Source organism: Rhizobium sp. WSM1274 (assembly GCF_025200775.1).
Taxonomy (GTDB): domain Bacteria; phylum Pseudomonadota; class Alphaproteobacteria; order Rhizobiales; family Rhizobiaceae; genus Rhizobium; species Rhizobium leguminosarum_I.
This window is the reverse complement of the sequence record NZ_CP104138.1, coordinates 4821087-4875666: the sequence shown is the minus strand read 5'-3', so window position 1 is coordinate 4875666 and position 54580 is coordinate 4821087. Positions and strand designations below refer to the sequence as shown.

General features: G+C 61.9%; 59 protein-coding genes and 3 pseudogenes (2 of these 62 only partly in view). 38 read left to right on the top strand and 24 right to left on the bottom strand.

Annotation, left to right across the window (positions count from 1 at the left end; genetic code table 11):
- From N2600_RS24035 to rsmI, 5 genes are all read right to left on the bottom strand, one after another.
- Positions 1-474, bottom strand: partial view of a YifB family Mg chelatase-like AAA ATPase gene (locus N2600_RS24035; RefSeq protein ID WP_131627796.1) — the beginning only. It extends 1059 nt beyond the left edge of the window; 474 of the gene's 1533 nt are visible here — the first part of the coding sequence; its start codon is at positions 472-474; the stop codon falls past the left edge of the window.
- A gap of 176 nt (positions 475-650) precedes the next feature.
- Entirely contained in the window at positions 651-1598 is a 948-nt protein-coding gene (gene gshB / locus N2600_RS24030) for a glutathione synthase (RefSeq protein ID WP_260297596.1), read from the bottom strand.
- 85 nt (positions 1599-1683) lie between these two features.
- A complete protein-coding gene (locus N2600_RS24025; protein WP_260297595.1) occupies positions 1684-2187 on the bottom strand; it encodes a cupin domain-containing protein in 504 nt (167 codons plus the stop codon).
- A gap of 118 nt (positions 2188-2305) precedes the next feature.
- The gene (locus N2600_RS24020) at positions 2306-2674 is read right to left on the bottom strand and encodes a YraN family protein (RefSeq protein ID WP_222280060.1); all 369 of its coding nucleotides are present in this window, start codon (positions 2672-2674) and stop codon (positions 2306-2308) included.
- Positions 2664-3581, bottom strand: a complete 918-nt coding sequence (gene rsmI, locus N2600_RS24015) for a 16S rRNA (cytidine(1402)-2'-O)-methyltransferase (protein WP_260297594.1) — start codon at positions 3579-3581, stop codon at positions 2664-2666. The genes N2600_RS24020 and rsmI overlap by 11 nt, the downstream gene beginning before the upstream one ends.
- A gap of 259 nt (positions 3582-3840) precedes the next feature.
- Between rsmI and dnaN the strand changes: the two genes are divergently transcribed.
- The 8 genes from dnaN (at position 3841) to N2600_RS23975 (ending at position 9753) form a co-directional block, all read left to right on the top strand.
- Positions 3841-4959 carry a DNA polymerase III subunit beta gene (dnaN, locus tag N2600_RS24010; protein ID WP_260109895.1) on the top strand — a complete coding sequence of 373 codons (1119 nt, stop codon included), beginning with the start codon at positions 3841-3843 and terminating at the stop codon, positions 4957-4959.
- Between the two features lie 54 nt (positions 4960-5013).
- Entirely contained in the window at positions 5014-5925 is a 912-nt protein-coding gene (locus N2600_RS24005; protein WP_260109894.1) for a DUF72 domain-containing protein, read from the top strand.
- A 95-nt stretch (positions 5926-6020) separates the two neighbouring features.
- Positions 6021-6620 carry a phospholipid N-methyltransferase PmtA gene (pmtA, locus tag N2600_RS24000; protein ID WP_260297592.1) on the top strand — a complete coding sequence of 200 codons (600 nt, stop codon included), beginning with the start codon at positions 6021-6023 and terminating at the stop codon, positions 6618-6620.
- 1 nt (position 6621) lies between these two features.
- Positions 6622-7203 carry a histidine phosphatase family protein gene (locus tag N2600_RS23995; RefSeq protein WP_222280064.1) on the top strand — a complete coding sequence of 194 codons (582 nt, stop codon included), beginning with the start codon at positions 6622-6624 and terminating at the stop codon, positions 7201-7203.
- Positions 7204-7209: 6 nt separating this feature from the next.
- Positions 7210-7917 carry an orotidine-5'-phosphate decarboxylase gene (pyrF, locus tag N2600_RS23990; RefSeq protein WP_260297591.1) on the top strand — a complete coding sequence of 236 codons (708 nt, stop codon included), beginning with the start codon at positions 7210-7212 and terminating at the stop codon, positions 7915-7917.
- Positions 7918-7934: 17 nt separating this feature from the next.
- Positions 7935-8222: a DUF1330 domain-containing protein gene (locus tag N2600_RS23985; RefSeq protein ID WP_017966663.1), complete on the top strand. Its 288-nt coding sequence runs from the start codon at positions 7935-7937 to the stop codon at positions 8220-8222.
- A gap of 113 nt (positions 8223-8335) precedes the next feature.
- The gene (locus tag N2600_RS23980; protein WP_260297589.1) at positions 8336-9316 is read left to right on the top strand and encodes a complex I NDUFA9 subunit family protein; all 981 of its coding nucleotides are present in this window, start codon (positions 8336-8338) and stop codon (positions 9314-9316) included.
- A 284-nt stretch (positions 9317-9600) separates the two neighbouring features.
- Positions 9601-9753 (top strand): hypothetical protein, encoded by a 153-nt coding sequence (locus N2600_RS23975; protein WP_003544729.1) that lies wholly within the window; start codon positions 9601-9603, stop codon positions 9751-9753.
- Between the two features lie 220 nt (positions 9754-9973).
- On the opposite strand, the gene N2600_RS23970 is transcribed toward N2600_RS23975, so the two are convergent.
- A complete protein-coding gene (locus tag N2600_RS23970; RefSeq protein ID WP_260297587.1) occupies positions 9974-10771 on the bottom strand; it encodes an undecaprenyl-diphosphate phosphatase in 798 nt (265 codons plus the stop codon).
- Positions 10772-11003: 232 nt separating this feature from the next.
- Between N2600_RS23970 and N2600_RS23965 the strand changes: the two genes are divergently transcribed.
- The 9 genes from N2600_RS23965 (at position 11004) to N2600_RS23925 (ending at position 21266) form a co-directional block, all read left to right on the top strand.
- A complete protein-coding gene (locus N2600_RS23965) occupies positions 11004-11696 on the top strand; it encodes a glutathione S-transferase family protein (RefSeq protein WP_162115458.1) in 693 nt (230 codons plus the stop codon).
- A gap of 12 nt (positions 11697-11708) precedes the next feature.
- Positions 11709-12863, top strand: coding sequence for a tRNA epoxyqueuosine(34) reductase QueG (queG, locus tag N2600_RS23960; protein ID WP_260297585.1), 1155 nt, complete (start codon positions 11709-11711; stop codon positions 12861-12863).
- Positions 12863-13732: an SDR family oxidoreductase gene (locus N2600_RS23955; protein ID WP_260297584.1), complete on the top strand. Its 870-nt coding sequence runs from the start codon at positions 12863-12865 to the stop codon at positions 13730-13732. The genes queG and N2600_RS23955 overlap by 1 nt, the downstream gene beginning before the upstream one ends.
- A 406-nt stretch (positions 13733-14138) precedes the next feature.
- Positions 14139-14501, top strand: a complete 363-nt coding sequence (locus N2600_RS23950) for a septal ring lytic transglycosylase RlpA family protein (protein WP_017966657.1) — start codon at positions 14139-14141, stop codon at positions 14499-14501.
- 144 nt (positions 14502-14645) lie between these two features.
- Positions 14646-15935, top strand: a complete 1290-nt coding sequence (locus tag N2600_RS23945; protein WP_260297583.1) for an RsmB/NOP family class I SAM-dependent RNA methyltransferase — start codon at positions 14646-14648, stop codon at positions 15933-15935.
- Between the two features lie 283 nt (positions 15936-16218).
- Positions 16219-17496: an imelysin family protein gene (locus tag N2600_RS23940; protein WP_260297582.1), complete on the top strand. Its 1278-nt coding sequence runs from the start codon at positions 16219-16221 to the stop codon at positions 17494-17496.
- Positions 17497-17543: 47 nt separating this feature from the next.
- Positions 17544-19082, top strand: coding sequence for a di-heme oxidoreductase family protein (locus N2600_RS23935; RefSeq protein ID WP_260297580.1), 1539 nt, complete (start codon positions 17544-17546; stop codon positions 19080-19082).
- Entirely contained in the window at positions 19082-20182 is a 1101-nt protein-coding gene (locus tag N2600_RS23930) for an imelysin family protein (RefSeq protein ID WP_260297579.1), read from the top strand. Before N2600_RS23935 ends, N2600_RS23930 begins: the two co-directional genes overlap by 1 nt.
- Before the next feature lie 4 nt (positions 20183-20186).
- Complete coding sequence (locus N2600_RS23925; protein ID WP_260297577.1) at positions 20187-21266, top strand: DUF1513 domain-containing protein; 1080 nt, start codon at positions 20187-20189, stop codon at positions 21264-21266.
- Between the two features lie 17 nt (positions 21267-21283).
- Here the strand turns inward: N2600_RS23925 and N2600_RS23920 are convergent, their stop codons facing one another.
- A complete protein-coding gene (locus N2600_RS23920; protein WP_260297576.1) occupies positions 21284-22360 on the bottom strand; it encodes a DUF2252 domain-containing protein in 1077 nt (358 codons plus the stop codon).
- A gap of 266 nt (positions 22361-22626) precedes the next feature.
- Between N2600_RS23920 and N2600_RS23915 the strand changes: the two genes are divergently transcribed.
- The 3 genes from N2600_RS23915 (at position 22627) to guaA (ending at position 25389) form a co-directional block, all read left to right on the top strand.
- The gene (locus tag N2600_RS23915) at positions 22627-23076 is read left to right on the top strand and encodes a PaaI family thioesterase (RefSeq protein ID WP_170280245.1); all 450 of its coding nucleotides are present in this window, start codon (positions 22627-22629) and stop codon (positions 23074-23076) included.
- Positions 23073-23711: a 5'-methylthioadenosine/S-adenosylhomocysteine nucleosidase gene (locus tag N2600_RS23910; RefSeq protein WP_162115468.1), complete on the top strand. Its 639-nt coding sequence runs from the start codon at positions 23073-23075 to the stop codon at positions 23709-23711. The genes N2600_RS23915 and N2600_RS23910 overlap by 4 nt, the downstream gene beginning before the upstream one ends.
- Before the next feature lie 115 nt (positions 23712-23826).
- Complete coding sequence (gene guaA, locus N2600_RS23905; RefSeq protein ID WP_017966645.1) at positions 23827-25389, top strand: glutamine-hydrolyzing GMP synthase; 1563 nt, start codon at positions 23827-23829, stop codon at positions 25387-25389.
- Between the two features lie 335 nt (positions 25390-25724).
- Here guaA and N2600_RS23900 read toward each other — a convergent pair whose 3' ends face one another.
- On the bottom strand, positions 25725-26198 hold the full coding sequence (locus tag N2600_RS23900) for a GFA family protein (RefSeq protein ID WP_260297574.1): 474 nt from the start codon (positions 26196-26198) through the stop codon (positions 25725-25727).
- A gap of 39 nt (positions 26199-26237) precedes the next feature.
- Positions 26238-27572, bottom strand: coding sequence for a coniferyl aldehyde dehydrogenase (locus tag N2600_RS23895; protein ID WP_311319295.1), 1335 nt, complete (start codon positions 27570-27572; stop codon positions 26238-26240).
- Between the two features lie 185 nt (positions 27573-27757).
- Here N2600_RS23895 and N2600_RS23890 point away from each other — a divergent pair, with 185 nt between their 5' ends.
- Positions 27758-28369: a TetR/AcrR family transcriptional regulator gene (locus N2600_RS23890; protein ID WP_260109883.1), complete on the top strand. Its 612-nt coding sequence runs from the start codon at positions 27758-27760 to the stop codon at positions 28367-28369.
- A gap of 232 nt (positions 28370-28601) precedes the next feature.
- Here N2600_RS23890 and N2600_RS23885 read toward each other — a convergent pair whose 3' ends face one another.
- Positions 28602-28979, bottom strand: coding sequence for a nuclear transport factor 2 family protein (locus N2600_RS23885; protein ID WP_260109882.1), 378 nt, complete (start codon positions 28977-28979; stop codon positions 28602-28604).
- A 153-nt stretch (positions 28980-29132) separates the two neighbouring features.
- Here N2600_RS23885 and N2600_RS23880 point away from each other — a divergent pair, with 153 nt between their 5' ends.
- Positions 29133-30017: a helix-turn-helix domain-containing protein gene (locus N2600_RS23880; protein WP_260297572.1), complete on the top strand. Its 885-nt coding sequence runs from the start codon at positions 29133-29135 to the stop codon at positions 30015-30017.
- A 402-nt stretch (positions 30018-30419) separates the two neighbouring features.
- Here the strand turns inward: N2600_RS23880 and N2600_RS23875 are convergent, their stop codons facing one another.
- Both N2600_RS23875 and N2600_RS23870 read right to left on the bottom strand, forming a co-directional pair.
- Entirely contained in the window at positions 30420-31022 is a 603-nt protein-coding gene (locus N2600_RS23875; RefSeq protein ID WP_260109880.1) for an NADPH-dependent F420 reductase, read from the bottom strand.
- A gap of 116 nt (positions 31023-31138) precedes the next feature.
- A complete protein-coding gene (locus N2600_RS23870; RefSeq protein ID WP_260111089.1) occupies positions 31139-31873 on the bottom strand; it encodes an SDR family NAD(P)-dependent oxidoreductase in 735 nt (244 codons plus the stop codon).
- A 261-nt stretch (positions 31874-32134) separates the two neighbouring features.
- Between N2600_RS23870 and N2600_RS23865 the strand changes: the two genes are divergently transcribed.
- Positions 32135-33031, top strand: coding sequence for a LysR family transcriptional regulator (locus N2600_RS23865; RefSeq protein WP_260109879.1), 897 nt, complete (start codon positions 32135-32137; stop codon positions 33029-33031).
- Positions 33032-33110: 79 nt separating this feature from the next.
- Here the strand turns inward: N2600_RS23865 and N2600_RS23860 are convergent.
- A pseudogene (locus tag N2600_RS23860) lies at positions 33111-33230 on the bottom strand (dihydrofolate reductase family protein); the annotation flags it as partial.
- A 73-nt stretch (positions 33231-33303) separates the two neighbouring features.
- Here N2600_RS23860 and istA point away from each other — a divergent pair.
- Both istA and istB read left to right on the top strand, forming a co-directional pair.
- Positions 33304-34590 (top strand): IS21 family transposase, encoded by a 1287-nt coding sequence (gene istA, locus N2600_RS23855; RefSeq protein WP_260297571.1) that lies wholly within the window; start codon positions 33304-33306, stop codon positions 34588-34590.
- Positions 34590-35390 (top strand): IS21-like element ISSme2 family helper ATPase IstB, encoded by an 801-nt coding sequence (istB, locus tag N2600_RS23850; RefSeq protein ID WP_162119685.1) that lies wholly within the window; start codon positions 34590-34592, stop codon positions 35388-35390. Before istA ends, istB begins: the two co-directional genes overlap by 1 nt.
- A gap of 52 nt (positions 35391-35442) precedes the next feature.
- Here istB and N2600_RS23845 read toward each other — a convergent pair.
- Both N2600_RS23845 and N2600_RS23840 read right to left on the bottom strand, forming a co-directional pair.
- Positions 35443-35862, bottom strand: a pseudogene (locus N2600_RS23845) (dihydrofolate reductase family protein); the annotation flags it as partial.
- Positions 35863-36069: 207 nt separating this feature from the next.
- Positions 36070-36951, bottom strand: a complete 882-nt coding sequence (locus tag N2600_RS23840; protein WP_260109877.1) for an AraC family transcriptional regulator — start codon at positions 36949-36951, stop codon at positions 36070-36072.
- A gap of 288 nt (positions 36952-37239) precedes the next feature.
- Here N2600_RS23840 and N2600_RS23835 point away from each other — a divergent pair, with 288 nt between their 5' ends.
- Positions 37240-37731 carry a GNAT family N-acetyltransferase gene (locus N2600_RS23835; protein ID WP_222385565.1) on the top strand — a complete coding sequence of 164 codons (492 nt, stop codon included), beginning with the start codon at positions 37240-37242 and terminating at the stop codon, positions 37729-37731.
- 104 nt (positions 37732-37835) lie between these two features.
- Here the strand turns inward: N2600_RS23835 and N2600_RS23830 are convergent, their stop codons facing one another.
- From N2600_RS23830 to N2600_RS23820, 3 genes are all read right to left on the bottom strand, one after another.
- Positions 37836-38381 (bottom strand): YbhB/YbcL family Raf kinase inhibitor-like protein, encoded by a 546-nt coding sequence (locus N2600_RS23830; RefSeq protein ID WP_222385566.1) that lies wholly within the window; start codon positions 38379-38381, stop codon positions 37836-37838.
- A 39-nt stretch (positions 38382-38420) separates the two neighbouring features.
- The gene (locus N2600_RS23825) at positions 38421-39275 is read right to left on the bottom strand and encodes an AraC family transcriptional regulator (protein WP_260109876.1); all 855 of its coding nucleotides are present in this window, start codon (positions 39273-39275) and stop codon (positions 38421-38423) included.
- Positions 39276-39440: 165 nt separating this feature from the next.
- Positions 39441-40385 carry a LysR family transcriptional regulator gene (locus tag N2600_RS23820; protein WP_260109875.1) on the bottom strand — a complete coding sequence of 315 codons (945 nt, stop codon included), beginning with the start codon at positions 40383-40385 and terminating at the stop codon, positions 39441-39443.
- A 78-nt stretch (positions 40386-40463) separates the two neighbouring features.
- Between N2600_RS23820 and N2600_RS23815 the strand changes: the two genes are divergently transcribed.
- Entirely contained in the window at positions 40464-40988 is a 525-nt protein-coding gene (locus N2600_RS23815; RefSeq protein WP_260109874.1) for a hypothetical protein, read from the top strand.
- Between the two features lie 46 nt (positions 40989-41034).
- On the opposite strand, the gene N2600_RS23810 is transcribed toward N2600_RS23815, so the two are convergent.
- Positions 41035-41931 (bottom strand): LysR family transcriptional regulator, encoded by an 897-nt coding sequence (locus tag N2600_RS23810; RefSeq protein ID WP_260109873.1) that lies wholly within the window; start codon positions 41929-41931, stop codon positions 41035-41037.
- Positions 41932-42036: 105 nt separating this feature from the next.
- Here N2600_RS23810 and N2600_RS23805 point away from each other — a divergent pair, with 105 nt between their 5' ends.
- Genes N2600_RS23805 through N2600_RS23795 form a run of 3 tightly spaced genes read left to right on the top strand, consistent with a single transcriptional unit; the run spans position 42037 to position 44112 of the window.
- Positions 42037-42411, top strand: coding sequence for an Atu4866 domain-containing protein (locus tag N2600_RS23805; RefSeq protein ID WP_260109872.1), 375 nt, complete (start codon positions 42037-42039; stop codon positions 42409-42411).
- 58 nt (positions 42412-42469) lie between these two features.
- On the top strand, positions 42470-43321 hold the full coding sequence (locus N2600_RS23800) for an oxidoreductase (RefSeq protein WP_260109871.1): 852 nt from the start codon (positions 42470-42472) through the stop codon (positions 43319-43321).
- A 56-nt stretch (positions 43322-43377) separates the two neighbouring features.
- The gene (locus N2600_RS23795) at positions 43378-44112 is read left to right on the top strand and encodes an SDR family oxidoreductase (protein ID WP_260109870.1); all 735 of its coding nucleotides are present in this window, start codon (positions 43378-43380) and stop codon (positions 44110-44112) included.
- A gap of 105 nt (positions 44113-44217) precedes the next feature.
- Here the strand turns inward: N2600_RS23795 and N2600_RS23790 are convergent, their stop codons facing one another.
- Entirely contained in the window at positions 44218-44781 is a 564-nt protein-coding gene (locus N2600_RS23790) for a methylated-DNA--[protein]-cysteine S-methyltransferase (RefSeq protein ID WP_260109869.1), read from the bottom strand.
- Between the two features lie 283 nt (positions 44782-45064).
- Here N2600_RS23790 and N2600_RS23785 point away from each other — a divergent pair.
- From N2600_RS23785 to ybaK, 4 genes and pseudogenes are all read left to right on the top strand, one after another.
- Positions 45065-45663: pseudogene (locus N2600_RS23785) on the top strand (2'-5' RNA ligase family protein).
- A 102-nt stretch (positions 45664-45765) separates the two neighbouring features.
- Complete coding sequence (locus N2600_RS23780) at positions 45766-46827, top strand: succinylglutamate desuccinylase/aspartoacylase domain-containing protein (protein WP_260297569.1); 1062 nt, start codon at positions 45766-45768, stop codon at positions 46825-46827.
- A 120-nt stretch (positions 46828-46947) separates the two neighbouring features.
- Positions 46948-47298: an ArsC family reductase gene (locus tag N2600_RS23775; RefSeq protein WP_222385577.1), complete on the top strand. Its 351-nt coding sequence runs from the start codon at positions 46948-46950 to the stop codon at positions 47296-47298.
- A 32-nt stretch (positions 47299-47330) separates the two neighbouring features.
- Positions 47331-47804: a Cys-tRNA(Pro) deacylase gene (gene ybaK / locus N2600_RS23770; RefSeq protein WP_222385578.1), complete on the top strand. Its 474-nt coding sequence runs from the start codon at positions 47331-47333 to the stop codon at positions 47802-47804.
- A 56-nt stretch (positions 47805-47860) separates the two neighbouring features.
- On the opposite strand, the gene N2600_RS23765 is transcribed toward ybaK, so the two are convergent.
- Positions 47861-48304 (bottom strand): MarR family winged helix-turn-helix transcriptional regulator, encoded by a 444-nt coding sequence (locus tag N2600_RS23765; RefSeq protein WP_260109866.1) that lies wholly within the window; start codon positions 48302-48304, stop codon positions 47861-47863.
- Positions 48305-48386: 82 nt separating this feature from the next.
- Here N2600_RS23765 and N2600_RS23760 point away from each other — a divergent pair, with 82 nt between their 5' ends.
- Positions 48387-49070, top strand: a complete 684-nt coding sequence (locus N2600_RS23760) for a glutathione S-transferase family protein (RefSeq protein WP_260109865.1) — start codon at positions 48387-48389, stop codon at positions 49068-49070.
- 126 nt (positions 49071-49196) lie between these two features.
- Positions 49197-50450, top strand: a complete 1254-nt coding sequence (locus N2600_RS23755; RefSeq protein WP_260297567.1) for an aminopeptidase — start codon at positions 49197-49199, stop codon at positions 50448-50450.
- Here N2600_RS23755 and N2600_RS23750 read toward each other — a convergent pair.
- The gene (locus N2600_RS23750; RefSeq protein ID WP_260297566.1) at positions 50398-51309 is read right to left on the bottom strand and encodes an EamA family transporter; all 912 of its coding nucleotides are present in this window, start codon (positions 51307-51309) and stop codon (positions 50398-50400) included. The two genes, N2600_RS23755 and N2600_RS23750, sit on opposite strands and share 53 nt — an antisense overlap.
- Before the next feature lie 81 nt (positions 51310-51390).
- On the opposite strand from N2600_RS23750, the gene N2600_RS23745 reads away from it, so the two are divergent.
- Entirely contained in the window at positions 51391-51891 is a 501-nt protein-coding gene (locus N2600_RS23745) for a MarR family winged helix-turn-helix transcriptional regulator (RefSeq protein ID WP_260297565.1), read from the top strand.
- Positions 51892-51894: 3 nt separating this feature from the next.
- Here the strand turns inward: N2600_RS23745 and N2600_RS23740 are convergent, their stop codons facing one another.
- Positions 51895-52488 (bottom strand): NAD(P)H-dependent oxidoreductase, encoded by a 594-nt coding sequence (locus N2600_RS23740; RefSeq protein WP_260297564.1) that lies wholly within the window; start codon positions 52486-52488, stop codon positions 51895-51897.
- Positions 52489-52490: 2 nt separating this feature from the next.
- Entirely contained in the window at positions 52491-54071 is a 1581-nt protein-coding gene (xseA, locus tag N2600_RS23735; protein ID WP_260297563.1) for an exodeoxyribonuclease VII large subunit, read from the bottom strand.
- A gap of 341 nt (positions 54072-54412) precedes the next feature.
- Here xseA and N2600_RS23730 point away from each other — a divergent pair, with 341 nt between their 5' ends.
- Positions 54413-54580 carry the 5' portion of a hypothetical protein gene (locus N2600_RS23730; protein WP_222248472.1) on the top strand. The gene runs 78 nt beyond the window's last position, so 168 of the gene's 246 nt are visible here — the first part of the coding sequence; the start codon lies at positions 54413-54415; its stop codon lies beyond the right edge, outside the window.

Sequence of the window (54580 nt, the reverse complement as noted above, 5' to 3'; positions counted from 1 at the left end):
GCGCGGGGCGAGGATATCGACCTCGGCGCCTGCCCAGGCGGCTTCGGCGCCGCTTTCGGCCGGGCAGATCAGCCCCTTGCCGAGCGCATTGGCGCCGATCGCCGCCGGCAGCGCGCCTGAGATGGCGGCGATCGTTCCGTCGAGATTGAGTTCGCCGACGACGACAAAATCCGACAGTGCATCGGCGGGAATGGCGCCGAGCGCCGCCATCAGGGCAAGCGCGATCGGCAGGTCGAAATGCGAACCTTCCTTCGGCAGGTCGGCCGGCGCCAGATTGACGGTCACGCGCTTTGCCGGCAGGGCCAGGCCGGAGGCGTGGAGGGCTGCCTGCACGCGCTCGCGGCTTTCGGCCACCGCTTTGTCGGGCAGACCGACGATCTGCATGCCGACCTTGCCGGGCGCGACCATGACCTGAACCTCGACCGGCACACCTTCGATGCCCTGAAATGCCACCGTACTGACACGCGCGACCATATGCCCATCCCCTTGCCGCAAACTCTTATACCGCCCCCGGCCGTTCAGGGCCAGCGGTTGCAATCTGGCATGGAATCTGGAATAAAACAAGAACAATCAAAGAACGTAGTCAGGCATCCGCTGTGACCTTGGTTTGTGCTTGGGGTGCGGGACCAGAACGGTCATGGGCGGCTGGCTCAGCCGCGCTTGCGCTCGATCGCATCCCAAAGCAGGCTGGCGATATCGGCGCCGCCGAATTTCTTGACCTCGCGGATGCCGGTGGGCGAGGTGACGTTGATTTCGGTCATGTAATCGCCGATCACATCGATGCCGACGAGTAGGAAGCCGCGCTCCCTCAGCGCCGGGCCGATGCGGGTGCAGATTTCCTGTTCGCGCGGCGTCAGTTCGGTCGCCTCGGCGCGGCCACCGACATGCATGTTGGAGCGGCTGTCATGCTCGGCCGGCACGCGGTTGATGGCGCCGGCGAATTCGCCGTCGACTAGGATGATGCGTTTGTCGCCCTTGCGCACGTCAGGCAAATATTGCTGGGCGATGAAGGGCTCGCGGAAAAGCTGGCCGAACATTTCGAGCAGCGAAGAGAGGTTGCGATCGTCGCGGGTCGAATGGAAGACGCCGGCGCCGCCATTGCCGTAAAGCGGCTTCAGGATGATATCGCCCATCTCGTCGCGGAAGCGGCGGATCTCGTCGGCATCCTTGGTGATCAGCGTCTTCGGCATCAGGTCGGCGAATTCGGTGACGAAGATCTTTTCCGGCGAATTGCGCACCCAGGCCGGATCGTTGACGACGAGCGTCTTCGGATGGATGCGCTCGAGCAGATGCGTCGAGGTGATATAGGCCATGTCGAAGGGCGGGTCCTGGCGCAACAGCACGACATCCATGGTCGCGAGATCGACGCGCTCCGGCGCGCCAAGTTCAAAATGATCGCCCTTGACGTCGCGCAGCACCATCGGCTCGACGCTGGCATAGAGCTTGCCGTCGCGAAAGCTCAGGCGTTCGGGGGTGTAATGGAAGAGCTTGTAGCCGCGTACCTGGGCTTCCAGGCTCATGGCGAAGGTGGAATCGCCTGCGATATTGATGCCTGCGACATGGTCCATCTGGACCGCTACATTGGTGATCTTGGCCATTTCCATCCCTCGCTGAATGCCGGACAGATGTAGGTCGGCCAGATACCAAACGCAACGGGCAATCAGGGGCTTCCGGTCGCAGTTTTCAGGCAGCGATGCCCTGGTTGCCGCTGTTGCGCAGCATGTTGCGGAGGCGGTAGGCGATCGCCAAGGGCTTCGGGAAGGGTTTGCGCAGGAACGCGACCTTGCGGACGTAATTGTCGACCCGCCAGCTTGCCCAGGTTCCACCGGCAAAGAAGGCGACGTCGCCGGCACGCAGGGTTCGTTCGGTGCCGTCCTCGGCGGTGATATGCACCTCGCCTTCGAGGATCATCACCGTCTCGTCCCAGCCGAAATACCAGCGGAATTCGCCCGCCGTGCAATCCCAGATCGCCGTTAGTGACGCCTCGTCATGGCCGCGCGAATGTTCGGCGGTGCGGGCCTGCGGATAGCCGCTGACGATCCAGTCCGGATTGATCGGCGTGGATTTCAGCGGCAACAGATCGCTCGCATGCGCGACGAAGGATTTTCCGGCCGGCTTCGTTACGGCATACGGCACCGAGCGCGCGGCCGTGGCGACCGCACTTGCAAGCATCAGCTTCCAGGCCATGAAACAACCCCCAATTGTTATCCCTACCGAGATTTGGGGTAGCAGAGAGTCGTAAGAACCTGGTTCACGCGGGGACTAAAAGTTTAACGATCCGGAAATCCGATAGGTCGGAAGGAGGTCAGAAGGCATCAATAAAGTGCCGCGGCAATCGGCCGGGCATGATCGCCACAATGTCATAACGCTGGGAAAGGCGGGCCTGATCCGCCTGGCGGGCGAGCCAGAGATCGCTTGCCGCCCTTATGCGCTTCTGTGCGGCGGTAGAGACGGCATCGACCGCCGCGGCCTCGCCACGGCGGGCCTTGACCTCGACGAAGACGGCGAGATCGCCCTTGCGGGCGATGATATCGATCTCGCCGAGCCGGGTGCGATGGCGCAGCGCCAGGATGCGATAGCCCTTCAGCATCAGGAAAGCGGCCGCGACATATTCCGACATGCGGCCCCGGCGCAGCGCCTTCCTTCTGATCGCGGTGAGATCATTATCGCCCATCGGCGTTCTTGATCTCCAGCAGGCGCTGGTAGAGCACCTTGCGCGGCAGGCCGGTGAGGCGGGCGGCCTCGGTCGCGGCGCTGGCCGTCGGCATCGACTTCGACAGGTCGGCCAGCATGGCTTCGACATCGGCCGCATCCGTTTCGACCGGCTCCGGCGGACCGATCACGAGGACGATCTCGCCTTTGACGTTTTCCACCTGCTGATAATGCGCCGCAAGGTCGGCAAGCGTGCCGCGGCGGAACTCCTCATAGGTCTTGGTCATCTCACGGCAGACGGAGGCGGGCCGGGCGGCGCCCAGCACATCGGCGGCGGCGAGAAGCGTTGCGCCGATGCGATGCGGCGATTCAAAGAAGATCAGCGTCGCGGGTACTGCGGCAAGTTCACCGAGGCGGTCGCGGCGGGCCTTGTCCTTGGCCGGCAGGAAACCGGCGAAAAGAAAGGCATCGTTCGGCAGGCCGGAGCCGACAAGGGCTGCGAGCGGGGCTGAGGCGCCGGGAATGGGGATGACGCGGTAACCTGCCGTTATCGCCTGTTGCGCCAGCCGATAGCCGGGATCAGAGACGAGCGGCGTGCCGGCATCGGAAACCAGCGCCACCGAGCGCCCGGCTTCGAGCGCCTGCAGCAGCCTGGGACCGGCCTCGTCGGCATTATGCTCGTGATAGGCGAAAGGGCGGTTCTGGATGCCGTAGCGGTCGAGCAGCACGCGGGTGACGCGCGTATCTTCGCAGGCAAGCACATCGGCGCCAGCCAGCGTTTCCAGCGCCCGCAGGGTGATGTCGCCGAGATTGCCGATGGGAGTGGCGACGAGATAGAGCGCCGGCTCCAGCGGCCGTGCCGGCACCGCCATATTGTGCAGGCGGAAGCTTCGCCGGCTGGCGGCGTCCGCTGTCGTTTCCTCATTCATGCCATTTGCTTTCGTCCCGCCGGCTCGTCGCCGGCACCGAACCCTTATGGGCGAGCCGCATCGCTTCGGCAAGGGTTCGGATTTCTGTGAGCATCGATCTGGAAAACCGCAAATGCAGGAGTGCCGACGTCCATGCCTCTTGCAAAGCAATGCTGAAGTCTGCCATTTTGCCCGTCCACTCCCCCGGCCTCAGGCCGGGACAGCATTCTTCGGGTGCTCGACGCGCCCGGACAGTCACGGTCGAAAGCGGTAGCATCCCATGCGTATTACTATTGAGCGGTCAAACCTGTTGAAATCGCTGAACCACGTCCACCGCGTGGTCGAACGTCGCAACACGATCCCGATCCTGTCCAACGTATTGCTCAAGGCGGACGGCCAGAAGCTCGACATGAAGGCGACCGACCTCGACCTCGAAATCACCGAGGCGACCCCGGCAAGCGTCGAGCAGCCCGGCGCCACCACCGTTCCCGCCCATCTCCTCTACGACATCGTGCGCAAACTTCCCGACGGCTCGGAAGTGCTGCTTGCCACCAGCACCGATGGCGGCGCGATGACCGTGCAATCCGGCCGCTCGAAATTCTCGCTGCAGTGCCTGCCGGAATCGGATTTCCCGGATTTGACCGCCGGCACCTTCACGCATTCCTTCAAGCTGAAGGCGACCGATCTGAAGATGCTGATCGACCGCACCCAGTTTGCGATCTCGACGGAAGAGACACGTTATTATCTGAACGGCATCTTCTTCCACACGATCGAGAGCAACGGCCAGCTGAAACTCAGGGCGGTAGCGACCGACGGCCACCGGCTGGCGCGCGCCGATGTCGATGCGCCCTCCGGCTCCGAGGGCATGCCCGGCATCATCATCCCGCGCAAGACGGTCGGCGAATTGCAGAAGCTGGTCGATAATCCCGAGGTGATGGTCACCGTCGAGGTTTCCGACGCCAAGATCCGAATGACGATCGGCTCGATCGTCATGACCTCGAAACTGATCGACGGCACCTTCCCGGATTATCAGCGGGTCATCCCGACGGGCAACGACAAGGAAATGCGGGTCGACTGCACGAGTTTCGCACAGGCCGTCGACCGCGTCTCGACCATCTCCTCCGAGCGTGGCCGCGCCGTCAAGCTGGCGCTTTCCGAGGGGCAGTTGATGTTGACCGTCAACAATCCCGATTCCGGTAGTGCGACCGAGGAAGTCGCCGTCGGCTACGACACGGATGCGATGGAAATCGGCTTCAACGCCAAGTACCTGCTCGACATCACCGCCCAGCTTTCCGGCGAGGAAGCGATCTTCCTGCTTGCCGATGCCGGCTCGCCGACGCTGATCCGCGACACGGCGGGCGACGATGCGCTCTACGTACTGATGCCGATGCGCGTCTGACGGGAACGAAGGCCGCCCATTGCCGTTTTTCCTCCTGTCAAAACGGAGGATCCCATGGTGAAAAAGACGGGAACGGTGCGCATCGGCATATCCGGCTGGACCTATGCGCCCTGGCGCGGCCAATTCTACCCGAAGGACCTGCCGCAGAAGCAGGAACTTTCCTACGCCGCCCGGCACTTCCGGTCGATCGAGATCAACGGCACCTTCTACGGATTACAGCGGCCCGAAAGCTTCGGCCGCTGGCGCGACGAGACACCGGAGGATTTCGTCTTCGCCGTCAAGGGACCGCGCTTCATCACCCATATGCTGCGGCTGCAGGATATCCAGACGGCGCTCGCCAATTTCCTCGCCTCCGGCGTTTTGCGGCTTGGCCCCAAGCTCGGGCCGATCCTCTGGCAATTCCCACCGAACATGGTCTTCGACCCATCCCTGTTCGAAAGTTTTTTGTCGCTGCTGCCGCACGACCGCGACGCAGCGATAGCGCTTGCCAAGCGGCACGACTGGCATATCAAGGCACCGGCCTGGCTTACATGCGACGGACATCAGCCGATCCGGCATGCGCTGGAGATTCGCCACGAAAGCTTCCGCGCACCCGCCTTCATCGAGATGCTCAGGCGCCACAAGGTCGCCCTCGTCTGCGCCGATACGGTGCAATGGCCGCTGCTGATGGATATCACCGCCGATTTCATCTACTGCCGCCTGCATGGTTCCGAAAAGCTCTATATCAGCGGCTATGAGGACGAAGCGCTCGACATGTGGGCACAACGCATCCGCGCCTGGGCCACGGGCGAAGAACCTGACGATGCGACGCGGGTGCTGGCGCCCGTACCAGCGCGCAACAAGGGCCGCGACGTCTATCTCTATTTCGACAATACCGACGTGAAGCTGCGCGCACCCGTCGACGCCGATCATTTGAGCGAAAGGCTTGCCGATCTCATGCCGGGTTCGGCGCCGAAAGCCGCATGAGCTGTTGATGTCGATGTCCTTGTTGCGAAAATCCTTGTCCCTTAAGCGACAAGCGGCATATTAAGGCATTCGATCAACATGCGGACGGGTGGAGAATGCGCTTACGGGTCAAGGTGAAGGAACGGCTGGGCAAGAGGTTCGACGACGAGATCCGCTTCTTCCGGGGCATGATGCAGGGGCCGAAGACGGTGGGCTCGATCGTGCCGACCTCCTCGATCACGGCGAAGCGCATGGCAAGCGTCGTCGACCTCCACTCGGGGCTGCCGGTGCTCGAACTGGGGCCCGGCACCGGCGCCATCACCAAGGCCATCCTCGGCCGCGGCGTCCGGCCGGAAAATCTCGTGGCGATCGAATATTCGACGGATTTCCACGAACATCTCAAGCGGACCTATCCCGGCGTGCACTTCATCAACGGCGACGCCTTCGATCTGCAGAAGACGCTCGGCGATTTCAGCGATCAGATGTTCGATTCCGTCGTCTCGGGCATTCCGCTTTTGAATTTCCCGATGGCGAAGCGCATCTCGCTGCTTGAAAGCCTGCTCGATCGCCTGCCGGCCGGCCGGCCGATGGTGCAGATTTCCTACGGCGCGATCTCGCCGATCGCGGCCAATCCCGACCGCTACCATATCCAGCATTTCGACTTCGTCATGCGCAACATTCCGCCGGCGCAGCTTTGGATCTACAGGCGCGGCTGAGATGTTCGGGATCTATATCACCCATCCGCAGGTCAGGATCGATGCGAACGTGCCCGTGCCGAAATGGGGGCTTTCCGATGTCGGCGCGGCGCGCGCCCGCAAAGCGGCCGAGAGCGGCTGGGCGAGGCAATTGCGGCGCATCGTCTCCAGCGACGAGACGAAGGCGATCGAGACGGCCGAAATCCTGGCGGAAGCCTCCGGCGTGACAGTCGAGATCGTCCACGGCATGCATGAGAACGACCGCTCGGCCACCGGCTTCCTGCCGCCGCCGCAGTTCGAAGAGGCCGCCAACTGGTTCTTCGCCCATCCGGAACAAAGCTTCAGGGGCTGGGAGCGCGCCGTCGATGCGCAACGCCGCATCGTCGAGGCCGTGAACGCCGTTCTTGCGACGCATGAAGCCAGGGCGCCGATCGCCTTCGTCGGCCATGGCGGCGTCGGCACGCTGCTCAAATGCCATCTGGCGGGCAGACCGATTTCCCGCGACCGCGACCAGCCGGGCGGCGGCGGCAATCTCTATGCTTTCGGCCTTGCGGATCGCCGCTTATCATGCGACTGGACACCCATCGAAGACTGGCAAGGGTGACTTCAGATGGACGCACGCGAGCGGTTGATCGTCGGCCTGGATGTTCCAACGATCGGCGAGGCGGAAAGACTGGTTTCCACGCTCGGCGACGACATTCTGTTCTACAAGATCGGCTATCAGCTGGTCTTTGCCGGCGGCCTGGAATTCGCCCGCGATCTTGCCGCCGGCGGCAAGAAGATCTTCCTCGACATGAAGCTGCTCGACATCGACAACACTGTCGCCTCCGGCGTCGAGAACATCGCCAAGATGGGCATGTCGATGCTGACGCTGCACGCCTATCCGAAAGCAATGAAGGCGGCGGTCGAGGCCGCGGCCGGCTCCGGGCTCTGTCTGCTCGGCGTCACCGTGCTGACCTCGATGGATGCCGATGACCTTGCCGAGGCCGGCTACAGCCAAGATCCGCACAGCCTGGTGCTGCGCCGCGCCAAACAGGCGCGCGCAGCCGGAATGGGCGGTATCGTCTGCTCGGCGGAGGAAGCGGCTGCCGTGCGCGAGATCGTCGGTCCCGACCTGGCGATCGTCACCCCCGGCATTCGCCCGACCGGAAGCGACAGAGGCGACCAGAAGCGGGTGATGACGCCTTTCGACGCGCTGAAGGCGGGAGCGACGCATCTCGTCGTCGGCCGGCCTGTCGTAAAGGCGCCGGATCCCCGAGATGCCGCCCGCGCGATCCTCAGCGAGATGGTGAGCGCACTCTGGCCGGCAAACCGCTAAATTAAAGGGAGAAGACCATGGCCAAAGGATACTGGATCGCCCGCGTCGACGTTCGCGATGCCGAGCGCTACAAGGATTACGTGGCGGCGGCCAAGCCGGCCTTCGAAAAATATGGGGCGAATTTCTTGGCGCGCGGCGGCGCCTTCACCGAACTCGAGGGCAAGGCGCGCGCCCGCAACGTGGTGATCGAATTCCCCTCGATGCAGCATGCGGTCGACTGCTACAATTCGCCGGAATACCAGATCGCCGCCAAAATCCGCCAGGAAGTCGCGGATGCGGAAATGGTCGTCGTCGAAGGCGTCTGAGCGGCTTCGCATGCGCAAAAAACTGACTGCGTGATGGGCCTTCCCGTCGCGCCGGGATTCGTCTAAGACGAGAGCCAATTCAGCATCCCGCAAAGCCTTTCGAGGAGCCTGCCATGACCCTTGCCAACCTGCCGCCGCTCGTTACCGTGTTCGGAGGGTCCGGCTTCGTGGGCAGGCACGTGGTTCGGGCGCTGGCCAAGCGCGGCTATCGCATCCGCGTCGCGGTGCGCCGTCCCGATCTCGCCGGCTTCCTGCAGCCGCTCGGCAATGTCGGCCAGATCTCCTTCGTCCAGGCGAACCTGCGCTACCGCAGCTCGATTGACCGCGCCGTCGACGGTGCGAGCCACGTCGTCAACTGCGTCGGCATTCTGCACGAAACCGGCCGCAACACTTTCGACGCCGTGCAGGAATTCGGCGGTCGTGCGGTTGCCGAAGCCGCGCGCGGCGCAGGTGCGACGCTGACGCATATTTCGGCGATCGGCGCCGACGCGAAATCCGATTCCGCCTATGGCCGCACCAAGGGTCGCGCCGAAACGGCCATCCTCTCGGTCAAGCCCGATGCAGTGATCTTCCGTCCGTCGATCGTCTTCGGACCGGAGGACAGTTTCTTCAACAAGTTTGCCGAGATGGCACGCATGTCGCCGATCCTGCCGCTCGTCGGCGGCGGCAAGACGAAATTCCAGCCTGTCTATGTCGGGGATGTCGCCGAGGCCGTCGCCCGCGCCGTCGACGGCAAGGTCGCCGGCGGCAAGGTCTACGAACTTGGCGGGCCTGAGGTGCTGAGCTTCCGCGAATGTCTCGAGACGATGCTGAAGGTAACGTGCCGCAAGAACCGGCTGATATCCCTGCCCTTCGGCATCGCTTCGATGATCGGCAGCATCGCCTCGCTGATCCCCTTCATAACGCCGCCGATCACGCCGGATCAGGTGCGCCTGCTGAAGCGCGACAATGTCGTCTCCCGGGAAGCCGAGGCGGAAGGCCGCACGCTGAAGGGCCTCGGCATTACGCCCACCATGGTGGCATCGGTGCTCGGCTCCTATCTCGTGCACTATCGTCCGCACGGCCAATATACCGGCACCGGCAAGGCCGCCTGAGTATCTTTTCCAGACGACGAGATTGGCCGTCTGCGGATCCTGCGGGCGGCCTTTTGGCGTTGCCGTGTCCCGCAAAGCCCGGCGCAAGTTCGAAGTGTTCTGGTTCTCGGCATATTCAGCGGCGTTGCATAAAAGACGCATCGGAAATTTTGTGGAATTAACGCCAAATTTAGCAGGAACGTTTATTGCTATTTGCCATTCCACTGACTACCAAACCCGCGCGTCTTCCAACGGACTCAACGCCAGCGGTCGCGCGCGGCAATCACTGTGAAAGGCAATTCTCGATGGGCAAGTCAATCGCGCTCCTGTTTGCGTGTGCGGCGCTGGTTATCCTTGCAGGCTCTTTCGTTGCGCCCGGTTCGGTCGCGGCGGTGAAGGGCGATTGCTCGCCGGCCTACGGCGTCGATCCTTGCTCGACGGCTTCGATCATCCATTGACGAAAAGCCTGGCCCCTGCGCCGGCATCCTGCTCCAACCAAGCAGTCGATCGGAACGCCTGAAACAGGGCGCTCGACAGTGAACGTCATGTCTCGCCTGCCCCTCAATGACTAACTGAGAGATCGGCACATTGCCGGTAATCGGGTGCCTGTTTGTGCGGTCCGACGGGGCATTTGCATTCGCGCCGGGAGTTGCGCGAATGCAATGCGGGATGGATGTCTCAGGCAATCAAGCCGGTCGCGGCCATGCCGAGCAGCAAGACACCGAGAATGATGCGGTAGATGGCAAACAGGGTAAATCGGTTGCTTCTGATATAGGCCAGCAGCCATTTGACCGCGATGAAGGCGACGACCGTGGAAACGACGAAGGCGATGGCGAGCGCCGTCCAGTCTTCGCCTGCCGCTCCGCCGTCCTTGAAGGTCTTCAGCAATTCATAGCCGCTGGCGGCATACATTGTGGGTATGCCGACGAGAAAGGCGAATTCGGTCGCCGCGGCGCGGTTACCGGTACCCGCCAGCATGGCGACGAAAATCGTGGCGCCGGAGCGCGAGGTTCCCGGGAAAATGCCGGCAACGATCTGGGCGATGCCGACCAGGATGGCGACAAGCCAGGTGATCTCTTTATGCGGCGGCCTGCGCGCGGCGGCCCATTCGGCAAAGATCATCCAGATACCGCCGATGATGAGCGCCCAGGCGATCGGTGTTGCGGTCTCCGGAAGTTCAAAGCCGAGCTTCTTGACGATCAGTCCGAGAATCGCGGTGATGAGAAAGGCGACGATCAGCTTGGCGGCATAATCGCGGTTGGCGGGGTCGCGCCAGCCAAGCACCAGATCCACCAGGCGGCGCCAGTAGATGATGGTGACGGCGAGGATGGCGCCCGCCTGAATGACGATGTTGAACATATCCGACCGATGTCCGAGCCATTGCTCGGCAATGATCAGATGGCCGGTGCTCGAGATCGGCAGGAACTCGGTGATCCCCTCTATGACACCGAGTATTGCAGCATTTATATAATCCATACATTGTCTCCGGTTTAAAGTTCGGTCGGGCCTGAGCGCTTGGGTCGATCAGGCTGCCGCTTCCATTCGTTCGTTAGACCGTGTTTCGCCATTATCAGATGGCCCGAAAAATCCGATTCGCTTGTATTGGCGGGGCCAAACTCCTATAGCTTCAACCAATGAGTCATGACTAGGGCGCTATAATCGAGCTGCCACACAGTCCTGTAACAGCAATCACAACGCCCGAGTATCGATGCCCACGCTTTATCATCATCCCATGTCATCCGCATCTCGCTTCGTTCGGCTGATCCTGGCGGAATACGGCTATCAGGCGGATCTGATCGAGGAGCAGACATGGGAGAAGCGCCGGGATTTCCTGGCGCTCAATCCGGCCGGCACGCTGCCGGTCTATGTCGACGACAGCATGCGCGCGCTTTGCGGCACGAGCGTCATTTCCGAATATCTGGACGAGACGCACGGCGTCTTGAAACGCGACCGGCGGCTGCTCGCCGAAGACCCTTTCCAGCGGGCCGAAATCCGCCGGCTGACCGAATGGTTCATGCAGAAGATGGAAAACGACGTGACCAAGCCGCTCGCCCGCGAGCGTGTCTATAAGTTGCAGATGAGCGCCGATCAGGGCGGCGGAGCGCCGGATTCGAAGGTTTTGCGCACGGCGCGCGCGAATATCCGCCAGCATATGCGCTACCTGACCTGGCTTGCCGGCTCGCGTCAATGGCTGGCTGGCGAGCGAATGAGCTATGCCGACCTTGCCGCCGCGGCCTCGATCTCGATCCTCGATTATCTCGGCGAGATCGAGTGGGCGGATTCGCCAGTCGTCAAGGACTGGTACCAGCGGCTGAAGTCGCGTCCGTCCTTCCGGCCGATGCTGACCGAGCGCGTGCGCGGACTGACACCGGTTTCCCACTATGCCGATCTGGATTTCTGACGAGGGCTCTTCATGCCCGAACCTGACAATGACAAAGAACGCCGCCGCCGCGACAATTTGACCGAGTTCGTCCGGGCGGAATCTGCCGCCAAGGGCTTCGATCTCTGCCGTATCACGCGCCCGGATGCGATCCCCGAAGCCAAGGAGCGTCTCGGCCAGTTCATCGATGCCGGGCGCCACGGGACGATGGAATGGATGGCGGAGACGCGCGACCGGCGCGGCGATCCGCGCAAACTGTGGAGCGAGGTGCGCTCCGTCGTCGTCTTCGGCCTCAACTACGCCCCGGAGGAAGATCCGCGCGGCATTCTCGACAAGCCTGATAAGGCGGCGATTTCGGTCTATGCCCGCAACCGCGATTATCACGACGTCATCAAGGGCCGGCTGAAGGAGATCGCCACGCGCTTTGCAGCGCGGGCGGGCGCCGATGTGAAAGTGTTCGTCGATACGGCGCCTGTCATGGAAAAACCGCTGGCGGAGGCAGCCGGGCTCGGCTGGCAGGGCAAACACACCAATCTCGTCAGCCGCGTTCATGGCTCCTGGCTGTTCCTCGGCACGATGTTCACGACCGCCGATCTTGTGGTCGACGCAGCCGAGACCGATCATTGCGGTTCCTGCCGCGCCTGTCTCGATATCTGCCCGACGGCTGCCTTCCCGGCGCCTTACCAGATCGATGCGCGGCGTTGCATCTCCTATCTCACCATCGAGCACAAGGGACCGATCGACCCCGATCTGCGCGGGCTGATCGGCAACCGCATCTATGGCTGCGACGACTGTCTTGCCGTCTGTCCCTGGAACAAGTTCGCAAGCTCCGCCTCCGAGATGAAGCTACAGGCCCGGGACGATCTCAAGGAGCCGTCGATCGCCTTTCTGCTGACGCTCGACGATGCCGCCTTCCGTGCCTTTTTCAGCGGCTCGCCGGTGAAGCGGATCGGCCGCGACCGCTTTATCCGCAACGTGCTGATCGCCGCCGGCAATTCCGGCGAGACGGCGCTCATCGGGCCATGTCGCGAACTTACGGAGGATCCCTCGCCCGTGGTGCGCGGCATGGCGGTCTGGGCGCTTTTGCGGCTGATGGAGGCTGGCGAATTTGCGGCCTTTGCCGCACAAAGGGCGGATGAGAGAGATGACGACGTCCTGAACGAATGGCGATTGGCGGGAGTGGGCTGATGCATGTGATGATCTTTGGCTGCGGTTATTCCGGCACGGCGATCGCCAAGGCCTTTGCCGGCGACGGCGTTCGGGTTTCCGGCACCACGCGCTCACCTGACAAAGTGGACGCGCTCCGTCAGAACGGCATCGAAGCTTTCCTTTTCGATGGAGAGAGTATCGAAGGGGGGCTGCGCCAGGCTTTGGACGGCGTCACTCATCTGGTGCAGTCGATCGCCCCTGGCAAGGCCGACCCACTGCTGCGGTTGCTCGGTAAAGACGGCGCATACCTGCTGCCGAAGCTCGAATGGATCGGTTATCTCTCGACCGTCGGCGTCTATGGCGATCACCAGGGCGCCTGGGTGAACGAGGAAACGCCGTGCCTGCCCGTTTCCGGCCGGTCGAAGGAGCGGCTCGAGGCGGAAGAGGGCTGGCTGGCGATGGGCCGGGAGCGCGGCCTGCCGGCGGCGGTGTTGCGCCTTTCCGGCATCTATGGGCCGGGACGCAACGCCTTCTGCAATCTGGAAAAGGGCACGGCGCGACGGCTGATCAAGAAGGACCAGGTGTTCAACCGCATCCGCGTCGAGGATATCGGCGCGGCGACGCGTTTCCTGTCGGAGCGCGGCCTCGGCGGCATCTATAATGTCACCGACGACCGACCCGGCCCGCCGCAGGATGTGATCGTCGAGGCAGCCCGCCTGATGGGGGTAGAATCGCCGCCGGAGCAGGCGTTCGAGACCGCCGAATTGACGCCGATGGCGCGCACTTTCTACGGCGAGAACAAACGGGTTTCGAATGCCAAACTGAAGGCCGCCGGCTTCGCATTTTCCTTCCCGAACTATCCTATGTCGCTTGCGCAATTGTGGCGGGACGGATGTTGGCGCGGTTAGAACGCAGTCTTGTTTGCGACGGACGCATTCACCCAGAATGAGTAGGAAATTCCTACTTTCCCGCTTTGGCCGGACAATTTTCGCCGCATCTTATGGTTAACGGCCTTTGAATTTGCCCAAATGTGGCAGTAAATATGGCGAAATCGGAAAAATATTTTCGCGATTTTCGTGAACGCCGAGGCGTTAACTATCCCTTCGGAAAATTCGTTCGGATTTTAGCTGATTTTATTAGGTTTTTTCCACGCTTGGGCGCGGCGTGCATTCCCGGAATCCCGACGTCACACTCACGAATGTTACAGATTGTAATATTCCGTGAAGCTGCGCGGCACTTTTTCGCCACTTTTTCACAGATTTAAGCCCCGCCGCCTGCAAGGGCGCGAGTTCAATAGTTGAGGGATACTCTGTTTTGAAGAAAATACGTCGTTCTATTGTCGCCGCTGTAACTATTGCAGCCTGTTCTTCCATGCTTCCGGCGGAAGGTTTTGCTGGCAATGGCTGTGGCGGTGCTTCATGGTACGCACTTCGCTCCAAAACTGCTTCCGGGGAACGTATGAACCCTGCCATCTTGACTGCCGCACATCGTTCGCTTGCTTTCGGCACCAAGGTGAAGGTCACCAACAGCAACAATGGCCGCACCGTCGTCGTTCGCATCAACGATCGTGGTCCGTTCATCCGCGGTCGTGTGCTCGACCTGTCGCGCGCCGCCGCACAGAATATCGGCATGGTGAGCTCCGGCACTGCGAAGGTCTGCTACCAGATCATCAGCTGAGGCCAGCACTGACTGCGCCGGAAGCGGCGCTTGCTCTTGCCGTCAATCGCGGTTACCACGCGGTTGAGACTTGTGAACAATTGACTGCGTGACACTCACGTTTGCGCTGGTCGTTCCCACGCCACGGCAACAGGAGACATGTGAATGCGTCTGGGCGGCCGCCTCGAAGGGGCGATTTCTGTGCTCGCGGACATCGATGCCCGCAAGCGGCCCGTCGCCGACGCGCTGAAGGACTGGGGCCTCGCGCACCGCTTCGCCGGCTCCGGCGATCGTGCAGCGATCGGCAACATCGTCTATGACGCACTGCGCATGCGGCTTTCCCACGCCTGGCTGATGGATGACGAGAGTGCCGCGGCCATTGCCCATGCCGTCATGTTCCGCCAATGGGGTTTCACGCCAGACAGTCTTGCCACTGAGCTGGCAGATGACAAGTTCGCGCCGGCGCCGCTTTCAGCCGACGCCGTCTCGGCCTTTCAAAGCCGCTCGCTCGACGATGCGCCGCCGCATATCCGCGGCGATATTCCCGAATGGGTCCAACCCTCCTTCGAGCGGGCCTTCGGCGCCGGCTGGCTCGCCGAGGCACAGGCACTCGCAGCGCGCCCGACGCTCGATCTGCGCGCCAACCTGCTCAAAGCCTCCCGCGACAAGGTCGTCAAGGCGCTCGAAAGAGCCAACGCGCATGCAGCGAAGATCGCCCGCCACGGCATCCGGATTGCCGCCGGCGAAGGCGCCTCGCGTCTTCCCAACGTGACAGCCGAGCTATCGTTCCAGAAAGGCTGGTTCGAAGTTCAGGACGAGGGATCGCAGATCGTCGCCGACCTAGTGCTCGCCCACGACGGCGAACAGGTTCTCGACTATTGCGCCGGCGGCGGCGGCAAGACGCTCGCCATGGCGGCGGCCATGCAGAACAAGGGACAGGTTCACGCCTATGACGCCGACCGCAAACGGCTGGCGCCGATCATCGAGCGGCTGAAGCGGGCGGGCACACGCAATGTCCAGGTGCATGACGACGCCAGGGCGCTCTCCGGCCTTGCCGGACGCTGCGACAAGGTGCTGGTCGACGCACCCTGCACCGGCACCGGCACGTGGCGCCGCCGCCCCGATACGAAGTGGCGGCTGACGGCGAAGAACCTCGACGAGCGCACCGCCCAGCAGCAGGACGCGCTGGCGCAGGCGAGCAGCTTCGTCAAATCAGGCGGCGACCTGATCTATGTGACCTGCTCGGTCCTGCCTCGGGAAAACGAGGAACAGGCGCGCCGCTTCACGGCTGACAATCCTGATTTTCAGATCGTCAGTGCCCTGCCTGCCTGGGATCAGCTCTTCGGCAAGGACGCCCCGCGTCCGCACTCTTCCGACGGCCTGTCGGTGACTTTGACCCCCGCCTCCACCGATACCGACGGCTTCTTCTTCTGCCGCATGCAGCGGAAGGGTTGACGCGGTTTAGCGGAGGCATACGCAGCTGCCGGTTTTTCAAGCAAATGCCGTTCAAAATGACCGGTTAGCCGCGCCTGTCCATTCTTAAAATCATTCCAAACTAGAGTGTTTGACACCAGTTTGCTTTTGCGCGAAGAGACGAAGCCCGATGACAGCGCCGCGCGTCTTATCAGACGCGCAAAGGACGCTGTAACACTTTGAATCGACGCATCGCGCTTTCCGAAAATCGATTCCGATTTTCGGGCCGGTGCCGTAGACGGAAAATCCGTCACAGGAGAGGATCATGAAGCTCAACCGCAAATTCCGTGCAGCCGTGCTGGCGATCGCCCCCGCCGCCCTGCTCGCCCTTCCCGCGCATGCCGAGACCGATGCCGCTAGCGTGGTGAAACACTATGCCGATGTGGCGCATGCGAAATACGAGGACTCGCTGACGACGGCCAAGGCGCTCGACGCTGCGATCGACGCCTTTCTGAAGGCGCCGACCGATGCGACGCTCAAGGCCGCCCGGGAGGCATGGATCAAGGCGCGCGTTCCCTACCAGCAGACGGAAGTCTATCGCTTCGGCAATCCGATTGTCGACGACTGGGAAGGCAGGGTCAATGCATGGCCGCTCGATGAAGGCCTGGTCGACTATGTCGATGCCTCCTACGGCACCGAGAGCGACGAAAATTCTCTCTATGTGGCCAATGTCATTGCCAACAAGACGATCAAGATCGACGGCAAGGATGTCGACGCCTCCAAGCTGACGCCGGAATTCCTCTCCGGCACGCTGGCCGAGGCCGGCGGCATCGAAGCCAATGTCGCGACCGGCTACCACGCCATCGAATTCCTGCTCTGGGGACAGGATCTGAACGGCACGGGCCCTGGCGCCGGCGACCGCCCGGCAACCGATTACGACCTCAAGAATTGCACGCACGGCAATTGCGACCGGCGCGCCGAATATCTGAAGTCCGCCTCCACCCTGCTGGTTTCCGACCTGCAGGAAATGACCGACAACTGGACGCCGGACGGTGCGGCGACCAAGAACATCGAAGCCGATCCGAAGGCCGGCCTCGTGGCGATTCTGACGGGCATGGGTTCGCTTTCCTACGGCGAGCTTGCCGGCGAGCGCATGAAGCTCGGCCTCTTGCTGCACGATCCGGAAGAAGAACATGATTGCTTCTCGGACAATACCTACAACTCGCATCTCAACGACGCGATCGGTATCGCTGCCGCCTATACCGGCAACTATATCCGCGCCGACGGCACCACGCTCACCGGCCCGTCGCTGCACGATCTGGTGGCCGCCAAGGACAAGGCGCTCGATACCGAAGTGGAAGCCAAGCTCAACAAGACGCTCGATGCGATGAATGCCATGGCAAAGCGCGGCGAGACCGTCGAGAAATACGACCAGATGATCGGCGAGGGCAACAAGGACGGCAACGCCGTCGTCCAGGCCGCCATCGACGGGCTGATCGACCAGACGAAATCGGTGCAGCGCGTTATTGCCGCACTCGATCTCGGCACGGTTCAGCTTGAAGGTTCCGACAGCTTGGATAATCCTAACGCCGTCTTCAAATAAGCAAAAAGGCGGGCCGCTTCGAAAGCCGGAGCGGCCCGGACCCTGAAATGTCGCATGCCCCGGCCCGCCGATTGATCGCCAGCGCAGCGCTCTGCGCCACACTTGCCGGTTATTCCGTCAGCATCGCAGCCGGTTTCGATCTGCCGACGAAACGCACCGACCTTTCCGAAGCCGATCTGCAACGTGTCGCCGGCGTCACCCGGCCGACGACGGATTTTTCCAAGGCCGAACAATACGAAGCGATGCAGGCAGGGGCGACGACCTCGATCGACCCTGTCACCGAGGACAGCTTCTCGCATATTTCGGCCAATATCCCCTTCGAGGAAGAGCAGAATTTCAAGCTCGGCAACGCGCTCTTCCGCAAGCTCTGGATATCCGCTCCCTCCTCGACGCAGGCCTCCGATGGTCTCGGGCCGCTGTTCAACGCCCGCTCATGCATGAGCTGCCATCTCAATGACGGCCGCGGCAGGCCGCCGGAGGGAGGCCCAAGCGCCACCTCGATGTTGCTGCGGCTTTCCCGTGCGGCCACGACGCCGGAGGAAGAAAAGGCAGTTGCGCGTGCTGATGTCGTCAATTTTCCCGATCCGGTCTACGGCCATCAGCTGCAGGACCTCGCCGTTCCCGGCCTTGCTGCCGAGGGGAAGATGGCGATCAGCTACCGCGAAGAGAGGGTGACGCTCGGCGACGGCGAGATCGCGTCGCTGCGCCGGCCGAGCTATGCGGTTGTCAATCCCGCCTATGGACCGCTCGATCCCGCGACGACAATTTCGCCGCGTGTCGCCTCGGCGATGATCGGCCTCGGACTGATCGAGGCCATTCCCGAAGCCGATATCCTCGCCCATGCCGATCCGGACGATGCCGATGGCGACGGCATTTCGGGGAAGGCTGCGGTTGTGCGCGACCGCCGCAGCGGCAAGATCGTCCTCGGCCGATTCGGCTGGAAGGCGCAGAACGCCACGGTGCGCGACCAGAGTGCCGATGCCTTCGCCAATGATATCGGCATCTCGACGCCCGATCAGCCGGATGCGCAGGGCGACTGCACCAAGGCGGAAGAAAAATGCCTTGATATGCCGACCGGCGTGCAGAAACGGCTGGGCGCAGAAGAAGCGCCGGGTCCCATTCTCGACCTCGTCACCTTCTATTCCGGAAACCTTGCCGTTCCGGCACGGCGCAAGGCGAGCTTCGCCGAAACGCTGCAGGGCAAGCGGATCTTCTACGAAAGCGGCTGCATTTCCTGCCATGTGCCGAAATTCGTCACTCGGCGGGATACGCCCGAGAAAGCGCAGTCCTTCCAGCTGATCTGGCCCTATTCCGACTTTCTTCTGCACGACATGGGCGACGGGCTTGCCGACGGACAGCAGGTCGGCCTTGCAAGCGGACGTGAATGGCGCACGCCGCCACTATGGGGTATAGGACTGACCCGGACTGTCAGCGGACACAGCTTTTTCCTGCATGACGGCCGTGCGCGGAGCCTCACCGAAGCGATCCTTTGGCATGGCGGTGAAGCTGAAAAGGCCCGCAACGCTTTCTCCTCCCTGCCGAAAGACGACAGGGCGGCCCTGATTACATTCCTGGAGTCACTTTGATGCGCCTTTGGCACCCCCTGCTCTGCCTTACTCTGATCGGCCTCGCCACATCAGCAGCCGCCCAGACCGTAGCTCCCCCGGCAGGGCTGAACGAGGATGCCGTTCCCGCCGTCATGCAGCGCGCCGTCGACGAGGTGATCCGTCCCGGCTATCGCAACATGCAGCAATCGGCCGCCCGGCTGACGACGGCGATGAAGGATCTTTGCAGCGACGGCACGCAGCAGACGCTCGACAAGGCGAAATCGGCCTTCGACGATACGATCCGCTATTGGTCGATCATCGAAATCGTCCAGACCGGACCGGTTATCCAGGACAATCTCTTCGAGCACATCCTGTTTTATCCCGACCGCAAGGGCGTCGGCCTCAAGCAGGTGCAGGCGCTGATCGCCAAGGCCGATCCGAAGGATGCAACGGTCGATGCGATCGCCGGCAAGAGTGTTGCGCTGCAAGGCCTGACGGCGCTGGAATACGTGCTCTACGGCAATGGCTCCAACGATCTCGTCGGGAAGAAAAACGGCTTCCGCTGCCTTTACGGCCAGGCGGTCGCCGGCAATATCCAGCGTGAAGCCGGCGAAGTCGTCGCCGCCTGGGAAAAGCCCGACGGCGTGCAGGCGAGCTGGAAACATACAGGCCCGCAGAGCAACGATTTCATGGACAACAAGGAAGCAGTGACGGCGCTGCTCGGCATTCTCGTCCATGGTGCGGAGAATGTCCGCGACCAGCGGCTGGAGCAGTTCTACAAGGGCAAGGACGCTGCGCCACGGCCGCGCATGGCGATCTACTGGCGCTCCAAGAATACCTGGAAATCGATGGCCGCCAATCTGGAAGGCCTGCGCACGCTCTGGCAGAAGGCCGGCATGGCCGAGCTTCTGCCGCCGGACAAGCAACCGATTGCCGCCTCGATCGACGAGGACTTCAAATCGCTGCTCGACAGCGTACCGAAGCTCAATCCCGACATCGACGTCGCCACGAGCGATGCAGAGAAGGCCAAGCTCGATACGCTGCTTGCCGACAGCCGCAACCTGATCACCCGGATCAGCGACGAATATGGCGCAGCGATCGGCCTTTCGGCCGGCTTTTCCTTTTCGGACGGAGATTGAGACGATGATGCGAAGTGCCGCAATCAACCGACGCAGCTTCGTCAAGGCGGCCGGCCTCGGCTTCCTTGCCACCTTGACACCAAGGTCGCTGATGGCGCTGGAGCAGACTGATGCGGTCTATGCCTCGGGCATTCGGGCAGCCGACGGCTCCTTTGCCATTGCGACCGTGACCGAGCGCGGCGAGATCGTCGATCAGATGACGCTTCCCGCCCGCGCCCACGGCATGGCCTTCAGCGCCAGCACCGGCAAGACGGTCGCCTTCGCGCGCCGGCCGGGCACCTTTGCGATGATCTTCGATCCCCGGAACAAGGGCGAGCCGGTCGCCATCAGTTCGCCAGAGGGCCGGCATTTCTACGGTCATGGCGCTTTCTCTCCCGATGGTCGTCTGCTCTATGCCAGCGAGAACGACTTCGACGGCAATCGCGGCATGATCGGTCTCTACGACGCCACGAACCGCTTCACCCGCATGGGCGAATTCGAGACCTACGGCATCGGCCCGCACGACATGACGGTTTCCGACGACGGACGCCTGCTCATCGTCGCCAATGGCGGCATAGAGACGCATCCGGATTTCGGCCGCACCAAGCTCAATCTCGGCGAGATGCAGCCGTCGCTGGCGCTGATCGATGCGGCGACCGGAGCGCTGATCGAAAAACATATGCTGCCGGCGGAATGGGCGGAACTCTCCACTCGCCACGTCGATCTCGGCGGCGAGGGCCGCATCTGGTTCGCCTGCCAGTACGAAGGTCACCGCAAGGATTTGCCGCCGCTTGTCGGCCATTTCGCCAAAGGCGAGAATCTCTCCTTCATCGACCTGCCGGAGGAGACGACGCGCCGGCTAGCCAATTACGTCGGAGCGATCGCGGTCAATCGCAGCGAAGGTCTCGTCGGCATCACCTCACCGAAGGGCGGCGCCTCGGTGACGATCGACGCAAGGACGGGCAAGGTGCTGGCCGAAGCGACCATTCCGGATGCAGCGGGCATCGCGCCGGCAAAGAGCGGCTTTGCCGTCTCCTCCTATGACGGCGATTTCCTGTCGACCCGCAGCGACGTCGCCTGGGATCAGCACATCGTGCGGATCTAAATGAGAGAAGCAGAGCTCTAGCCGGAACGCGAATAGGCTTTCTGCTCGGCGCTGACGCTCGATGCCGCGGCTCTTGCCGCCTCGTGCAGCCATTCGTTTCCCCGCACCGCCAGATCCTTCAGGATCGCCGCAACCGCTGCCGCATCGTCGGAATGGCAATTGGCGATCTCAAAGCCCATCAGTTCGAGCATTGTCGGCGAAAGCAGGATCTCGGGACGCCGGTCGATTTCGATCTTGCAGCTGTTCGGCGAGAGCCGGCGCACGAGGATGCGGCCGGAAACCCGGTAGTGCGGATCGGCTGAGCGCGCCCGCCCATTGGCGATCTCGCTTGCATGGATCGCCACGTCCTGTGGCCTGTGGCGAAGCGACCAGGCCGACGGCAGCAGCGCCTTTGCCTCACGCAGCACCGGCCCGCCCTGCCATTCGGCATAGGCGACGAAACGCGGCCGGCCGAGACTGCCGGTGCCGCCGCTGCGCGGCTTCGGCACGAAGGGCGCCGTTCCGGACGGCAGCGCGGCGGCGAGCGCCTTGGCGTAGGCTGGCGGCGGCGGCTTACTGCCGGGAAGCAACATTTCGTATTTCTCCCAGAATTCCCTGCGTCCGGAATTCGGCAGCATCAACGCCTTGCGCAGCCATTTGTGGTCGCGCTCGAGGATGACGGGCAGCGGATTTTCAAGGCCCCTGCGATAGCCGCTCAAGATCAATTCGCCGATCATGCGAACCGAGGGACCGTCGTCACCGCGCGCCAAGACGGCGCTTGTTGCAAGGCGAACGAGATCAAATGCATAGGGCATCACCGCCGCGTCGTCGAAATCATTGACGCCCCAGACAAGCCGGCCCTCGATATCGCGCCAGGTGCCGAAATTCTCCAGATGCGTATCGCCGATCGCCAGCACCTCGGGTGCGCCTGTCAGTTCCGGACAGATATCGAGGATGATCTCGCACCAGCGCCAATAGGTGGCGCGCAGGAAGACGAAATCGCCGCTTCGCATCTTCTCGTGCTTCTCCCGCAGATCGTCCTTGACGAGATCGTCGCCGAGTTCGCCGGCCAGCCAAGTCTCGAAATTCCGCACCGATTGCGATATCGTCGTCATGCCGGCGCTCCATCATTTCGCGACCCGATGCGAAGAATACGCGCACCGCGCGAAGCTGCAATCGTCTTCGCATCGGATCGCCATAATCAAGCGGTACTGGCCAGCGGTATTGGCCAGCGGTACCGGCTTGCCCGGCGACGGAAAGTGAAAGGTTGCCCCGGCGACACGGTCCCGGGTTTCCATCGGCGCCCGGACCGATTTCAGCGATGTCCAGCTTGTCGAATGCGGCGCGCCATGCCACTTTCGCGGCTGTAAGAGGGGCAGACATGAGCGAGACTGACAGGGGCGATTTCCGCGCGCGAATCCGCCGTAATTTTGCGCGGCAGGCGGCGATGGAGACGATCGGCGCGGAGCTGACGCGCGTCGAGCACGGCGTCGTCGAGATCGAGCTGCCCTTCGACGTCAAACTGACACAGCAGCACGGCATCCTGCATGCGGGCATCATTTCCGCAGCGCTCGATTCGGCCTGCGGCTTTGCCGCCTACAGCGTCATCGACCCGGAGGCCTCGATCCTGACGATCGAGTTCAAGGTCAATCTCATGTCGCCGGGGCGTGGCGATCGTTTCCTGTTTCGCGGGGAAATCACCAAACCCGGCTCCACCATCATCGTCGCCGACGGACGAGGCTACGCGATCGGCGACGGGCCGGCGAAACTCATCGCCTCCATGACCGGAACGATGATGGTGATCCGCGGTAGAGAGGGCATTACGGGATGAAGTTCGAACTGAAATCGGTCGCGGGGAAATCCATTCTTTTCGTCATGGCGGCGGAGGCCGAATACGGTCCCTTCCTGCGTTCACGCATCGAACCTTTGATGACCGGCGTCGGCCCGGTCGAGGCAGCCATCGCGCTGAGCAAGACATTGGCGCGGCTGGATGCCGTCGACGACCTGCCCGATCTCGTCGTGTCCCTCGGCTCGGCCGGCTCGGCGAAACTGGAGCAGACCGAAATCTATCAGGTGACCTCGGTTTCCTACCGCGACATGGACGCCTCGCCGCTCGGCTTCGAAAAGGGCAAGACACCCTTTCTCGACCTGCCGGCAACGCTCGAGCTGCCGTTGCGCATTCCCGGCATTGCCGAAGCAAGCCTTTCCACCGGCGGCAACATCATCTCAGGCGCCGCCTATACGGGCGTCGACGCCGACATGGTCGATATGGAGACCTATGCGGTACTGCGCGCCTGCCAGGGCTACAAGCTGCCGCTGATCGGCCTTCGCGGCATTTCCGACGGCGCCGTCGAACTGCAGCATATTTCGGGCTGGACCGAATATCTGCACATCGTCGACCGCAAGCTCTCTTACGGCGTCGATAGTCTGTTCACGGCGCTGGAGGACGGGGTTTTCTGGTTCTGAGCCCTTCAGCGCCCCGCGCCTTGTCAGACGCGCGGGGGACAATTGCAACAATAAAAACCTGATGCCGCCGATTTCCCGGATTGCCAGGCGAAGCGCTTTTCATTAAAGCCTCGCCATGACCCAGACAGCACATCCCGACTCCGTTCTCATCGTCGATTTCGGCAGCCAGGTGACCCAGCTCATCGCACGACGCGTGCGCGAGGCCGGCGTCTATTGCGAGATCGTCCCCTTCCAATCGGCCGAAGAAGGCTTCCACCGCCTGCAGCCGAAGGCCGTGATCCTGTCCGGCAGCCCGGCTTCCACGGTGGACGAGGGATCGCCGCGAGCGCCTCAGATCATCTTCGACAGCGGTCTGCCGGTGTTCGGCATCTGCTATGGCCAGCAGACAATGTGCATGCAGCTCGGCGGCAAGGTCGAGAGCGGCCATCACCGCGAATTCGGCCGCGCCTTCCTCGATGTCGACAGGGACTGCCAGCTGTTCGAGGGCCTCTGGTCCTCCGGCTCGCGCCACCAGGTCTGGATGAGCCATGGCGACCGCGTCACCGCGCTGCCGGATGGTTTCGAGGTGATCGCCACCTCTTCCAACGCGCCCTATGCCTTCATCGCCGACGAGAAGCGCAAATATTACGGCGTGCAGTTCCACCCGGAAGTCGTGCATACGCCTGACGGCGCCAAGTTGATCGGCAATTTCATTCACAATATCGCCGGCATCAAGGGCGACTGGTCGATGTCGGCCTACCGCCAGAAGGCCGTCGAGCAGATCCGCGCGCAGGTGGGCGACAAACGCGTCATCTGCGCGCTTTCGGGCGGCGTCGACAGTTCCGTCGCAGCGCTCTTGATCCACGAGGCCGTCGGCGACCAGCTGACCTGCATCCTCGTCGACCACGGGTTGATGCGCAAGGACGAGGCAGCCGGCGTCGTCGCCATGTTCCGCGAGCACTACAATCTGCATCTGTTGCACGTCGATGCCGCCGATCGCTTCATTGGCGAACTCGAAGGCGTCAGCGATCCGGAAACCAAGCGCAAGATCATCGGCCGGTTGTTCATCGAGACGTTCGAAGAAGAAGCGAAGAAACTCGGCGGCGCCGACTTCCTCGGCCAGGGCACGCTCTATCCCGACGTGATTGAGAGCGTTTCCTTCACCGGCGGCCCGTCGGTGACGATCAAATCGCACCACAATGTCGGCGGTCTGCCGGAGCGCATGAAAATGCAGCTCGTGGAACCCTTGCGCGAGCTCTTCAAGGACGAAGTGCGCGCGCTCGGCCGCGAGCTCGGGCTGCCCGACAGCTTCATCGGCCGCCACCCCTTCCCAGGCCCCGGCCTTGCGATCCGTTGCCCGGGCGGCATCACCCGCGAAAAGCTGGAGATCCTGCGCGAGGCCGATGCGATCTATCTCGACGAAATCCGCAAAGCCGGCCTCTACGACGCCATCTGGCAGGCCTTTGCCGTGCTGCTCCCCGTCCAGACCGTCGGCGTCATGGGCGACGGGCGCACCTATGAATTCGTCTGCGCGCTGCGCGCCGTCACCTCCGTCGACGGCATGACGGCGGACTTCTACCACTACGACATGGAATTCCTCGGCCGCGCCGCGACCCGCATCATCAACGAGGTGCGTGGCATCAACCGCGTCGTTTATGACGTGACGAGTAAGCCGCCTGGTACGATCGAGTGGGAGTAGGGAATAGCGCAGCCTGGCGTAGGAAGTCGAATTCTGTCGTTGACAATACAACGATTTTCGAACTGTGCCGCGCACTATCCGATGCATCATCAACTGAACCGCCGATGTACTTAAGCGACTGATTTGGCTAGAGTTGTCCGGCGCGGTCACGGGCGGCGAAAGTGTGGCGGATCTGTCTGACGGTACTTTTGAAGGTAGTCGTCGTGTGCGGCCAAACGTCTAAGAAAAGTGCCGTCAGTCCGTTTTCCGCCTGACGATACTTTTTTTGCAATCAAGGCCTTTGAGACCCAATCTGAAAACTGCCCTTCACGTGGCTCTTCCGCGCGAACGGTGCTTTAGCTGGAGCCCTGCAAACCACCCATGATCAGTTTCCCGACCGCGAACTCGCTCGCGAAATAGCCGCTGTACTTGGGTAAACTGTCTGCCATGTCCATCACACGACGGTGATAGAAGATGTCCATCCGTACCGGCGGCAGCCGGGTTTGCGGGCCGAAGTTGCTGGTCGGAATGAACATCACCTTGAGTCGCCCCGCCCCCATAACCTCTACGACCGGATTGCCGCAAGTGCGGCAGAGCCCGCGATCGAAGTTCGGCGGTGAACGATACTTCTTGAACGAGATATTATCGGCACCTTTCAGTGCCACATCCTTGGCGCGAATAGCGACAACATCGGCGAACGGTTTGCCGTTGAACGCCTGGCAGATCAGGCAGTGGCACCGAAACCTGGCTTTCGGTGAGGTATGCACCTCGAACGAGCAAGCGCCGCATTCGCATGCGCCGCGTAGCGGCAACGACGTGTCGGTGGTCATGTGCGGACTCTCCTTGAATTCATGGGGAAGGAAGGCCGGTCATCGAAGTATCATTTTAAGGATCGCATCGATGGGCTGCTTGAACGGGGCATGCAGCAGGCTGGAGAGGTTCCATCGACCCTGCTCATAGATGCCCTTGGCATGGCTGAGGCTGCGGAAGCCCTCAATGCCGTGGTAAGCGCCCATGCCGCTCGGCCCAACGCCACCGAAGGGCAGGTCGTCCTGGGCAATGTGCATGATCGTGCCGTTGATTGTGACGTTGCCTGAGGTTGTTCGACTCAGCACGTTGCGTCGATCTTCGTTATCGGCTCCGAAATAGTAGAGCGCGAGCGGCCGGGGCCGCGCGTTGACATAGGCGATTGCGTCACCGATGTCGCGGTAGGGAAAGATCGGCAGGATTGGACCGAAGATTTCTTCATGAGCGATGCGCATGTCGTCGGTCACGCCGAGCATCACGGTTGGGGCCAGCGTATTGGAACGGTTGGACGCATCGCCGGGCCGGTTGCCGGCCTCGATGATCCGGGCTCCCTTGGCTCTGGCATCTTCGATCAGGCCCCGGATCCGGACATATTGCCGCTCGTTTACGATGGAAGTGTAGTGCTCACTTGTCGGGCCAGCCGGGTAGAAAGACGCTACCTGTCGGCCATACGCGGCAACGAACGCGTCAAGATCGTCTTCGTGGACGAGAGCGTAGTCCGGGGCGATGCACGTTTGACCAGCGTTGACCAGCTTACCGAACACCACGGCCGCGGCCGCTCGGTCGAGAGAGAGCCCCTTGGCGATGATAGTCGGTGATTTACCCCCCAGCTCCAGCGTAACCGGGACGAGGTTGTCGCTGGCGGCCTTCATCACCGCCCGCCCCACGGCGGTGCTGCCGGTGAAGACGAGATGGTCGAACGGCAGAGCCGTGAACGCCGCTCCCACCGCCGCATCACCAGTGACGATCGCGAACTGGTCCTCAGGGAAGATCTCGCCGAGCATCTTGGCGAGCAGTGCATTGGTGACGGGCGTGAACTCCGAAGGTTTCAGCATCACCCGGTTTCCGGCGGCAATGGCCGTGGCAACCGGCATAAGGGCAAGGTTGATCGGGTAGTTCCAGGGAGACATTACGCCGACGACGCCGAGCGGTTGATATTCGATGCGCGCGTTACCCATTCGCATCGTCATAGCGACATGGCGGCGGGTCGGAGCCATGAATCTACGAAGATTGCGGATCAGATACTTCACACCTTCGGCAACGACCACGATCTCCATGATCGCAGTTTCATACCGTGAGCGATGGCCGAAATCGGTATTGATGGCGTCTTCGATCGCTTTGCGGTGGCTGATGATCGCCGCCCTCAGTTTTGTCAGATCGGCGCGTCGCTGCGCCAAGGCGCACCGTCAAGCAGGAAGGCGGCACGCTGGGCGGCAAGGAGACCACTTAGCCGATCAGCGTCGGTGATGTTTGCGGTTGCGTTCATGGCCCACTCCGATGTAGACAGGAGAAACTTCGGCCCTGACATAAGCACTTATGTATTCACTGTCAACAATGTAATCACAAGAAACTTTGAGGCATCATGCAGGACGCACCCAACCGCCCCTATCACCACGGTGATCTCCGTCGTGCGATTATCGAGACGGCATTGGATATGCTTGCCGAGGAAAAGGGCTGGCAGTTCACGCTGCGGGAAGTCGCGCGCCGGGCTGGCGTCAGCCACGCGGCACCCTACAAGCATTTTCCCGATAAAGCCGCGCTGCTCGCGGAACTCGCCATGATTGGCTTCGACCGGCTGCGGCAGTCGCTATCGGCCGCGAAGCCGAAGGCGCCCAAATCTCTGCGCGACGAAATTACTCCGGTCGCTCACGCCTACGTCGAGTTCGGAACGAACAACCCGGCTCTCTACCGCCTGATGTTCAGCGGGGGGGAGGAGAAAGTCGCAGGGCTGCATCTCAATGAGCGGGCGCTCGCGGTGTTTGATGTTGCGCTCGAAATCCTCCGGCGCGGCCAAGCCGCGGGGAGCATTCGCAAGCGGCCGATAGAAGGTCAGGCGGTAGCCTGGTGGGGGCTCATCCACGGTATGACCATGCTTGCGATCGATGGTCTCCTAGTGCCCGAGAAGGTCGGATCGGCCCCCTTGGGTGCGGCCTTGAATACGCTGGTGGAAGGGCTGGAGAACCCGGCAACGTGACACTAGCTGCGCGTGGTTGACCTCTTCTTCGTGAAGGTGAGCCCGGCGTCGCAAGTAGTCCCAATCGTTGCTCATCTAATCGTCCACTGCAGAGCCGTCCAAATCACCGAAAATTCGCTGGTAGGCGCAGTGACGATCTGCTCGTTATTCGCGCTTATCGCGAAGCTCCTTGGAAAATGGACAAGTAGTTGGAGCAGGGCCGCTTTCGTTCCGCTGCCCCAGATGCGGTGACTTATTTGCCCCAGAACTGGTCCTCTTCTTCCGGATCGGAGGAGAACAGCCAGACTTCGACGATCTTGCCATCCTGCACGCGCAGCAGATCGATACCGGGCTGGTCGACTTTGGCGCCTTCGCGTTGACCGGCGAACTGGATTTCGATGGCAACCAGGTCGCCGTTGGCGAGATAGCGATGGGCATGGGTGATGGCGAAACTACCACCAGACTTTGCCATCATGGCACCAAACTCGACAATGCCGTTCTTGGTGCCCGAGAACTGGTTATTGCCCGGCTGATGCCAAATGACCTGGGGCGAAAGCAGTTCGCCGAGCGTGGCCTGATCGCCGGTCTGGACGGCTTTGATATAGGCTTTTCCGATGTCGATAGTCGTCATTTCGGTCTCTCATTTGCAGATGTTGAAACCTGCTGCGAAGTGCCCTTCGCAGTTAGAGTGATAATAATGGGTAGCATCCCATTCCGTCGTGGTTCGTAGTCGCCGAAATATGATACTTATCGGACATGTTCGACCGGAATTGGCGCAACGCGAATGACAAAGAGCCGAGCGAAGCTGGATCAACTCAATTACCGTCCGAGCGGGCGCGATCTGGATGTTGAGGTATTTCATTTTTCGGACTTGCGCCGCCGCGTGACCTCCGAACATATCCTGGCGCTGTACCATTATTCCTTCCACACGCTGATCTGCGTGACCGAGGGTGCGGTGACCCAGGTCGTGGACTTCCAGCCGGTCGATTGTGCGGCCGGATCCCTCCTCTTGTTGAGGCCCGGGCAGGTTCACAGTTTCGGTAGTGATAAAGGCTGGGACGGGTGGATGGTCCTGTTCCGCGCAGAATTCCTCCCATCGGAGATGCAAACGACTGCCGATCTGCTGCCTGTCCTGGGTCTGGATCGGCTGCCGGATCACCTATCCCTACTCACTGCCGATTTCGGCGCTGTGAATGAGGCGATCGCCAGGATGCAGCAGGACGCCACGAGCCCCGCCCCGCCCAAGGATGTACACGCGCTCTTGCGATACGAACTTTGTGCGCTGCTTCTGCGCCTTGCCATCCTGCAGGATCAGCACATGGGCATTGACGTCGCACAAAGCCCGGGTGTGCAGCGTTATGCCAGGTTTCGCAGGCTAGTCGAACAAAACTATGCTGGCTGGCATCAGGTATCCGCCTATGCGGCAGCTCTAGGCTGTACCGAGAAAAGCCTGACGCGAGCGGCGTTGGAAGCGACCGGGCAAAGCGCCAAAAACGCCATCACGGCTCGCATCGCCTTGGAAGCCAAACGGCTCCTGGTCCATACCAACGGGCCCATCTACCTCATCGCAGAGGACCTCGGTTTCGCGGAGGCAACCAATTTCGCTAAGTTTTTCAGCCGCGAAACCGGTTTCACCCCGATTAAGTTTCGCAAGCAATACAAGAACTGAACGCCTTAGGAATAGCACCTTGACCGCCACGGCTAGCTTGGGGATGGATTCTATCCTGCCAAGGGCGCGGCATCATGTCTCGAAACGGCGTCCTTATTCGGAGGGGCAAACCTACGATCTGAATAAAAACCCTGCGGAATACACCGGCATCGGTGTAGCCGCTTGGCTAGTCAACCTCATCGATCGGTCTTGAACTGAGCTGAGGCATTTCGCGATCCCTTGTTCATGCGGATCTGTTGCGGGTAGTTCGTGGTCGTCATGCCGGTTCGGACGGTGCCCAGACGCCGTCAGGCCATCGCAACCTTCGCGCTACTTTGTGGCCTTAAATATTCGGTCGCGCGCTGCTCGAAGAGGTTTGCGCGCGCGACCAGTTCTCGGCGATATCACACGATCATAGATCGATTACTGTTCCTTCTTGAACAAATCCTGGAAGATGAGCTGGCCCCAAGTGCGGCCGCGTGCGTGCACCAGCGCGCCACCCTCGTCGAACTTTCCCAGCTTGACGGGTGCGAAGCCGAGTTGTTTGGCCAAGGCCGCCACGGGAGCGATCGCGTCCTCGTCGTCGCTCGACAGAAAGACGACCCGGTGGCCGCCCTCGACGATCGGATCGGCAGCCAGGGTGGCCGCAATCAGGTGATTGAAGCCTTTCACCAGTTTGGCACCGGTGAACGACTTCGCGACGAAGGCGGAGGACGGGAGGCCGTCCAGCTCTTCAGGGGGAACTCCAAACGTGTTCGTCGCGTCGATGACTGTCTTGCCTTCCCAGCTCGGCAGGGCCTTCGCAACCTCGCGATGCTCGCCGAACGGGACCGCCAGGATGATCGTGTCGGCCTCGAGCGCATCCCGCAGCGACTTGGCAACGATTGTGGGTCCAATCGCGTGAGCCTGCGGCGCCAACGCCTCGGGCGGACGGCGGCCCGCGACGGCCACCTCGATGTTTTTACGGGCGAAGGCGTGGGCAAGGGCCTGGCCTATCTTGCCGAATCCCACAATTGCATAGCTCATAATGCTTCTCCGATATTGTGATGATATTGATTTCCCGGCCCTGAACGGCTGGGTTATCTGACGAGCCCTATGGCGCTCCGAATAATCAAATGGAGCGTCTGGCCGGGTGCAGCGCGTCAGAGTTGCGCAAGGCCGCCGTCAACCGCGACTTCGCTGGCGGTCATGAAGCTGCTGTCGGACGACGCGAGAAAGGCGGCCACGGCCCCGATCTCCGCCGGATCGGCCATGCGTTGGAGCGGGGTCATCGCGCCGTAGGCCTTCTGGCCCTCCTCGCCCAGCGCTTCCTTCGCGAGTTCGGTCGCCGTCGCCCCGGGCGACAGCACGTTTACGCGGATGCCGGTGCCCTTCAGATCCTCCGCCCAGGTCCGCGCGAGGTTGCGCACGGCCGCCTTGCTCGCGCTGTAGGCGGTGAATGCCGGGGCGCCCGTGGTGCCGGCGCTCGATCCGGTCAGGATGATCGAACCGCCCTTGCCCATTAGCGGCAGCGCCTTCTGGACCGTAAAAATCGTACCCTTGACATTGGTGTCGAAGGTTTCGTCGATGTGCTTGGCGGTGATCTGGCCGAGCGGAATCGGGCTTCCGGCCCCGGCATTTGCGAAGACGATGTCGAGCGTCTTGCGCTCTGCCTTCACCACCGCGTAGAGGCGATCAAGGTCAGCCTCATCCGAGACCGAGCCCTTCACCGCGCGAGCATTGGGTCCGAGGTCGGCCACAGCCGCGTCGAGCGCTTCCTGCCGGCGGCCGAAGATGAAGACGAAGGCGCCCTCCTCGATGAAGCGCTTTGCTGCGGCGCGGCCGATGCCGGTAGCGCCACCGGTGATCACGGCGGTCTTTCCATTCAGTCTGTTCATGTCATGCATCCTTTGATCGTTCGGGTACGCCCCGAGACCGTCGAAATGGGTCCGCCGGCATCAGTTGTTGAGTGCGGAAGCGCGCACATCGGTGGTGCAAAATCGATCCACCGGACGACTGATGCCAGCCGCGACGATCGGTGTCCTCCGTTTGGAATCGGGCCGTGCTTGCCCACATAGGCTATGATGACCGCCAGTACTGCTGTACGACGCGTTAGATACTGGCTTGGGAAGGCGCACCGTGCGGTGCCGGATTGCACCATGATCGACTGGGATGACATTCGCTACTTTCTTGCCGTGGCGCGCGGAGGCTCAGTGCGGGCTGCCGCCGGGCGTCTCGGGGTCAATCACGCGACCGTGCTGCGACGCATCGCGCAGCTCGAGGAACGCCTCGGGGCGCAGATGTTCGAAAAGCTGCCTTCGGGCTACCGCCTGACGGCTGCGGGTGAGGAGGTGCTCGAGCTCGCGAACCAGATGGAAGCGTCGTCGCACCAGCTGGAGACGCGTGTCTTTGGGCGCGACCAGAGCGTGCGCGGGCTTCTGCGGGTGACGTTAGCTCCGCCCCTGGCGACACACCTGCTCATGCCGGATTTCGCCGATTTCGCGCGGCTGCATCCGGATATCGAGATGGAAATCGTGTCGTCCGGCGAGCTCGCAAATCTGACCAACCGAGAGGCCGACGTGGCGATCCGCGTCGTCTACGACCGCAAAACCCTGCCGCTCAATCTGCACGGCCTGAAGGGACCGGAGCTGTTCGGCGGCGTCTACATGTCCTGCGATCGACTAGCCGCATGGCGTGCGGGCGCGCTTGATCCCATCCGGTGGATCGTCATAAGCATTCATGGAATTCCGGATTGGGCCAGCGAGGGTGAGGTTCGCACCACGGGGGTTCCATTCAGGATCACGGACGCCGAGGCGCAGATCGTTGCTGTACGGCAAGGGCTTGGGATCACGACACTGCCGTGCTTCGTCGGAGACGCCGACCCCCACCTGGTTAGGGTGCCGGGCACCGACCTGCACATGTACGGAACGCTCTGGCTTCTCACACAGGGGGAGACACGCAAAACGAAGCGCGTGCGGCTCTTCACGGAGTTCGTATCCCACAGGCTCGCCGCGTACGCTCCGCTTCTCGCGGGGCTGTCCATATCGCGCGACTGACACCCGGCAGGTCGCCGGCGACGCTTGCCGTCATCCGGTCAGAAGCCGAGCCGCGATTTTCATCTGGCGAGTCGCGTGATCAAGCCGGAACGTAGGTCAACCTGATCACATCCTCGGCAATCCGGTCATGAGCCATCAGGCGGAGCGGCGGCCGGGGTCCGGCGAAATATGGCTTGCCGTGACCGAGCACCACGGGGTGTCGGGCGAAATGAAAAACTGACCCCCTAACGAAGCGAAGAACTGACCCCTCGTATCAACACGAGGAGTGATGGATGACGATCGAGATTTCGTTGCATCCTGCATTGTCGCGAACGATGCAGGGCGGGGATATGCTTCAGGCTGATGAGGTGGTGGCAATGTTGCGGCTACATGAGCTCGGTTGGGGTGCCAAACGTTTATCGAAGGAATTTGGATGCGCGCGCAACACGGTTCGCCGATACCTTCGAGAGGGCGGAGCTGCACCGTTTAAAAAGCCTGATCGGCGCAGTGCGTTCGACGGGCTCGATGATTGGCTTCGCGAGCGTTTTTTCCGGCATGACGGCAATGCGGATGTGATCCGCCAAGAGTTGGCGAGCGAGCACGGCATTATCATCGGTCTGCGTTCTGTGGAGCTTCGAGTACGGCAGTGGCGGCGAGAGCTAAAGGCACAAAAGCGGGCGACGGTCCGCTTCGAGACAGCACCCGGCCATCAGATGCAGATCGACTTCGGCGACACGAAGGTGTGGATCGGCGGCGAGCGGGTTCGGATCCACTTGTTCGTAGGAACGCTTGGTTATTCGCGGCGGATGCATACTCGCGCGTCGCTCAGAGAGAGGCAGGCAGATTGGTTTGAAGGCATGGAAGGTGCTTTCCTTCGGTTTGGCGGGGTTCCGGCGGAAGTCTTGATCGACAACGCAAAGGCACTCGTTGAGCATCATGATGCGGTAACGCGGGAAGTGAGGTTCAACGCGCGACTGCATGCCTTTGCCCGATATTGGAGCTTCACGCCGCGGGCCTGCGCACCGTATCGGGCCCGCACGAAAGGAAAGGACGAGCGCGGGGTCGGCTACGTCAAGAAGAACGCGATCGCCGGCCGGCGCTTCGAGAGCTGGGCCGAGTTCGAAGCGCACCTGGATCGATGGACACGCGAAGTTGCCGATCAGCGTGAACACGGCACCACCGGTGTCAAACCGGCGGAACGTTTTGCCGACGAAGCCAAGGCGCTCCGCCCGCTGGCCGGACGGGCACCCTTCGGACAATTGCGGGATCTTGTTCGCAAGGTTCAAGCCGATTGCGCGATTGACCTCGACACCAACAGCTACTCCGTCCCTTGGCGCCTGATCGGCGAAAGCGTTCAGGTCGTGGTGCTGGCCGGCCGCGTGATTATCCGTCACGCCGGCCAGGTCGTCGCCGACCATCCCCTTTGCCGCGGGCGGCGACAACGGATCGAGGATCGGGCGCATTTTGTTGGCGTGGCCGGCTTCGAGGGGCCGGTCCGTAAAGAATCCATCGAGATCGCTCCCGCTGTCTTGCTGCGGCCGCTTGCCGAATATGAGGCGGTGGTCGGAGGAGGCTGGTGATGACGAACGTGGATCATGATTTACTGATCGCAACGCTTGACCGGCTGAAGTTGACGGCAATTCGCGACCAGCTCGACACCTTGCTGGACGAGGCAGCGCGTTCGAAGATGACATTACGTGAGGCTCTCGCCTTCCTGGTGTCGCGCGAGATCGCCCGGCGCGACGAGCGGCGCATCTCCATGTCAAGCAAGCTGGCGCAGTTCCCGTTCGTGCGCGAGCTCGACGGCTTCGACTTCGAGGCGCAGCCGTCGCTGGATCGGGGGCAGATACGAGAATTGGCAACTTGCCGCTGGATCGCTCACGGCGACACGGTCCTGTTCCTCGGCCCGCCCGGAACGGGTAAAACCCATCTGGCCGTAAGTCTGGGACGTGAAGCGATCCGGCAGAATTACAACGTCCAGTTCGTCACGGCGGCCACCCTGGTGGCGATGCTGGCGAAGGCTCACAACGACGGCTCGCTCGACAAGCAGTTGACGATCTTGTCGCGACCAAAACTGCTGATTATTGACGAGTTGGGCTATCTGCCATTCGAGGCCAACGCCGCCCATCTGTTCTTCCAATTGGTCTCGCGGCGTTACGAGAAGGGATCAATCCTGATCACCTCAAATCGCTCCGTGGGCGAATGGGGAAGTGTTTTTGGGGATCCCGTGGTCGCCACGGCGATATTGGACCGCCTGCTTCACCACTCGACGGTGATCACCATCCGGGGCGACAGCTACCGGCTTCGCGAAAAGCGCCGCTCCGGCCTTCTGCAGAAGGCCGGAGCGGCGCTTGAAACCAACGAAACCGCAAACCAATGAAGGGGGTCAGTTCTTCAATTCGGCAAAGGGGTCAATTCTTCGATTCGCTTGACACGGGGTGCAGGTAGATCCGATACTCATCGATCAGGCCAAGTTGAGTGAGGCTTTGCGCCAAATTGGGGCCGGCAACTTCGATCTCCCCGTCGCGTTCCGCCTTCAGTTCGCGGATTGCGGCCTCAAGATCTTCCCCAACGAGCCGGGCATTAGATCCGACCGACTTCAACGAGCGCGAGACGACCCATTTCGGTTGGTTCCGCCACGCCGCCGCGAAGGCCTGTTGCTCTGCATCCCATTCAGGATGTTCGTCGTCCCAGTAACGCATGACCTCATACATCTGGCGACCGTACACACTGCCCGCCTGCCGCTCCGCCTCCTCGATGAAGTGGCGGAAGAGCGTGGGGCTTGGCGCAAACCCCATATGATCGACGTAGCCGTCCAGGGACTGGTTCATTCCGAACACAAGCTTAGCCATCCTCACTTCCTTTCCTTAACCGGCATATCCGCGCATGTCTGATTGCATAATGCAATCGGCTATAGTTAGCTCAACTGGTTTTATATCGCAATTGGTTTTTGAGTGCGCATAAGTCCGCGACCTGATGGTCGCCAACCGGCCGGCCTGGCGTGACAACGGCCTCTCCGCTTCCGGCGATCAGAATGGACAAGCCGCCGTCAGAGGGCGCTATTTCAGCGGCAGAAACAGTTCCGCCACCGCCTCATGCTCCGCCACCTCCGGGAAGAGGCTCAGCCGCTGGCAATAGAACGGAAAGTCGCGTGCTTCCTCGCCGCTGGCCGGAAGCCAGTCGCGATAAAGGTAGAGCGCGGCGGGCTCCAGATTGTCGGTGTTGCCGACGACGCGCAGCACCGCGCAGCGTCCGCCAGGGATCTCGCCGGCTTTGATTTCTTCGCCGTTCGCCTCGATCGGTTGGTCGGTCTCGACACAAAGGTCTACGCTATAGCAGGCGGGCGACTGAGGACGCCGCTCGGAACGCCAGACGTTGAAGGTCGGACTTGTCCTGGGGTGCAGGCCAGCGGCCTTGCGCCAGGCGATGAACCGCTGGATGGTGGCGCCGAGCGTCGCCGGGTCGCCCCGGTGCTCCATGATCGCCACCGGCGTGGTGGGTACATTGCGAATTATCACGTCGTCAGTGGTAAAGGTCTTCTGCATGAGCTTGCTCCTTGCATTGTCGAGAGGCCCGAAGGCGGCAAGCCACGGCTCCCAATCGGGAGACTTCCGAAACGACGAAGGCGATTGCCCGAACCGTTGCCGAAAGGCGCGGGCAAAGGCATCCGGTGCGTTGTAACCGGCATCCATCGCTATCTCAGTGACGCGTTCTTCGTCCCTGTAGGCCAGCCGGTATGAAGCGCGCTTCATGCGGGCAAGCCCGATATAGCGATGCACTGACAATCCGAAGGTCGCCGTGAACTGCCGGTGGAAATGAAACTTCGAGAAGGCCGCGACACTACTCAGAATGTCAAGATCGAGATCGTCATCGAGGTGCTGATCGATATAATCCAGCACTCGCTGCATCCGCTCATGATAGTTCCGAAGCGCTGCGGTCATTCGTCTTGGTCCCCGTGGCAGCTCAAACTAGTTGCCTTCAGCAACGCAGCGCTCGACCGATCTTGCGGTTTGGCATGGATCACCCGGCGTGCCGCCCGATCGGAGCATCTTGCGATCCTCGCCCGGCACTGTTATTCGCATTTCCATCTTAGAGGAGAATGCCTTTGTTTGCCGTCGCAACGATCCAGAACTCACCGGCTGCGGCGCTAGGGGTAAAGATGCTCGGCATCGTCACTGAGAGCTGATCCTCACTCTTATCGCTCGGCCTTAGCGCGCCCATGCTGGCGCATGTCCAATGTCGGGAAAACTATGATCATCGAACTCATTTCCAGTGATTTTGACGCGCTGCTGAAGGGCACCGCGCCTCGCAATCTGCGCCGTGTCCAAGACAGCGCCATTGCGCCTCCTGAAGTACTGGCGATGTTGAATCGCCTCGCGGCCGACATCGGCGCCGAATTTTCGCCGTCGGCCTGGATGATCGTGGAGGATGGCGAGATCGTCGGCCTCTGCTCCATCGTTCGGGTTCCACATGATGGAAACATCCATATAGGTTATGGGGTTGCGCCTTCACGCCAGGGCCGCGGATGCACCACGCGGGCCATAAGGCAGTTGCTGGAGTGGGGGCGAAACGATCCTCGCGTGGCCCTGATCTCTGCAGAGACCGGGGTCGACAACATCGCGTCCCAGCGTGTCCTTGAACGCAATGGCTTTGTCCAAATCGGCGAGCGGATCGATGCTGAAGACGGTCCGTTGATCTGCTGGCAAGCAATGACTGTCTAGGTTTACAGCTAGAGAAGCCCGCACAGGAAACGGTCGGCCGAGGTTCAGTCACCTCGGCCGACCGTTGTCATAAAGGGAATGACGACTACGATCCGAAGCCGGCTTCAGCGCCCGTAGGTAACCTCGACGGAGGCCTTGTCGAGCGTGTTTGCCTTGACATAGAAGCCGACCATGGCGCCCGGCGCGGTCTCGGGAAGCGGAAGCTTGTCGACCTTGAGCGCGTAGACGGTGAACTGGTAGCGGTGCGGCTTATCGCCGGCCGGCGGGCAGGCGCCGCCATATCCCGACGTGCCAAAATCGGTATGGCCTTCCACGGCGCCTGCGGGTAGCTTCTTGTCACCGCTTGCGCCGGTGGCAATCTGCGAGACGTCTGCGGGGATATTGAACACCGACCAATGCCACCAGCCGGAACCTGTGGGCGCATCCGGATCGTACGCCATGACGGCGAAGCTCTTGGTACCTTCGGGAGCGCCCGACCAGGTCAGTTCCGGCGAAATGTTCCTGCCCGAGCAGCCGAAACCGTTGAAGACCTGCGCGTCGGCCATGGCCTTGCCGGCGACCAGGTCCTTAGAGGTGAGCTTCATTTCGGCGTGGGCGGCCGTGGCGCCGAAGAATGAGGCGGCCATAAGTGCTGCTGTGATCAAACGCATTGCTGTTCTCCTGTGGTTGACGATGCCGGGAAACTACCGTCACCGCGCAAGCGCATCTGCCCCGCTCTGCGCAATTTCTGCCCCGATCCGCTCAAAGTGCTCGGTGCCGCTGCGTACATGGCGCGGGCTGACGCCAAACCGCTCCTTGAAACGTGCGGAAAATTGCGAAGGTGAGTCATAGCCGACCTCCAGCGCAACCTGGGCCATCGGCAATGTCGTGGTCTGAATGAGTGCAAGAGCGCGGTTCATTCGGGTATCGCTCAATATCTCGCTGAAGGCGGTATTCTCTGCGGAGAGCCTGCGCCTCAGCGTCGCCTCGCTCATGTTGAACAAGCGCGCAGCTTGCGCCAACGTCCAGGCGGAGGCGGGATCAGCTTCGATCATCTGCCTCAGCCGGTCCTCAAGCCGGGAGCTTTCGCATCGACCGAGCACCGCCCCGTGGAGCGCGAACCAGGTGACGAGTTCCATCAGACGAGCCTTGGCGATAGCGCCAGGAAGGCGCGCCAGATTGCCCGGCTGGCAGCAATACTCAAACAATGCCGCAGCTTCCTCCGGCAGGCATGAGGTGCCTGCCGGCACAGGCCTCGATGGAGCGGCAATCGATCCCATCCTGGTATAGGCCTCCTCGAACAGCGGTCGCGGAACGGGAAGCGCCAGGGTCTGATACTTCTGCGGCGCCTTGGGAATGTTCTCCATCGTCAACGGTCTGTAGTCGGGCAGCAAGCCATAGGCGCCCGCCTCGAAGCGCAAAGGCTTGTCATCCGACATGACGATCTTCGTTCCCGATTGGACCTGGATCAACAGGGGAGTGGTATTGACGAGGCGGTAGAAGCAGGCCCGCCCGCCCTGGCGGATCAAGGCCCTGGCCGGAATGGGAAAGACCTCGTCGAGCATATGTTCTCCGGCAAAAGGATGAATGATCGTGGGGCTCCGGCTGCCGGGCCGTGAGACTGCAGCCATGATCGGTAGAACCGGCATGAAGACGTCCGCCTCGCCACACCGATCCCTGGAGGATCGGGAATACCAAAATCGCGTGTGATGGGTAATCGTGAGCGTCATTTAGTCATCGATGTGAATTCGGGTTTTGTCGGCGGCATCCGCTCGGCCTTTCACGTGATCGATGAAGGCCCGCAGCTTCGGCATCATCTGATGACGGCTGGGATGATAGAGGAACACACCCGGCGCCACCGGTGCGAACGCCTCCAGGACGCGGACGAGTTTTCCCGCTTTCGCGAGTCCGGCGGCGATTGGCTCCGGCACTTGCGCAAGCCCCATACCTTCGACAGCGGCTCCCAGCATGGTGGGAAAGTCGTGGGCGATCAGCGGCCCGGAGACAACAGCCTCGATCGGCTTTTTGCCGCTGACAAACGACCACGGCGCGATTGCGCCGTGCGAGCGGCGCATGCGGATGCAGGCATGTTGACGGAGATCGTCGATACGCTCGGGCCGCCCTCTCCGGCGCAGATATTCGGGGCTGCCGACGACCACCAGCGGGAAGGACGGCGTCAGCCGGACCGCGACCATGTCGGCTGCGATGAACTGGCCGAGCCGGATACCGGCGTCAAATCCCTCGGCGGCGATGTCGACCAGTTCTTCATTCGCGGCGACCTCGACCTCGATCTCGGGAAAGGCCTGGCAGAAGGATGCGATCAGTGGCTCCAGCAGGATCGGCACCACTGCCGGCGGCACCGTGAGACGCAATAGTCCAGCCGGCCTCTGCCCGAGTTCACGCGCCACTTCGCTTGCGGCGACCAGTTCCTCGAAGGCGGGCTTTGCACGCATAAGGAACCGCTCACCGGCCTCCGTCAGGCCGACACTGCGCGTCGTGCGGATGAAGAGTACTGCGCCGACACGCTCCTCGAGAGCGCGTACGGCCTGGCTGATTGCCGATGGGGTCACCCCGAGCTCCGCAGCCGCCCTGCGAAAACTGCGGTGCCGGGCAACGCTCAGAAACGCCTCAACGCCATCGAGCGCGCCTTGCCTGACTGTGAAGTTCTGCTTCATACCGCATTGATATTATCGCGAATAGTCGATCGCGGGAAGCGGCCGTATATCTGGATCCCACAAATCAGGAGTACCCCGATGTCGACGGAATCCATCTTCCAAACCCATCTCGTCCTAGGCTATGTCGCGTGGCTGCTTTGCTTCGGCGCGTATATTCTGCCCTGGCTCATGTCGATGGACAGGGTCAGGGCGCACCGCGCCATCGCCACTCTGCACAGCTTCCGCTTCTTCGGGCTCGTCTTCCTTCTCCCAGGCGTCGTCGGCCCCAACCTGCCCGCCAGCTTCGCCACCTTCGCTGCCTATGGCGATCTCGCGGCCGGGCTGCTTGCCATGCTGGCGCTCATCACGATCAGGATACCTCAGATCTTCTGGCTATTCGTCATCGCCTTCAATCTCGTGGGAATGGGCGACCTCATCCTCGACTACTATCACGCGATCCAGGCCGGCCTTCCCGCGCGGGCGGGAGATTTGGGCGCCGCATATGCGATCCCGATCATTTACGTGCCGCTGCTGATGATCAGCCATGTCTTCGCATTCTATTTGCTGCTGCGTCCTCGGCCTAAGGCAATGCAGTCGCTCGCCGCCGAGGTACCAGTATCTTAAACTCCGCCATCTCGTGCGTCGCACCTTGCGATCGAAGATCGCAACTCTAGCGCCCGTCAAATCTGCGCACGTAATCGACCAATTCGCGCAGCTTCAGCGGCTGCCTCTGGCGCCTGGGATAGTAGAGATAGAAGCCCGGGAAGGGCGGACAGAAATCCTCCAGCAGCGGCACGAGTTCGCCCCGTTCGATATAGGACTGGAAGGTCTCCACCATGCCGAAGGTGATGCCTGCTCCGGCGCAGGCCATGCGGATCATCATTCCCATGTCGTTGGTCGTAACAGTGGGATCGACGGAGACGTCGAAGTCGCGGTCGTTTTCGGTGAATTCCCAACGATAGGGCGCCGTGTCGGGGCGTGGCCGCCATCCGATGCAGGCGTGGTTCTGCAACTCGCCGGGATGACGGGGATGGCCGCGGCGCTCGAGATAGCTGCGGGAGGCGGCCGCGCATTGTCGCTGCTCTTCGGAGACGGAGATCGCGATCATGTCCTTTTCGATCACCTCACCCAGCCGGACACCCGCGTCGAACCCGGCCTCGACGATATCGAATTCATCATCGGTGATGGTGATATCGAGTTTGATGTCAGGGCAGGCTTCCATGAAGCCGGCCAGCAAGGTGCCGGATAGAAAACTCTCCGCGATTGAGGAAACGGTGATCCGCAGCAGGCCGCTCGGGCGCGCCTGCATTTCCCTTACCGTCTGCATCGCATCCTTGACCTGGCGGAGCGATGGACGAACCGCGTCGAAGAACACTTCACCGGCTTCGGTCAGGCTGACGCTGCGCGTCGTGCGCTGGACCAGGGCAACGCCGACCCGATCCTCGAGGCGCTGCAGCGCCTGGCTGACGGCGGAGCGGGTGACGCCAAGCCGCTCGCCGGCGAGCCGGAAGTTCCGCGCCTCCGCCACCGCAAGAAAGACTGAAATGCCTTCGAGATCGTCGCCCATTGGTTAGCATTTCTAACCAAGGCATCTCGAATTGGCAACTTAATCACTCAGGTTCTCCGTACTATCTTTCAGTCGAGGTCAACGAAGGCTTCGAAAGGCAAGGCAATGCGAAAGATTTTCAAAAGCCCGGTTCTGCAATTTTTCACGACGCCCACCCTGGCCGGCGCGGCGACCGGTTCGTTCGGAGCCGATACCGTGAACGACCGAGAAACTCAGCAGCAACAAACAAGCGAGAACACAATGCAACAACATCCCTATGTCGGCATGTGGGTTACGGTTGATGGCCGCGTCCGCCACGAACTTCTGCCCAATGGCCGTTACGACGAAGCCCGCGGCAACCGGGAAAGCGCCTATCGAGGACGCTACGACGTCACCGGAAGCCACATCGAATATTGGGATGACACGGGCTTCACGGCCGATGGCGATTTCGTCGACGGCAATACCCTCCATCACGGCGGCATGGTGCTTCGGCGCAAATGACGTGCCGCCCGACAGGCAACATCACACAGGAGAAGGCCGCATTTGCCGGCCGGAAAGGATGACGATCATGTCTTCCCCAACCCCCATCTGGTTCATCACCGGCGCATCGTCCGGCCTCGGCCGGGCACTCGCCGAAGCCGTTCTGGCCCGTGGCTGGCGCGCCGCCATGACGGCGCGCAGACCCGAGACCCTGGCAGATCTCACGGCAGAGCACGGGGACCGCGCGCTTGCCCTTGCACTCGATGTGACGGACAGCCGCTCCATTGCCGGTGCTGTTCATGACGCCGAAGCGCATTTCGGTGCGATCGACGTCCTCGTCAACAATGCCGGCTACGGCTACCTCTCGGCGATCGAAGAGGGCGACGACACTGAGATACGCGCCCAGTTCGAGACCAATGTGTTCGGTTTGATCGCCGTCACCAAGCAGGTTCTGCCGGGCATGCGCCGACGCCGGCGGGGGCATATCTTCAACGTCTCCTCACTTGGCGGGCTCGTCGCTTTTGCTGCAACCGGCTACTACCACGCCACCAAGTTTGCGGTCGAAGCCTTGTCGGAATCGCTTTCCCATGAGGTCAGGCCGCTTGGCATCTATGTGACGATCCTCGAACCCGGCGCCTTCCGCACGGATTGGGCCGGTCGGTCGATGGTCGAATCCAGCACGATCATCGACGACTATGCGGAAACATCCGGCAAGCGGCGCCGGGCCACCCGCTCGATCTCCGGCAACCAGCCGGGCGATCCCGCGCGCGCTGCAACCGCGATCATATCGGCGTTCGAAGCGGACGAACCGCCGCTGCGCCTGCTGCTCGGCGCACCCGCCCTGAAGATCGCCCGCGAACGGCTGGACGCGCTGCGAGCAAACTTCGACGCCTGGGCGAAGACGACGCTCAGCGCCGATTTCCCGAGCTGAATACCAAGAAACCTCAGCCGCCTCGCCAGACGAGCGGCGCACACATGGAGCTTGAAATGCCTGATATCGAAGGAAAAGTCATTGCCATCACCGGAGCCAGCAGCGGCATTGGAGAGGCGGCGGCAAAGGTGCTGGCTGCCGCAGGCGCCCATATCGTGATCGGCGCCCGCCGCACCGAGCGCCTGGCGGAACTTGCCGACGACATCGCGGAAAAGGGCGGGTCGGTGCGCCTGCAAAAGCTTGACGTCACCGACCGTGCGGACGTGGAAGCCTTTGCAGGCTTTGCCAGGTCCGAATTCGGCCGGCTCGACGTCATCGTCAACAATGCCGGCGTCATGCCGCTGTCGCCGCTGGATGCCCTCAAGGTCGACGAATGGGACCGGATGGTCGACGTCAACATCAAGGGCGTTCTCTACGGCATCGCGGCCGCACTTCCGATCATGAAGGCGCAGGGATCAGGTCAGATCATCAACCTGTCTTCGATCGGCGGCCACAGCGTCTCGCCGACGGCCGCCGTCTATTGCGCGACGAAATTCGCGGTGCGGGCGATCTCGGACGGATTGCGGCAGGAGACCGATCGTATCCGCGTCACCGTCATCTCGCCCGGCACGACGAAATCGGAACTGGCCGACACCATTACCGATCCGACGGCGCGGGATGCCATGAAGGCTTTCAGGGCGATCACCATCAGCCCCGAGGCCATCGCCAATTCGATCCTCTACGCCGTCAGCCAGCCTGACGACGTCGATGTCAGCGAGATCATCATCCGGCCTACGGCCAGCCCGTATTGAGTGCCTGAGACTCTATCAAAGCAATTCCAGCAAAAGTGCGGTTTTGCCAGGCAAAGCGCGAAGCGATTTTGCCGGGAATTGCGGAAAACGAAAAAGCTCCGCCGCCTAAAACCCCAGCGACTGCTGGGCAGGCGGCAGTGGGGCGAGGTTGACGCCTTCGAGCTCCAGCATCCGCGCCTTCGATGACGAACCGCCGGGCGCGGAAAAGCCGCCGATCTTGCCGCCGGCCGCGAGCACCCGGTGGCACGGGATGATCAAAGCGACAGGGTTCTTCGCCATCGCCTGGCCGACGTCGCGGGCGGCTTCCGGCCCGACGCCGAGCTCCTTGGCCAGCGCGCCGTAAGTCGTGGTGCGGCCCCAGCCGACACGCCTTGCCGCCACATAAATATCCCGGAAGAAGGCATCCTGGCCGGCAAGATCGAGTTCGACACCGGAAAAATCGGTCTCTTCACCCTGGAAGTAGCGCTTCACCGCAGCGACCGTCTCGCGCACAGCAGGCGTCGGCGCACCGGGTTCGGCATCCGGCAGGCGGCGCAACAGCAGCCGTTCGGTCGCTTCCGCTGATTTGGTCGGCAGTTGGAAGCGGGTGATGCCGGCGTCGCTCCAGGCGATGCCGCAGAAACCGCCCGCGGTTTCGAAGATGAGATAGTGGTGGGTTGTCTCAGCCATGACACAGCCTCCGCGTTTTCGATGACCCTCAAAATCGTATGGGACGGCCGCGGTTTCAACCCGCTTCTTGCGCGCGCCGGGCTTTCAGGAAAGATTGCGATGCGCCCCTGCACTGTTGCCCGAACCTCCACGTCAGCCCTCCTGCGGCGACGGCTCGGATGAGTGTGACGCCGAGCCTATCAGGCAAGTATGTTCTCTTTTTGTTCTTGATATCACCTTCTTTCGGAGTATCCTTCGGCGCGTTTTGGAAACGACGAGGCGGGTCATGACGACCGGAAATTCCATGAACCAAATGCCCCTCGACTTCGGAGACGACAAAATGATCGCGGACAGCGGAACGAAAGCTACGCCAGCGGACACCGGCTTTTCTTTGCGCTCTGTCCTCCTGATGCCATCGAGCAGCAGGCGGCCGCAATCGCCGATGACTATCGTCGAGCCTTCTCCCTTTCCGGCAGGCCGCGCTTGACGACATTGCATGTGTCGATCATCGGGGTCGGAGACTATCCGAAGCTGCCGGAGGATGTGGTCTTCGCGGCACGGCAGGCCGGCGCCACGGTCGAAAGTGCGCCGATCGCAGTGACCTTTGACCGGATCATGCGATTCCCGCAGGCGCGAGCGCTTGTGCTTTGCGGCGAGGGCGGACGGAAACCGCTCACCCGAGTGCATGTCCAACTGGGCGTCGGCATGCACAATGCCGGATTGCGGCATAATATCAGGCGGGATTTCACGCCGCATATGACGCTGCTCTACGACCGCAAGGCCGTGCCGCCGACGACTCTCGACACACCCGTTTCATGGACGGCGTCCGAATTCCTGCTCATCCACAGTGTTCTCGGAAAAACCGAACATCGGATTATCGATCGCTGGCCACTGCTGGGCTAAGGGCAAAGTGTTCGCGGATCTCGGCTTGCGCTTGCCTGATTTCCGCGCATAAAGCTCCGAAAGCCTGTTCCGGCATTGGTGCAAACGGGGAGCGAAATCAGCATGGACGTTTCAGAGATCATCATCCCGGGCGATACGCCGGGAGCGGAGTGGCGGCTGCCGGTGCTGCGCTTTACGGGCGGCGATCCGAAGGCGCCGAAGTCCTATATCCAGGCGGCACTGCATGCCGGCGAACTGCCGGGAACGGTGCTGTTGCATTTCCTCTGCGAGAGGCTGCGGCAGGCGGAAAGCCAAGGCGGGATCGCCGGCGACATCACCATCGTGCCGCAGGCCAATCCGATCGGTGCGGCGCAATCGCATTTCGGCGAATTGCAGGGCCGTTTCGACCTGGGCTCGCGCACCAATTTCAACCGGGACTTTCCGCGGATCTCCGTGGCCGATCGCCCGACGCTGATCGAAGACCTCGACGATTATCCGGCTACCGACAGATTGAAGCGACAGTTGCTGCATTTGGCGCTCGGGGCCGATCTCGTGCTCGACCTGCATTGCGACGATGAATCGCTGCAATATGCCTATATCGACGAGGCCTTCTGGCCGGAGGCGGCCGATCTTGCCGCTGCACTCGACATGGAAGCCGTGCTGCTTTCGGATGGAGAAAGCTCGGCCTTCGAGGAGGCCGTCGGCTTTGCATGGAAATATGAAATTCCCGGCGAACGCCTATTCGAGCTGCCCGGCAGACTTTCCGTCACCGTCGAGCTGCGCGGCAAACGCGACGTCGATCCGGTATTGGCGAAAAAGGACGCCGACGGGCTCTGGCGTTTCCTCGCGGCACGGGGGATCGTCGCCGACGAAAAGCCGGCGGCAACGGCATTTTCCGGTCCGGCCGTGCCGCTCGACAATGTCGAAATCATCCGCGCTCTGGAAGGCGGAGCCGTGCTCTTTCATCGCAATATCGGCGAGAGGATTGCGGAAGGCGACCGCCTAGTGACGATCGTTACCCGGCCAGGGCAGCCGGGCGGCAGCATCGAGCTCACCGCGCCACAGGATGGGCTGATCCTGACACGAACATCCGACCGGCTGGTGCGGCGGCGCGGCGACCTGATGAAGATCGCCTGCGACGAACCCAGCAAGGCTTCGCGCAAGGCCGGCACGCTGGAGAATTGAGCCACAGGCCGGCTTTGTCTGCCTCGATCGTCGACGCGCTCGGGGGATAAAACGTCGCACGGCGTTTGCGCCGGCCCTCGTGCATGTTATCTCGCGCCATCACAGGGAGATCGATCGGGCATGGCCGTCACCATCTATGGCATCAAGAATTGCGACACGATGAAGAAGGCGCGCAGCTGGCTGGAAGAACACCGCGTCGCCTATGAGTTTCATGATTACAAGGCGCTGGGCATCGACCGCACCCATCTCGAAGCCTGGATCGACCAGGCCGGGCTCGACACCGTGCTCAACCGCGCCGGCACCACCTTCCGCAAATTGCCCGATGCGGAGCGCGAGAACCTGACCCGGGAGAAAGCGATCGCCCTGATGCTCGACCAGCCGTCGATGATCAAGCGGCCGGTGCTGGAGGCGAAGGGGAAATTGCTGATCGGCTTCAAGCCGGAGATTTACGCCGGTGCATTCGGCGGCTGACAGGCGACCGGGTGAACTCACGAGGGAAAGAGATGTCCAAGACCACGCGCGCGACACAGGTTCTTTCGCAGGCGGGCATCGCCTTCACGATCCATACCTATGACTACGACCCCAATGCCGAGCGTGTCGGGCTGCAGGCGGCCGAAGCGCTCGGCGAGGCGCCGCATCGAGTGCTGAAGACGCTGATGGCGGAGGTGGACGGCAAACCGGTCTGCGTCGTCGTACCGTCGGACCGCGAGGTCAGCATGAAGAAGCTGGCGAGCGCCTTTCACGGCAAATCGGCCAGCATGATGAAGCCTGCGGATGCCGAACGGCTGACGGGCTATCATGTCGGCGGCATCAGCCCTTTCGGCCAGAAGAAGACCGTGCCGACGGCGATCGAGGAAGCAGCCCTTGGCGAACCGCTCGTCTATATCAATGGCGGGCAGCGCGGCCTGCAGGTGCGGCTCGATCCGAGGGATGCATTGAAGGCGCTGAAGGCTGTCGCCGCGCCGCTGATTGCCTGATCGGAGGATGATGCCGAAAAGCGTAAGCGCTTTTCGGACGAATCATGCTGTTGAATCTAGAGGAAGCGGTCGAGCAGGCCGGCGATCGCCTTCGCCTCGTTTTCAGCAAGCTTGCAGCCGATATGGGTCTCGATCGATCTGGCATAGACGGTCCACATGCGCTCGCGAAGCTTTCGGCCGGCATCCGTCATCACCACCCAGCGGCCGCGTCCATCCTTGGCGAAGACCTCGCGCCGGACCAGGCCCTCTTTTTCCAGCCGGTCGAGCAGGCGAGAAAGATTATACTGGGCCAGCAATGTCCGCTCCTCGATCTCGTAGGGGCGCAGCTTGCCGTCTTGCGAGCGCGCCAATTCCCACAGCACGTCATACCAGGCAAGAGGCGGCATGCCGGCCGTTTTCAGGTCGGCTTCGATGGCAGCGAGCAGCCGCTCGCGGGCGCGCATGATGCTCGTCCAGGCAGAGGTGACCGCTTCGCTCGGATTCGACGGTTTTTCAAACATAAATGCAATTACATCTATCTTGAATTCCGCCGCAAGCGATATTAGATGTATTTGCATCTATCGCCGTAAAGTGGAGACCGCCATGAGTAAACTTACCCTCGTCAGCCATCATCTCTGCCCCTATGTGCAACGCGCCGCGATCGCGCTGCTTGAAAAGGGTGTGCCCTTCGAGCGCATCAGTATCGATCTTGCCGACAAGCCCGACTGGTTCCTGAAGATCTCGCCGCTCGGCAAGGTGCCGCTGCTGCGGATCGAGGAGGAGGATGGCAGCGAGGCGGTGCTGTTCGAAAGCAGCGTCATCTGCGAATATCTGGAGGAAACACAGCCAGGTGTGGCGCTGCATCCCAAGGACGCGCTGACGCGTGCCCGTCACCGCGGCTGGATGGAATTCGGTTCGTCCGTGCTTTCCGATCTCTGGGGTTACGAGACGGCGCAGGATACCGCGCAGTTGGAGGCCAAGCGCACGGCGCTCATCGCCAAATTCGCAACGCTCGAGAAGGTGCTGACGGGCTGGCCGTATTTCGCCGGCAACGACTTCAGCCTCGTCGACGCTGTCTTTGCACCGGTCTTTCGGTATTTCGATGTCTTCGACACGCTTGGCGCCAGCGGCATCTTCGAAGGGCTTGAGCGGGTGACGCGCTGGCGCAAGGCGCTCTCCGAGCGGGCGAGCGTCCAGGCCGCCGTTGGCGAAGACTACCCGCAGCGGCTGATGGGATTCCTCGACAAGCATAACTCGATCCTGCTCAGGTTGCCTGCCGCAGCTTAAAGCCCCGCGAGCGGCCGGACATATAATCCGGCCGCTGCAATTCGGCAGCGGCGCGCTTCATTTTCGCCGCAAACGGGTCTAAGTCTTCCAGCCTCACACCGTCGATGACAGAAGGCAGGTTGAACGATGACTTTCATGCCCCAGAGCCAGAACGCCGTTGATCCCGTCAAGCTGGAAAAGCTTGCGGAAGTTGCCGTCAAGGTCGGCCTTCAGTTGCAAAAAGGTCAGGACCTGGTGATCACCGCGCCTGTCGTGGCGCTGCCGCTCGTCCGCCTGATCACCAAACATGCCTATCTGGCCGGCGCCGGACTGGTCTCCGCCTTCTATTCCGATGAGGAAACGACGCTGGCGCGCTATCAATATGGCAGCGACGAGAGCTTCGACCGCGCCTCCGACTGGCTCTACGATGGCATGGCCAAGGCCTATGCCAACGGGGCGGCCCGTCTTGCGCTTGCCGGCGACAATCCGATGCTATTGTCCGAGCAGGATGCCGGCAAAGTCGGCCGCGCCAATCGCGCCAACTCGACCGCCTACAAGCCGGCGCTGGAGAAGATCTCGAATTTCGACATCAACTGGAACATCGTCTCCTATCCGAACCCATCCTGGGCCAAGGTGGTCTTCCCCGACGATCCGGAACCGATCGCCATTGCCAAGCTCGCCAAGGCGATCTTTGCCGCCTCGCGCGTCGATGTCAGCGATCCTGTCGCCGCCTGGGCCGAGCACAATGCCAATCTCGCCAAGCGCTCCGCCTGGCTGAACGGCGAGCGCTTCGCCTCGCTGCATTTCAAGGGACCGGGCACCGACCTGACGATCGGCCTTGCCGACGGACATGAATGGCACGGCGGCGCGTCCACTGCCAAGAACGGCATCACCTGCAATCCGAATATCCCGACCGAGGAAGTCTTCACCACGCCGCATGCGCTGCGCGTCGAAGGCCATGTGTCGAGCACCAAGCCGCTTTCCCACCAGGGCACGCTGATCGACAATATCCAGGTGCGGTTCGAAGGCGGGCGCATCGTCGAGGCCAAGGCCTCGCGTGGTGAAGAGGTCTTGAACAAGGTGCTCGATACCGACGATGGCGCCCGCCGGCTCGGCGAAGTGGCGCTCGTGCCGCATTCCTCGCCGATCTCGGCCAGCGGCATCCTGTTCTACAACACGCTGTTCGACGAAAACGCCTCGTGCCACATCGCGCTCGGCCAGTGCTATTCCAAGTGTTTCCTCGATGGCGCGACACTGAGCCAGGAGCAGATCAAGGCGCAGGGCGGCAATTCCAGCCTGATCCATATCGACTGGATGATCGGCTCCGATAAGGTCGATATCGACGGCCTCAAGCCGGATGGTTCACGGGTTCCGGTGATGCGGCAGGGCGAATGGGCCTGAGCGGCTTCATTATGTGCTGACTGAACCAGACACTGGCAAGCACCATGGCGAAACCGCCGATCTGCGCCGGCGTCAGGCTCTGGCCGAGCGCCAGCCAGCCGAGCATTGTCGCGACCAGCGGGCTCAGAAAGCCGAGCGAGGCGACCGCCGAGGGCTCGATGCGTGACAAGCCGCGAAACCAGAGCAGATAGGTAAAGGCTGCGCCGATCAGCCCGAGATAGGCGATGCCGGCGATGTTTGCAGCGGTCGGGATCGGCGGCGTCGGTTCGAGGAAAAGGGCGAAAGGCACCAGCAGCATGCCGCCCGCCGTCAATTGCCAAGCGGTGAAGGTGAGGTTTGAGACCGGCGGCGCCCAGCGCCGCGTCAGCACCGTGCCGAAGGCCATCGAGACGGCGCCGGCGAGACCGGCAGCGACACCTATCGGATCGAGCCCCGCCTTCGGCGTCAGCACCAGCAATCCGACGCCGGCCATGCCGGCGAGACCGGCCAGCACGGCAAGCGGCCGGATCGGCTTGCCGAGAAAAAGCCGTGACAAAGCGATGACGATCAGCGGCTGCACGGCGCCGACCGTTGCGGCAACGCCGCCCGGCAGCCTGTAGGCCGAGACGAAGAGCATCGCCCAGAAGAACGAGAAGTTCAGCGCGCCGAGAACGAAAGCCCTTCCCCACCAGATGCCGAAAGGCAGCTTTCTGACCAGGAAGAGAAGCAGCAGACCGGCTGGCAGGGCGCGCAGCATCGCCACCGTCAGCGGATATCCGGCCGGTAGGAAAGCGGTGGTGACGATATAGGTGCTTCCCCAGATGGCGGGTGCGAGCGCGGTTGCCATAAGATCGGCGACGTAGCGTGAATTTGCCTTCATATCAAGAATCTCTATTTCAAGATAAATTCATCCTACACCTTCTTATCTTGACGTCAAGATAATGGATGATATCGATGGAGCATGAGCGGAGACCGCAAGTTGGACCATGTCGACAAGATCCTGGCGCAATGGCGACGGGAGCGGCCGGATCTCGACGTCGAACCGATGGGCATCCTCGGGCGCCTGAAACGCCTGAGTACCCATCTCGGCCGCGAAGTGGAGACCGTACTCATGAAGCAGGGGCTTTCGTCCTCCGCTTTCGACGTGTTGGCGACGCTGCGCCGCGCCGGCGCGCCTCACCGGCTTTCGCCGGGGGAGCTTCTGGAGATGACCATGGTCAGCTCCGGCACGATGACGAACCGCATCGACCAGCTGGAGAAGGCGGGCTACGTCGAACGTATCCTCAATCCGGAGGATCGCAGGAGCGTGCTCATCGCGCTGACGGAAAAAGGGCTTGCGACGGTGGAGCACGCCGTCGATGCGCATGTCGCCAATCAGCACCGGCTGTCGAAAAATCTGAGCGCGGCCGACAAGGCGGAGCTCGACAGGCTGCTGCGTAAGTTTCTTGCTGACTTCGAATAGCGCCTATCGAATTGCCGATAGCAGCTTACGCACGCGATCGAGATGCGCCCTGCGCTTTGCATCGGTGGCCCGGTCCATGTCGTGCAGGCTGAGCATGCGGAAATTCAATCCCTTCGAGCAGAAGGCGGCGATGCCGCGCTTCAAGAGCCGGCGCACCGGATCGCCCATATAGAGACGTACCAGCCACCACGGCGAGCCTGTCGTCGTCAGCGCATAAAGCAGCCTGATATGGGTCAACTGCGGCACGATACGGCCGCCGGCCGCATCATGGCTGAAGGCAACGCCGGGGGCGAAAACACGGTCGAAGAAACCCTTCAGGATCGCCGGAAAATTGAACCACCATTGCGGAAAGACGAAGATCAGACCATCGGCCGCCTTCAGGCGGGCAACGATATCGGCAACGGCTGACGTGTCATAAGGCACGTCGAAATAGCCGCCGCGCTCGGCCTTCGAAAGGCGTGGATCGAAATTCTCGGCATAGAGATCAAGCAGATCGACGGTATGGCCTGCCGCTTCCAGCGCTTCGCGCGCGGTCCTTGCCACGGCGGCGGCGAAACTGTCCTCCAACGGATGGGTAAGCACCAGCAGGATCCGCATAGTCAGAACAGGCTTCCCTGCTTCGGCGGGTCTGCGGGTCTTACGCTGCGCTTCCTGGCGCCGGCCGGCGGCGTTCCGCCTTCCGTGGTCATGGCGCCGACACGGCCGTCGGCGAATTCGATGGCGATGCCCATGCCGGCGGAGAGTTGAGCAGCCTGCGAGACCGGCCTGTTATCTTCATCGCGAATGACGGCGTAGCCGCGCTTCAGCACATTCTTATAGGAAAGCGACTGCAGCACGCGGTCCTGCGCGGAAAGCTCGGCGCGCGCGCGGGTCAGCTGGTGGCGGATTGCCGTATCGGCATGGCGCGAAAGATTGCCAAGGCGTTCGCGACCGCGGTCGGTCTGGGTCTTCAGCCGGGCAGGCAGCGACGAGAGAATTGCCTCGGCGCGGTCGACGCGCGATTTCGAGCGGTCGAACAGCCGCTCGACCATGCGCTCGGCCCGCACTATCCGCTCGTTCAGCGTCTGGCGGCGCTCGGCGATGCGATTGGACAGCACATCAGGACGCAGATGCGCGGCGACGCGCTCGAAGCCGCGGCGCTTGTTGATGGTGTTCAGCTCCAGCCCGCGGCCGAGGCCGGCTGCCGCCTCGTCGAAACGGCGGCGCGGCAAGGCGAGAAGCTGATCGAGCGACGGCAATGCCCGCATCAGGGCCCGCACCGACTGGAGGCGCTGATCCATCTGCCGGTTCATGCAACCCTGCAGGCGCGCGGCAAGCGCGGCGGCCTGCGCCTCGAGCTCCGCCTTGACGGGGACCGCCATTTCCGCGGCCCCGGTCGGCGTCGGCGCACGGACATCGGCGGCATAGTCGATCAGCGTCCAGTCGGTTTCGTGCCCGACGGCCGAGATCAGCGGTATTTCGCTTTCGGCCGCAGCACGCACGACGATCTCGTCGTTGAAGCTCCAGAGATCTTCCAGACTGCCGCCGCCGCGTGCGACGATCAGCACATCCGGTCGCGGGATAGCGCCTGAAGGTTCCAGCGCATTAAAGCCGCGGATGGCGTTTGCCACCTCCTCGCCGGCCCCCTCGCCCTGGACCTTCACCGGCCAGACGAGGACATGCACGGGAAAACGATCGGAGATGCGGTGAAGAATATCGCGGATCACGGCGCCGGTCGGCGAGGTGACGACGCCGATCACGCTGGGCATGAAGGGCAGCCGCTTCTTACGAGCGGGATCGAACAGGCCCTCGGCGCCGAGCTTGCGCTTGCGCTCCTCGATCAGCGCCATCAGCGCGCCGGCACCGGCCGGCTCCAGGGTCTCGATGACGATCTGATATTTCGAAGAGCCCGGAAAGGTGGTGACCTTGCCGGTGGCGATGACTTCCATGCCCTCTTCCGGACGGAACTTCAGCCGCGAGAAGGTGCCCTTCCAGATGACGGCGTCGATGCGGGCGCGATCGTCCTTCAGCGCGAAATAGGCATGGCCCGAGGAGTGCGGCCCACGATAGCCTGATATTTCGCCGCGCACACGAACCTGGTCGAAGGCGGTTTCGACGGTGCGCTTGATCGAGCCGGAAAGTTCCGAAACAGAATATTCGGCGAGGTTGGTCGGCGAATCGCCGTCGAAGACGTTGCTCATCCCCTCTTTCTATGTCCAACGGCGGCAAACGGAAAGATCGGCACTGGCATTGGGATCGGTTTTCCCGGTCATTGCGATCGGTCGCGCGAGGGGTTCGTCGTCATTGCATCAAGCATGCTCATCTCCTGGGATCCTGCACATGCACTCGTTGCAGCCGGGCGAATAACAACAAGATCGAGTAAATATGTTTTGTTGCGGAACGGATAGTTAGAATATGCGTTTTACCCGAAAGGGATTGCTAACCACCGCAATATAAAGGCTTTTCGGCGAGGACCGCCGGTAAATCTTTGTTAGTTGGCGCTTCTTATGCTTCCCCTCGTTATCTCTGGGAAGGTGCTGAAATGATTTTTCTCACAGCAGCAGCATTGGGCGTCAGCGCCGGGCAGATGCGTTCGGCAGGCGTGATCGCGTTGGTCGCGGCGCTGATCGGAATGACATTCGCGCTAGCGGCGATAACCTCGCCCGGCCCGGTGTCCATTCTGGCATTCGTCTACGCCGTGCTCGGCTAT

Bases quoted from the DNA above. Each gene is read 5' to 3' on its own strand.
- gshB (WP_260297596.1), bottom strand. From the start codon at position 1,598: ATGGCCAAGATCACCAATGTAGCGGTCCAGATGGACCATGTCGCAGGC.
- N2600_RS24025 (WP_260297595.1), bottom strand. From the start codon at position 2,187: ATGGCCTGGAAGCTGATGCTTGCAAGTGCGGTCGCCACGGCCGCGCGC.
- N2600_RS24020 (WP_222280060.1), bottom strand. From the start codon at position 2,674: ATGGGCGATAATGATCTCACCGCGATCAGAAGGAAGGCGCTGCGCCGG.
- rsmI (WP_260297594.1), bottom strand. From the start codon at position 3,581: ATGAATGAGGAAACGACAGCGGACGCCGCCAGCCGGCGAAGCTTCCGC.
- dnaN (WP_260109895.1), top strand. From the start codon at position 3,841: ATGCGTATTACTATTGAGCGGTCAAACCTGTTGAAATCGCTGAACCAC.
- N2600_RS24005 (WP_260109894.1), top strand. From the start codon at position 5,014: ATGGTGAAAAAGACGGGAACGGTGCGCATCGGCATATCCGGCTGGACC.
- pmtA (WP_260297592.1), top strand. From the start codon at position 6,021: ATGCGCTTACGGGTCAAGGTGAAGGAACGGCTGGGCAAGAGGTTCGAC.
- N2600_RS23995 (WP_222280064.1), top strand. From the start codon at position 6,622: ATGTTCGGGATCTATATCACCCATCCGCAGGTCAGGATCGATGCGAAC.
- pyrF (WP_260297591.1), top strand. From the start codon at position 7,210: ATGGACGCACGCGAGCGGTTGATCGTCGGCCTGGATGTTCCAACGATC.
- N2600_RS23985 (WP_017966663.1), top strand. From the start codon at position 7,935: ATGGCCAAAGGATACTGGATCGCCCGCGTCGACGTTCGCGATGCCGAG.
- N2600_RS23980 (WP_260297589.1), top strand. From the start codon at position 8,336: ATGACCCTTGCCAACCTGCCGCCGCTCGTTACCGTGTTCGGAGGGTCC.
- N2600_RS23975 (WP_003544729.1), top strand. From the start codon at position 9,601: ATGGGCAAGTCAATCGCGCTCCTGTTTGCGTGTGCGGCGCTGGTTATC.
- N2600_RS23970 (WP_260297587.1), bottom strand. From the start codon at position 10,771: ATGGATTATATAAATGCTGCAATACTCGGTGTCATAGAGGGGATCACC.
- N2600_RS23965 (WP_162115458.1), top strand. From the start codon at position 11,004: ATGCCCACGCTTTATCATCATCCCATGTCATCCGCATCTCGCTTCGTT.
- queG (WP_260297585.1), top strand. From the start codon at position 11,709: ATGCCCGAACCTGACAATGACAAAGAACGCCGCCGCCGCGACAATTTG.
- N2600_RS23955 (WP_260297584.1), top strand. From the start codon at position 12,863: ATGCATGTGATGATCTTTGGCTGCGGTTATTCCGGCACGGCGATCGCC.
- N2600_RS23945 (WP_260297583.1), top strand. From the start codon at position 14,646: ATGCGTCTGGGCGGCCGCCTCGAAGGGGCGATTTCTGTGCTCGCGGAC.
- N2600_RS23940 (WP_260297582.1), top strand. From the start codon at position 16,219: ATGAAGCTCAACCGCAAATTCCGTGCAGCCGTGCTGGCGATCGCCCCC.
- N2600_RS23935 (WP_260297580.1), top strand. From the start codon at position 17,544: ATGTCGCATGCCCCGGCCCGCCGATTGATCGCCAGCGCAGCGCTCTGC.
- N2600_RS23930 (WP_260297579.1), top strand. From the start codon at position 19,082: ATGCGCCTTTGGCACCCCCTGCTCTGCCTTACTCTGATCGGCCTCGCC.
- N2600_RS23925 (WP_260297577.1), top strand. From the start codon at position 20,187: ATGATGCGAAGTGCCGCAATCAACCGACGCAGCTTCGTCAAGGCGGCC.
- N2600_RS23920 (WP_260297576.1), bottom strand. From the start codon at position 22,360: ATGACGACGATATCGCAATCGGTGCGGAATTTCGAGACTTGGCTGGCC.
- N2600_RS23915 (WP_170280245.1), top strand. From the start codon at position 22,627: ATGAGCGAGACTGACAGGGGCGATTTCCGCGCGCGAATCCGCCGTAAT.
- N2600_RS23910 (WP_162115468.1), top strand. From the start codon at position 23,073: ATGAAGTTCGAACTGAAATCGGTCGCGGGGAAATCCATTCTTTTCGTC.
- guaA (WP_017966645.1), top strand. From the start codon at position 23,827: ATGACCCAGACAGCACATCCCGACTCCGTTCTCATCGTCGATTTCGGC.
- N2600_RS23900 (WP_260297574.1), bottom strand. From the start codon at position 26,198: ATGACCACCGACACGTCGTTGCCGCTACGCGGCGCATGCGAATGCGGC.
- N2600_RS23890 (WP_260109883.1), top strand. From the start codon at position 27,758: ATGCAGGACGCACCCAACCGCCCCTATCACCACGGTGATCTCCGTCGT.
- N2600_RS23885 (WP_260109882.1), bottom strand. From the start codon at position 28,979: ATGACGACTATCGACATCGGAAAAGCCTATATCAAAGCCGTCCAGACC.
- N2600_RS23880 (WP_260297572.1), top strand. From the start codon at position 29,133: ATGACAAAGAGCCGAGCGAAGCTGGATCAACTCAATTACCGTCCGAGC.
- N2600_RS23875 (WP_260109880.1), bottom strand. From the start codon at position 31,022: ATGAGCTATGCAATTGTGGGATTCGGCAAGATAGGCCAGGCCCTTGCC.
- N2600_RS23870 (WP_260111089.1), bottom strand. From the start codon at position 31,873: ATGAACAGACTGAATGGAAAGACCGCCGTGATCACCGGTGGCGCTACC.
- N2600_RS23865 (WP_260109879.1), top strand. From the start codon at position 32,135: ATGATCGACTGGGATGACATTCGCTACTTTCTTGCCGTGGCGCGCGGA.
- istA (WP_260297571.1), top strand. From the start codon at position 33,304: ATGACGATCGAGATTTCGTTGCATCCTGCATTGTCGCGAACGATGCAG.
- istB (WP_162119685.1), top strand. From the start codon at position 34,590: ATGACGAACGTGGATCATGATTTACTGATCGCAACGCTTGACCGGCTG.
- N2600_RS23840 (WP_260109877.1), bottom strand. From the start codon at position 36,951: ATGACCGCAGCGCTTCGGAACTATCATGAGCGGATGCAGCGAGTGCTG.
- N2600_RS23835 (WP_222385565.1), top strand. From the start codon at position 37,240: ATGTCCAATGTCGGGAAAACTATGATCATCGAACTCATTTCCAGTGAT.
- N2600_RS23830 (WP_222385566.1), bottom strand. From the start codon at position 38,381: ATGCGTTTGATCACAGCAGCACTTATGGCCGCCTCATTCTTCGGCGCC.
- N2600_RS23825 (WP_260109876.1), bottom strand. From the start codon at position 39,275: ATGCTCGACGAGGTCTTTCCCATTCCGGCCAGGGCCTTGATCCGCCAG.
- N2600_RS23820 (WP_260109875.1), bottom strand. From the start codon at position 40,385: ATGAAGCAGAACTTCACAGTCAGGCAAGGCGCGCTCGATGGCGTTGAG.
- N2600_RS23815 (WP_260109874.1), top strand. From the start codon at position 40,464: ATGTCGACGGAATCCATCTTCCAAACCCATCTCGTCCTAGGCTATGTC.
- N2600_RS23810 (WP_260109873.1), bottom strand. From the start codon at position 41,931: ATGGGCGACGATCTCGAAGGCATTTCAGTCTTTCTTGCGGTGGCGGAG.
- N2600_RS23805 (WP_260109872.1), top strand. From the start codon at position 42,037: ATGCGAAAGATTTTCAAAAGCCCGGTTCTGCAATTTTTCACGACGCCC.
- N2600_RS23800 (WP_260109871.1), top strand. From the start codon at position 42,470: ATGACGATCATGTCTTCCCCAACCCCCATCTGGTTCATCACCGGCGCA.
- N2600_RS23795 (WP_260109870.1), top strand. From the start codon at position 43,378: ATGCCTGATATCGAAGGAAAAGTCATTGCCATCACCGGAGCCAGCAGC.
- N2600_RS23790 (WP_260109869.1), bottom strand. From the start codon at position 44,781: ATGGCTGAGACAACCCACCACTATCTCATCTTCGAAACCGCGGGCGGT.
- N2600_RS23780 (WP_260297569.1), top strand. From the start codon at position 45,766: ATGGACGTTTCAGAGATCATCATCCCGGGCGATACGCCGGGAGCGGAG.
- N2600_RS23775 (WP_222385577.1), top strand. From the start codon at position 46,948: ATGGCCGTCACCATCTATGGCATCAAGAATTGCGACACGATGAAGAAG.
- ybaK (WP_222385578.1), top strand. From the start codon at position 47,331: ATGTCCAAGACCACGCGCGCGACACAGGTTCTTTCGCAGGCGGGCATC.
- N2600_RS23765 (WP_260109866.1), bottom strand. From the start codon at position 48,304: ATGTTTGAAAAACCGTCGAATCCGAGCGAAGCGGTCACCTCTGCCTGG.
- N2600_RS23760 (WP_260109865.1), top strand. From the start codon at position 48,387: ATGAGTAAACTTACCCTCGTCAGCCATCATCTCTGCCCCTATGTGCAA.
- N2600_RS23755 (WP_260297567.1), top strand. From the start codon at position 49,197: ATGACTTTCATGCCCCAGAGCCAGAACGCCGTTGATCCCGTCAAGCTG.
- N2600_RS23750 (WP_260297566.1), bottom strand. From the start codon at position 51,309: ATGAAGGCAAATTCACGCTACGTCGCCGATCTTATGGCAACCGCGCTC.
- N2600_RS23745 (WP_260297565.1), top strand. From the start codon at position 51,391: ATGAGCGGAGACCGCAAGTTGGACCATGTCGACAAGATCCTGGCGCAA.
- N2600_RS23740 (WP_260297564.1), bottom strand. From the start codon at position 52,488: ATGCGGATCCTGCTGGTGCTTACCCATCCGTTGGAGGACAGTTTCGCC.
- xseA (WP_260297563.1), bottom strand. From the start codon at position 54,071: ATGAGCAACGTCTTCGACGGCGATTCGCCGACCAACCTCGCCGAATAT.